Raw genomic sequence first — 54,953 nt, 5'->3', positions numbered from 1 at the left:
CAGGCCTCGCTGAGCGCCTGGGCGGCATCGAGCCCCGCCCAGCCCGGCAGCGTCGTCGGGCCGACCGAGGTCATGCCGTCGATCTCGAACGGACCGGGCATGACGACGCCGGTGCCGAGCAGCTTTGCGCCGACCAGTTCCGTGACCGCGGCAAGCTCGGCTGCGAAAGCGGGCAGGATATGCCCGGGAGTGGTATCTTTCAGCGGCGTGATGCGCTTTGCCCTGAGCCCGCCGGACAGATCGAGCGCCACCGTCACCATATGGTCGGCGGCGATCTCGACGCCGATAGTGGCGCCGCCCTCGGGATTGACCGCAAACTGGATCGGCGGCTGGCCGCGGCCGGATTTCAGCCGGCCCATTTCCATCAGCAGCCCCTCGCCCGCCAGGTCATCGACGATGTTGGCGACGGCCTGGGGCGTCAGATGGGTGAGCTTGGCGATATGGGCACGGCCGAGCGAGCCGTGGCGGCGCACCACATCCAGCACGACGCGACGGTTGTGTTCGCGGCTGCGTTCAGGGTTCTTGCCGATAGCCACCGGGTGTGTGCCGATCGTGTGTATGGTCATTTCGCCCACCTTCGGTTGGCAGAATTCATAACGCCGGGAAACCGCATCCGGCAATAGAATAATTCAAGTAAATTATCTTATTGACAAAAGACCTCACTCAGGAAACCGTAAGGGTAGGGCTGGGGCAAAGCGCCGCAGCACGTCAAAGGGAGGTTCGCCTCCCCGGAAACCAATAAACGCGTCGGGCTGCGGTCGCATCCGAATGCAGGGAACAATCAGTCCCCAAGACCGGAGCACCCGGCGGGGCAAATGGAGGCTCACATGCGCAAGGCAACTTTGTTCGCCGGTCTCGTCGCCGGTTTCAGCACATTCGCATTCAATTCCGCGCAGGCGGTCGAAATCGAATACTGGCAGTATGTCTTCGAGACGCGTGTGAAGGCGATGGACCAGCTCATCACCGAGTTCCAGAAGGCCAATCCGGGCATCACCGTCAAGCAGGTCACCTTTCCCTATGCCGACTACCAGACGCGTGTGATCGCCGCCAACATGGCCGGCAACGGTCCCGACGTCATGCAGCTGTTCTACGGCTGGCTCGACAAGTTCGTCGCCGGCGGCCTTCTCGCTCCGCTGCCGAAGGATGCCTTCCCGCATGCCAAGATCGAAAGCGAGTTCTTCCCGATCGTCAAGGCGATGAAGCGGGGCGACGATTATTACGGCCTGCCGACCGCCGTGCGCTCGCTCGCCCTGTTCTACAACAAGAAGCTCTTCACCGAGGCCGGCCTCGACCCGAGCAACCCGCCGAAGACGCTCGACGAGTATGTCGCCGCCGCGCAGAAGATCGCCAAGCGCGACGCTTCCGGCAACCTCCTCGTCGAAGGTTCGACGCTCGACATGGGCGGCCAGGACCACCAGTGGTGGCGTGAAGTCCTGATCCGCCAGTTCGGCGGCGTGCCCTATACCGACAACGACCAGAAGGTCGCCTATAACAGCGAAGCGGGCGTCAAGGCCCTGAAGTTCTACACCAGCCTGCAGCTCGAAAAGAAGATCGGCGCGGCCGGCTTCATGGACGAAGGCCAGGCGGCCTTCCGCGGCGGCAAGGCCGGCATGACCATCGACGGCACCTTCCGCCTCGGCGCCTTCAAGAGCATCAAGGACTTCGAATGGGGCGTGACCGAACTGCCGGCCAATGCTCAAGGCGTGCGCTCCAACTATGCCAGCTATTTCGCCAACGGCATCAGCGCCAAGGCGAAGGGCGAGGAGCTCGAAGCGTCGAAGAAGTTCCTGGCCTACATCACCTCTCCGGCCGCCATGGACATCTGGCTGAAGACCGTCGGCGAATTGCCGGCGCTCCGCTCCGCAGCACTGACCGAAACCAACCTGAAGGATCCGATCTACGCACCGTTCCTGAAGGGCCTGGAATACGCACACACCACACTGTTCATGGATGAGCAGGCCCAGCGCCAGAACGCCATCGACATGGCAAACCGCGTGCTGCTTCAGGGTCAGTCCGTCGAGGACTCGATCAAGCAGGCGGCCGCAGCCGAGCAGGAAATCATCGACGCGGCCAAGCCGTAAGGTCCGGAGCCGGTCATGGCAGCGATTGAACAGCAGGGGGCGGCGTCCGGCCGCCCCGGCGGATCCCAAGGGACATCCTTTGGCGACCGCTTTTCCATGCGGACGCGGCGCCTCGTCTGGGTCTGGAGTTTCCTTGCCCTGCCGATCCTCTTCTACGCGATCATCCGCTTTTATCCGACGTTCCAGGCTTTCTACCTGTCGTTCACCAACTGGGACCTGCTGCGGCCGGCAAAATTCATCGGGTTCGCCAACTATATCAAGCTCTTCAAGGACCCACAGTTCTGGAAGGTGTTCAAGAACACGTTCACTTACCTGATCGTCGGCACGCCGATCAGCCTGGTCGTCGCCTTCACGATCGCCTTCTTCCTCGATCGCGTCCGCTTCATGCACAGTTTCATCCGGGCGCTGTATTTCCTGCCGTTCCTGACCACGGCCGCGGCGATGGCCTGGGTCTGGCGCTGGTTCTACCAACCGCCGCCGATCGGCATCATCAACGACGTGTTCGGCATGCTCGGCATTCCGCAGCAGCCCTTCATCCGCTCGACCGACCAGGCGCTGTTCTCGATCATGGTGACGGCGATCTGGGCGGGCCTCGGCTTCCAGATCATCATCTTCATGGCGGGCCTGCGCGCCATTCCGGGCACGTTCTACGAAGCCGCACGCATCGACGGGCTCGGCGAATGGGCGATCCTTCGCAAGATCACCCTGCCGCTCCTCAAACCCACCACCGTCTTCCTCGTGGTGTTCTCCTCGATCGGTTTCCTGCGCATCTTCGACCAGGTCTACAACATGACCACCAACGATCCCGGCGGGCCGCTCGGATCGACCAAGCCGCTGGTTCTGATGATCTACCAGACCGCCTTCAACTCCTATGCGATGGGGTATGCCGCGGCGCAGACGGTGGTGCTGTTCACCATCCTGCTGATCGTATCGCTGCTGCAGCTCTGGATCCTGAGGGAAAAGAAATGAGCGAAGCCACTCGCCTCAGCCACGGCAGGGTCCGGCCCGGCCTGATCGTCACCTGGACGGTGCTGTTCATCGGCGGCCTGATCATGGTCTCGCCGCTCGCCTTCATGTTCTCGACATCGCTGAAGACGGCCGACCAGATCTACGACCTGCGCCTCATTCCCGCGGCGCCGACGCTTGCGAACTATATCGCGGTGCTCGCCGACGGGCGGTTCATGCGCTGGTTCTTCAACTCGACGCTGATCGCCGTCATCGTCACCGTGTCGAACTGCTTCTTCGACAGTCTCGTCGGCTATACGCTCGCCAAATTCGAGTTCCGCGGCCGTTATTTCATCTTCCTCGCAATCCTCTCGACGCTGATGATCCCGACCGAGATGCTGGTCATCCCGTGGTACCTGATGTCGAGCCAGCTCGGCTGGCTGGACAGCTACTGGGGCATCATGTTTCCCGGCATGATGACGGCCTTCGGCACCTTCCTGATGAAGCAGTTCTTCGAAACCGTGCCGAACGACTTCATCGAGGCGGCGCGCGTCGACGGGCTCAACGAATTCCAGATCTGGTGGAAAGTGGCACTGCCACTGGTGACGCCGGCGCTTTCGGCGCTTGCGATCTTCACCTTCCTCGGCAATTGGACGGCGTTCTTCTGGCCGCTGATCGTCACCACCAGCAAGGAACTCTATACGCTGCCGGTCGGGCTTTCGAGCTTCGCGGTCGAGCAGTCCATCCAGTGGGAAATGATCATGACGGGGGCTGCAATCGCCACCCTTCCCACCCTTCTCGTCTTCCTCGTCCTGCAGCGCTACATCGTCCGCGGTGTGATGCTGGCGGGCCTAAAGGGATAATGCAAGGATAAACCCATGGCGGACATCAACCCGCGCCTTTCCGACACCAGCACGTTCCCCGATCCGGTCTACAAGGAAACCGTGCTCCGGCCGCTCTTCGACGGCGCCAAGAGCCACCATGTGGACGGTTTCCGCCGAATCGACCGGGCGCATCTCGTGATGCTGGTCGAGACCGGCATCCTCGACAAGGAAATCGCGTCCAAGATTGCCGGCGCATTGGAGGCGATCGACACGGAAATCGATCCGTCCACGCTCGTCTACACAGGCGAGGTGGAGGACTTCTTCTTCCTGATCGAGAAGGAACTGAAGGCCCGCATCGGCGTCGATATCGCCGGGCGCCTGCATACCGCCCGGTCGCGCAACGACATCGACCACACGCTCTTCAAGCTCGGGCTGAAGGACAAGATCGATGCGCTGATGGGCAAGGCTAGGCTGCTGCTGGCCGCGATGGTCGATGCCGCCGAGCGCAACAAGACGACCCTGATCGTCGCCTATACGCATGGCCAGCCGGCCCAGCCGACGACGTTCGGCCACTACTTGTCGGCCGCGATCGAAATTCTGATCCGCGATATCGAGCGGTTTGCCGAAGCCCGGAAAATCGTCGACCTGTCGCCGATGGGGGCTGCTGCAATCACCACCTCGGGTTTCCCGATCGACCGCGCCAGGGTCGCGGAGCTGCTCGGCTTCTCTGCGCCCCTGCGCAACTCCTATTCCTGCATAGCCGCGGTCGACTATACGACGTCCACCTATTCGGCGATCGAGCTGATGTTCCTGCATCTCGGCCGCCTGATCCAGGACTTTCAGTTCTGGACGAGTTTCGAAGTGGGGCAGATCTACGTGCCGAACGCGCTGGTGCAGATCTCCTCGATCATGCCGCAGAAGCGCAATCCGGTGCCGATCGAGCATCTGCGCCATCTCGCCAGCCAGACGATGGGCCGCGCCCGCACCGTTCTCGACGTGATGCACAACACGCCCTTCACCGACATGAACGACAGCGAAGGCGAGACTCAAAGCATGGGCTACGAGGCCTTCGCTTCCGCCTCCCGCGTGCTCGACCTGCTCGCGGCGCTGATTGCCCAGATCAGTATCGATCCGGAGCGTGTCGACCAGAATATCCGCCGGTCCTGCATCACCATTACCGAGCTTGCCGACTCGCTGGTGCGCATCGAAGGGCTTTCGTTCCGCGAGGCGCATGAGATTGCCGCAGCGACGGCAAGGAGCGTCGTCGCGTCGAAGGGCGACCTTCCGAATGACGGCTACGAGCCCTTCCTCAAGGCCTTCGAACATTCGGCCGGCCGCAAGCCTTCCGTCGACCTCCAGAAGTTCAAGGAGATCGTTTCGCCCGAACATTTCGTCGCCGTGCGCGCCCGTTTCGGCGGTCCCGCGCCAGAGCCTATGAACGCCGCGATATCTGCCTATCGCGACAAGCTTGCCGCCTTCGAAGCCGAAGCCAAAAAGGCTGCGGACCATGAGGCGAAGGCAGCCACTGAGCTGAACCAGAAATTCACCGCCCTGACGGGAGCCCGCTGATGGCGACGATCGAACTTGAAAAACTGGTGAAGCGTTACGGCAAGGTCGAGGCCGTCAAAGGCATCGACCTGCAGATCGCCGATGGCGAATTCGTCGTCTTTGTCGGTCCCTCCGGCTGCGGCAAGTCGACGACGCTCCGGATGATCGCAGGGCTGGAGGAAATCTCCGGCGGCACGCTGAAGATCGGCTCGGAAGTGGTCAACGAGCGCGAGCCGAAGCAACGCAACATCGCCATGGTCTTCCAGAACTATGCGATCTATCCGCATATGACCGTGCGCCAGAACATCGGTTTCGGACTATATACCTCCAAGCTCGACAAGGCCGAAAAGGACAAGCGGATCGAGGAAGCCGGCAAGATCCTCGGCCTCGAAGCCCTGCTCGACCGCCGGCCGGCGGCACTTTCCGGCGGCCAGCGCCAGCGCGTCGCGATCGGCCGCGCCATGGTGCGCGATCCCTCCGCCTTCCTGTTCGACGAGCCCCTTTCCAACCTCGACGCCCAGCTTCGTGCGCAGATGCGCATCGAGATCAAGCGGCTGCATCAAAAGCTGAAGACCACCACCGTCTACGTCACCCATGACCAGATCGAGGCCATGACCATGGCCGACCGGATCGTGGTGATGAAGGACGGCGTGATCCTGCAGGTCGGCACGCCTTCGGAACTTTATGACAGCCCGGTCGACGTGTTCACCGCCCGCTTCATCGGCAGCCCGTCGATGAACCTCGTGCGTGGCCGTCGCACCGCTTCGGGTGCGGCAATGGCACCGGTCGGCGATATCCTGATCGGCGTGCGCCCGCATGACCTGATCGCCCATGCCACCGTTACCGGCAGCAGTGGCTTCACGGTGACCGGAACGGTCTCGGCCGTCGAGCCGTTGGGGCCGGAAACGCTGGTGCATCTGGACGTGGCCGATACATCGATCATCGCCACCGTGCGCGAAAAATTCGTGCCGACCGTCGGAAGCACGCTCACCTGCGAAGCCGCTCCCGGCGACCTCTACCTCTTCGATGCCAGCACAGAGAGATTTCTGGGCCGTTCATGATGACGCATGCAGAGAAAAGATCCGCGGTGCTCAGCATCGGGCGGATCTATTGCGACCTGATTTTCACGGGCCTCGGCCACCTGCCGGTGCTCGGCCGTGAGATCTATGCCAGCGGCATGGAGATCGCGGCCGGCGGCGGTGCCTTCATCGCGGCCGCCCATCTTGCCCATGCCGGCCGCAAGGTAGCGCTTGCCGCCCGGCTCGGCACGGATTCGCTGTCGGCGGGCGTCGAAGAGCAGATCCGCGACAGCGGCGTCGACCTGCGTTTCATCGAACATGCGCAAGATGCCGGCCCGCAGGTGACGGTCGCGGCCGTCGTCGGCCAGGACCGTGCCTTCCTCACCCGCCGCGCCGGGCCTGCCCTGCCCGCCACACTCGATGCCGCGCTCGAGTGGGATGAAGCGCGCCACCTGCACATCGCCGAATATGCGACGCTGCACGAGATACCGGACCTCGTTTCCCGCGCCAAGAAAAAGGGCCTGACCGTGTCGCTCGATCCGAGCTGGGATGCGACGCTGATCTATGACCGCGGCCTGTTGCGCGCCTGCGAGGGCGTCGATCTCTTCCTGCCCAATCTGGAAGAGGCGGAAGCGATCACCGGTTCGGCCGATCCTGAAGCCGTGCTCGCCAAGCTGTCGCCGGCGTTTCCGCTGGTCCTCCTGAAGGGCGGTGCCAAGGGCGCCTGGGCGATGTCGAACGGCCGGATGCTGCATGCGCCGGCGGAGACGGTGCCGGTGATCGACACAACCGGGGCCGGCGACGCCTTCAATGCCGGCTTTATCGATGCCTGGCTGAACGAGGCATCGGATGAAGCCTGCCTCAAGGCAGGCATCCGGTTCGGCAGCCGCGCCGTCCAGGCCGCCGGCGGCGCCAAGCTGCTCGCGAGCGGCGATTAGCAATTCCAGGAAATGTGGAGCGGTTTTCCGTCCGGAATTGCGAATGAATGAAGCCCTTCAGGCGATCGCGCGGTCGTTGGCGTCGAAGCGGTGCAGGCTCGCCCTGTCCGGTGTCGCGAACACCACGTCGTCGGGCGCATAGGCATGTTCGCCGAATAGGCGGACGGTCAGAAGGCCGGTCGCTTCTGTTTCCAGGTAGACGATCGTGTCGGCGCCGAGATGTTCGACATGGATGACCTTGCCCTTCCAATCGCCGCTTTCGCTGGAGAGGGCAATGTGTTCCGGGCGAACGCCGATCGTCTTGGCGCCGGTTTGGCCGAGCTTTTCGGCAGGGATGAAATTCATCTGCGGCGAACCGATGAAACCTGCAACGAAGACGTTAGCCGGCTTGTTGTAAAGCTCCATCGGCGAGCCGACCTGCTCGATCGCGCCGGCGTTCAGCACGACGATCTTATCGGCGAGCGTCATCGCCTCGACCTGGTCGTGGGTGACGTAGATCATCGTCGCCTTGAGCCGCCGATGCAGGCCGGCGATCTCCAGGCGGGTCTGGACGCGCAAGGCGGCATCGAGGTTCGACAGCGGCTCGTCGAACAGGAAGAGTTTCGGTTCGCGCACGATGGCGCGGCCGATCGCGACGCGCTGGCGCTGGCCGCCGGAAAGCTCCGCCGGGCGGCGGGCGAGATAGGGGTCGAGCGACAGCATGCCGGACGCCTTGGCGACGCGCGTATCGATCTCGGCCTTTTCGGTACCGGCCTGCTTGAGGCCGAGGCCCATATTGTCCTTGACCGTCAGGTGCGGATAAAGCGCGTAGGACTGGAAGACCATGGCGATACCGCGCTTGGCGGGCGGCGTATTGATGACTTCCGCACCGTCGATCCTGACGCTGCCGCTGGTCGCATCTTCAAGGCCGGCGATGACCCTGAGCAGCGTGGACTTGCCGCAGCCGGAGGGACCGACGAAGATCACGAACTCGCCGTCCTGGACCTCGAGATCGATGCCCTTCAGTACCTCGTGAGGACCGAAGGCCTTGCGGATGGATTTCAGTTGAAGCGAACCCAAGGGCGTTTTCCTTACAAACCGGACTTTTAGAGGCGGACGGGTGCGCCGGTGCGCACGCTTTCGTCCGCCGCAAGGCAGATGCGCAGCGACTGGACGGCATCGTCCATGTGCCGGGTGAGATCGATATCTTCGCGGATCGCTTTCAGCACATAGGCCTGTTCGAGATCGCAGAGTTTTTGATGATCCGGCTCGCCGGTCATGGCGAGGTCCTCGTCGCGGCGGACGAACTGGCCGTCCGGGCCGGTCTCTGCCGAATGGACCCGGATGACCGAGGTCTTGGTGTGGGTATCGATGTCGTCGGACTTCGCCTTGGCATCGACCAGGATAGATACCGAGCCCTTCGGCGACATGACGTCCTTCACGAAGAAGGCCATTTCCGACATCATCGGCCCCCAGCCGGCCTCGTACCAGCCGACCGAACCGTCCTCGAACAGAACCTGCATATGGCCGTAATTGTACATGTCCGGAGCGACCTCGTCGGTCATGCGCAGGCCCATGCCGCGGACTTCGACGGCTTTCGCGTCGGTGATCTGGCACCAGACGTCCACATAATGAACGCCGCAATCGACGATCGGCGGGGTGGTCTGCATCAGCGCCTTGTGGACGTCCCACTTGGACCCCGAGGACTGCTGGTTGAGATTCATGCGGAAGACGTAGGGCGGGCCAAGCTTTCGAGCTTCCTCGATCAACCGCATCCAGGAAGGGTGGTGGCGGAGGATATAACCGACCACGAGTTTGCGGCCGTGCTTCTTCGCTGCCGCGACGACCCGCTCGGCATCGGCGACCGTGGTCGCCAGCGGCTTCTCCACGAACACGTCGCAGCCAGCCTCGAAGGCCATGACCGCATAGTCGGCGTGGGTATCGGAATAGGTGTTGATCGAGCAGAGATCCGGCCTAGCCTCGTTCAGCGCCTGCTCGAAATCGGAGAACATCGGATAGGCTTCGAGCCCGGCCGGCAGGTCGCGCCGCGAGCGGTTGACGAGGCCGACGATCTCGAAGCCCGGATTGTCGTGATAGGCGAGTGCGTGGCTTCTGCCCATGTTGCCAAGGCCTGCGACGAGGACGCGGATGGGGCGGGTGGAATTCATGTGTTTGTCTCCTTGTTTGAGACAGCGTGCCGGGTCGCCCCCTCATCCGCCTGCCGGCACCTTCTCCCCGCTGGGGAGAAGAGGATATGCCGCGACGTGGCTATTCCCTCCTCTCCCCTCGGGGAGAGGGTGGCCGAGCGGAGCGGAGGCCGGGTGAGGGCGCGCGCCCTATCCTCACATGCGGACACCATCACTTCACCGCCCCAGACGTAATCCCGCGGATCAACTGCCGCGAGAAGATGACGTAAAGAACCATGACCGGAAGGATGGCCAGCGACAGGGCCGAGAGCACGGCGTTCCAGTTGGTGACGAACTGGCCGATGAACATCTGGGCGCCCAAGGTCACCGTCTTGGTGGCCTCGCCGGGGGCAAGGATCAGCGGGAACCAGAGGTCGTTCCAGATCGGGATCATGGTGAAGACCGCGACCGTCGCCATGGCCGGCCTGACGAGGGGAAGAACGAGGCGGAAGAAGATCGCATATTCGGACAGGCCGTCGATACGACCGGCGCTTTTCAGGTCGTCGGAGACGGTGCGCATGAATTCCGACAGGATGAAGATCGCCAGCGGCAGGCCCTGCGCCGTGTAGACCAGGATCAGCGACGTCAGCGTGTTGACGAGCCCGGCCGCGACCATGCCCTGCAGGATTGCCACAGTGCCCAATCGGATCGGGATCATGATGCCGAGCGCCAGATAGAGCCCCATCAGCATGTTGCCGCGGAACCGGTATTCGGACAGCGCGAAGGCGGCCATGGCGCCGAACAGCAGGACGAGCGCGATCGAGACGACGGTGACGATCAGGCTGTTCTGGAAATAACCAACGAAATTGCCCTGGTTCAGCACGGTCTGGTAACCGATCAAACTGAAGGTCGAGGGTGTCGGCAGGGCCATTGGCTGGCTGAAGATCGCGCTGCGGCTCTTGAACGAATTGGCCAGCGTCAGGAACACCGGAAACAGCGCCACCAGCGTATAGGCGATCAGCGCCAGGTGGATGAAGGCTGCACGGACGGGGGCGGAGCGGGCTTTCGACATATCTGGCGCTCCTTCAGAACTGGTAGCGGCGCATGCGCCGCTGGATGACGAAAAAATAAAGCGCGACGCCGGCGAGGATGATCAGGAACATCACGGCCGCGATGGTGGCGCCCATGGAACGGTCTCCCATCTGGTTCTGGAAACCGAAGAAGGTGCGGTAGAGCAGCGTGCCGAGAATGTCGGTCGAGCCGTTGGGGCCGGCAAGCGCGCCCTGCACGGTGTAGACCAGGTCGAAGGCGTTGAAATTGCCGACGAAGGTCAGCACCGAGACGATGCCGATCGAGGGCAGGATCAGCGGCAGCTTGATCTTCCAGAACTGACTCCAGCCGGTAATGCCGTCGCATTCGGCGGCTTCCAGCACCTCATCGGGGATGTTCAAGAGCGCCGCATAGATCAGCATCATCGGGATGCCGACATATTGCCAGACGGAGATCAGCGAGACGGCGATGAGCGCAGTTTCCGCCTTGCCGAGCCAAGGCGCAAAGGCCCATTTCAGGCCGACGAGATCCATCAGGCTCGGCGCGATCCCCCAGATCGGCGACAGGATCAGCTTCCAGATGAAACCGACGATGACGAAGGAAAGCAGCGTCGGCACGAAGATCGCCGAGCGGTAGAAGGCGGCGAACCGCAGGCCGGGCAGCGACAGCATGGCGGCGATCGCAATGCCGACCGGGTTCTGCACCAGCATGTGGATGATGAAGAAGATGACGTTGTTGCGGAGCGCATTCCAGAAATCGGCGGAAAGGCGCGGATCGCCGAACAGGATCTGGAAATTGCGGAAACCCACGAAGGCGAGCTGGCCTTCGACGATGTTGAAGAACGATAACCGCAGCGTCTCGATCAGCGGCAGGATCATCACCGCCGTATAGACGAGGAAAGCGGGCGCCAGGAAAACGGCGATATGCCAGCGGGTGGCGCGCTTCACCGGAACCGTTTCGATATCGGCAATTTCGGTATCGCTCATGGGTTTGGGTTCCGGTGGGTTGTGTAGGAATTATGCTCCCGGGCGGGAGGTCTATTTAGACAAAAAGACCCCTCCCCAACCCCTCCCCACAAGGGGGAGGGACTAACCTGCCTCACCGTTTCGGCAAGGACGAGCCGGTTCAGCGAGTTTTCTCCCCCCTTGTGGGGGAGATGGCCGGCAGGCCAGAGAGGGTCTCAGAGATGCTTACTTCGCCGGCTTATACCAGCTGTCGAGACCCTTCTGGGTTTCGGCAGCGGCCTGTTCCGGGGTCTGGGTGCCGTTGATGACGTTGGCCGAAACACGCCACATTTCGAGGTCGAGGTTCGGTTGGCCACGGCCGACGACGGCAGCGCTCGGGCGGATCGTCTGCTTGCAGTTCTGGCGCCAGGAGACGAATTCCTGGGCAAGAGCGTCCTGCATCTTCACCGGCGTCGAGTTCAGGCTGAAGAAGCCTGGCGCGGCGTTGGCATAAAGATCGGCAAATTCCGGCGAAGCGACCCAGGACAGAAATTTCTTCGCAGCTTCGAGGTTCTTGCCCTTGGCGTTGAGGCCGATGCCGATGTCGTTATGGTCGGAAATGTAGCAGGTATCGCCTGCCTTCTTCACCGGCGGCGGGAAGGCGCCCATTTCGAAATCGGCCTGCGCCTTGAACGGAGCGATTTCCCAGGAACCGGCCGGATAGATGGCGGCGCGGCCGAGCGTGAAGAGGTTCTGGCTGTCCGGATAGGTCTGTGCTTCGAAACCGTCGCCGAGATAGGGCTTCCACTTGGCGAGCGTCTTGTAGGGATCGACCCAGTCGGCGTCGGTCAGCTTTTCCTTGCCTGCGATCAGCGCCTTGCGGCCGTCCTCGCCCTTCCAGTAGTTCGGGCCGATGTTGTAATAACCCATGGTCGCCGCTTCCCACTGGTCCTTGGTACCCATGGCGAGCGGAATGTATTTGCCGTCCTTCTTGAATTTTTCGAGGACCGCAAAGAACTCGTCCTCGGTCTTCGGGATCTGGACGCCCACATCCGCAAAGGCCTTCTTGTTGTAGATGAAGCCGTGGATGACGGAAGCCATCGGCACGCAGAACGTGGTCTTGCCGTCGTCGGTGCTCCAGGCGGACTTGCCGACGTCGGAGAAGTTGGAAATGCCCGGCAGGTCGTTCAGCGAGGCAAGCTGGCCCTTCTGGAACATGGCGAGCGACAGGTCGAACGGACGGCAGGTGATGAGATCGCCCGCGGTGCCGGCTTCGAGCTTGGCATTGACGGCGGAATTGTATTCCGTCGGCGCCATCGGCGCGAAGCTCACCTTGATGCCCGGGTTCTTGGCCTCGAAGGCCGGGATGATCTTCTGCTGCCAGATCGGCAGGTCGTCATTGCGCCAGCTCTCGATGGTGAGCGTTGCGGTCTGCGCGGACGCGCCGGTCGCGACAAGGCCCGCCGGTGCAAGTACGGTCGTGGCAAAAAGTATGCTTTTCAATATGCGTGTCATGATGTTCTCCCTTTTATATGCGCCTTCAGGCGCGTTTCATGGAACTCTTGGACGCCTGCAATTCGGCAAGCGCTACGCGCAGCATATCGTCCGAACGTGCAAGCAGGCCCTTGGCGGCCTCGACATCGATCGCGCCCGCAGCAAGCAGAACCGCGACCTTCACCGAACCTTCGGCGGTATCGATCCAGATGCGGGCCGCGTCGAACCCGATGCCGGCAATATCGGCCACGATGCGGGCGGCGCGGGCGCGCAGCTTGCCGTTATCGGCACGCAGGTTGACCATATGGCCGTCATGCACGTGGCCGAGTTTGACGGCGGTAAGCGTCGACAGCATGTTGAAGGCGATCTTCTGGGCCGTGGCAGCACCCATGCGGGTGGAGCCGGCAACGACTTCCGGCGGCGTTTCGAGCAGGATCGCCGCATCGGCGCCCTCGAACAGCCTTGCGCCGGCATTGTTGGCCATCGCCACGAGTTTCGCGCCGCGGCGTTTCGCGGTTTCAGCGACGGCGACCGTGTAGGGGGTCGAACCGCTCGCGGACACGCAGATGATGCAATCCGCCGCATCGACGATATCGGCATCACGTTCGCCGAGCGAGGCATCGTCTTCGGGACCACCGGGCAGATCGGCAATGGTCGGAACACCGCCGGCAAACAGGATGGCGATCCGTTCTGGCGGTATGCCGTATGTGCCAGGCAGTTCCATGGCATCGGCCATCGCCACGAGGCCGGCGCTGCCGGCGCCCGCGTAAACCACCTTGCCGCCGGATTTCAAAGCGGCGGCCATGAGGTCGGCGGCTTTCGTGATAGCGGGGATGGCATGGTCGACAACCTTGGCTGCCGCCTGTTGGCCTGAGGCGAGAAGCACGAGGATTTCGGCGGGCGCAAGCGTATCGAGCCCTTCCGCTTTCCCATGTCTTGCCTCGGTGGCAGTTCTGCTCATCCGGTTTCTCCCTCTCACCCAAAATGATGCCAAAAAAATACCAATTGTCCAGAAGGAAAATTAACTTTTATGAACGGATCGATAACTTCGGCAAAAGTTCCGCCAAATATAGCCATATAATCAACAGGATGAAACCTGCGACTTGAGATTTTTGAAATCATGCTTGGTTATTGGTACGTTTTTGGTATTATTCGGTCCGGAGGTACCCATGGCGGCCTATTTTATCGGAATCGATGGCGGCGGAACAAGCTGCCGCGCGGCACTTGCTGACGGAAACGGCAGAATCCTCGGCCGCGGCAAAAGCGGCGCTTCCAATATCCTGACCGACCCCGACACGGCCCTCAGGCATATCGCCGAGGCGTCCCGCCTCGCTTTTGCCGAAGCCGGGCTTGAGCCGGACCTTTCCGCCACATCCGCCGTTCTTGGCCTTGCCGGCAACAATGTCGGCGATGCGGTAAGTTATGTGCAGGCACGGCTGCCTTTCAGGCAGTCGGATATCGTGTCGGACGGCGTGATCGCGCTGCAGGGAGCAATCGGCAACGAGGATGGGGCGATCGGGATCGTCGGCACCGGCACGGTCTATATCGCCCGGCATGAAGGCAAGCTTCATTCGGTCGCCGGATGGGGCTTTCAGGTGAGCGACCTCGGCAGCGGCGCCCGGCTCGGCCAGCTCGCACTGCAGGAAAGCCTGCTCGCCTACGACAACATCCATCCGATGTCCGGCCTGTCAAAAGCTATTCTCGCCGAGTTCGACGGCAATCCGGAAAAGGTGGTCGATTTCGCCCGGCTGGCGAAGCCCGGCGATTTCGGGCGTCATACGCCCAAGGTGTTCGACTTCGCGCGGCAGGGCGACGAGGCGGCTATCCGCATTCTCAAGACTGAGGCAACGGGCATCGACGAGGCGCTTGACGCCGTGAACCGTATCACCCGGGGGAAAGGCCGGCTTTGCCTGCTCGGCGGGCTTGCGCCGCTTTATCCCGAATATCTGGCCGAACGGCATCGCGCCCGGTTGTCCGAACCGCTGGCCGACGCGCTGACCGGCGCGGTGGCGCTTGCGGTCAAGACCTATGGGGCGCGGGCGGAGCTTCGCGCATGAACCAGATGCTCGCCGCCATCCTGCCGCTCGACGGCCTGCAATCGGCCGGCACCGGGCCGCTTTACCGAAAGCTGCGCCAGAGCCTCGAAGAGGCGATCCGCACCGGCAAGCTCGGCCATGGCGACGCCCTGCCGGCCGAACGCGATCTCGCCGACTACGCCAATGTCAGCCGCGTCACCGTGCGCAAGGCCGTCGACGATCTCGTCAAGGACGGACTGCTCACCCGCAAGCACGGCTCGGGCACGTTCGTGGTCAAGCCGATGTCGCGCGTCGAGCAGCCGCTCACCCGCCTCACATCGTTTACCGAGGACATGGCGCGGCGTGGGCTGGTGACGCGATCCGAATGGCTGGAGCGTGGGCTTTTCCACCCCTCGCCCGAGGAAATGATGATGCTCGGCCTTGCGCCCGGCACCAGGGTCGCCCGCCTTGGACGCCTGCGCCTCGGCAACGACATGCCGCTTGCGATCGAGCGCGCCAGCATTTCCGCCGATTTCCTGCCCGATCCTTCCGTGGTGACCAATTCGCTCTATGCCGAACTTGGAAAAAAGGATGCCCGGCCGGTGCGTGCCATACAGCGGATATCCGCCTGCAATATGAAGAACCCGGATGCCGGGCTGCTGGCCGTGCCGATCGGTTCCGCCGGGCTTTCGATCGAGCGGGTTTCCTATCTGGCGTCCGGCCGCGTGGTGGAACTCACCCGCTCGCTCTATCGCGGCGATGCCTATGATTTCGTGGCCGAGCTCTCGCTCGGCGAAAACTGATCTTCGAGGACGATGTTATGCTGACCAATATGACCAATATGCGCAAAGAGATCGACGAAATACCGGAAGCGGCCGCGCGCCTGCTCGACGGCTCGGCGGCCGAGCTTGCCGCTGCCGGCCGGGCGCTGCGCGAAAAGGACCCTGCCTTCCTGATCACCATTGCACGCGGCTCCTCCGACCATGCGGCGACCTTCATCAAATATGCCGTCGAACTGACCGCCGGCCGGCCGGTGGCATCGCTCGGTCCGTCGCTTGCCTCGATCTACGGCGCCAGGCTGAAGCTCGACGGCGGTGCGGCGATCGCCATTTCCCAGTCCGGCAAGAGCCCGGATATCGTCGCGATGACTGAAGCCGCGGCCAAGGCCGGCGCCGTCACCGTGGCGCTCACCAATACGCTCCCCTCGCCGATCGCAAGCGCTTCGGCTCACGCGATCAATATCAATGCAGGGCCGGAACTCGCTGTTGCCGCGACGAAGTCCTTCGTCAACTCGATCGTTGCCGGCCTTGCGCTGCTGTCGGAGTGGGTCGGCGACGAGGCGCTGAAGGCAGCCATTCGCAACCTGCCGGGGCATTTCGAAAAGGCCGTCAAGCTCGACTGGAGCGCGCTCGCCAACGAGCTCGGCGATGCGGAATCGCTCTACATGCTCGGCCGCGGCCCGGCACTGGCGATCGCCAGCGAGGCGGCGTTGAAGTTCAAGGAAACCTCCAACATGCATGCCGAAGCCTATTCGGCGGCCGAAGTGCTGCACGGGCCGGTCGCGTTGGTCGAAAAGCGTTTTCCGGTCGTCACCTTCGCGGCACGCGATGCGGCCGAAGCCTCGGCCATCGAGATTGCCGACAACCTGGCGGCCAAGGGCGCCCTCGCGTTTGCGACCTCCGACAAGGTCAAAGACGCCCGCAGGCTGCCCTTCGTCGCGACCGGCCACCCGATCACCGATGCGCTGACGCTCATCCTGCCCTTCTACGGCTTCGTCGAAGCCTGGTCGCGCGCCAAGGGCTTTAATCCCGATGCGCCTGTCGCACTCAAGAAGGTGACCGAGACGCTATGAGCACGTCGAAAGCCATTACCGGCGCCCGCATCTTCGACGGCACCTTCTGGCACGAGGATGCCGCGCTCGTTTTTGCGGACGGCAAAGTCGAAGCGATCCAATCGACATCCAAGCTGCCGGAAGGCATCGAGAGGATCGATGCCGGAGACGGGCTGATCGTGCCGGGCTTCATCGACCTGCAGGTGAATGGCGGCGGCGGTGTGTTGTTGAACGAGGAGCCGACGGTCGCCGGCCTCAGGCAGATCTGCGCCGCGCATGCGAAATTCGGCACCACCGCCCTGTTGCCGACGTTGATCACCGACACCTACGAGATCACGTCCAGAACGGTCGAGGCCGGCAAGCAGGCGAAGGCGGAAGACGTGCCGGGTTTCCTCGGCCTGCATCTCGAAGGTCCGCATCTTTCGATCGCGCGGAAGGGCGCGCATGACCCGAAGCTGATCCGGCCGATGGAGGAGAAGGACATCGAACTGATGCTCTCCTGCCGCGGCGTTTTCGATGCGATGATGATCACCGTCGCGCCGGAGAATGTCACGACGCAACAGGCCGAGAGGCTGGCGCGGGTCGGCTTCATGGTGAGCCTCGGCCATACCGACACGACTTATGAGACCGCCAAGGCCTATGCCGAGGCCGGCGTTCGCACCGTTACCCATCTGTTCAATGCCATGAGCCCGCTCGGCCATCGCCAGCCGGGCGTCGTCGGCGCGGCACTCGATATCGGCTCGCTCTATGTCGGGATCATTGCTGACGGCATCCATGTGCATCCGGCCGCGATGGGCGTCGCGCTGCGCGCCAAGAACGGACCTGGCAAGATCTTCATCGTCACCGACGCGATGTCGACCATCGGCACCGACATGAAGAGCTTTACGCTGAATGGCCGCGAGATCCTGCGCCAGGACGGGCGCCTGACGCTCGCCGACGGCACACTCGCCGGCGCCGACATCGACATGATCTCATCGGTCCGGTTTGCGCATGAGGCGCTCGACCTGCCGGTCGAGGAGGCATTGCGCATGGCATCCACCTATCCGGCGGAGGCCGCCTATCTTGCCGACCGCAAGGGTGCGCTGAAACCCCATTTCGACGCGGATTTTGTATTGTTGACTGATGACCTCGGCATGAAGAGCACCTGGATCGGCGGCATGAAGGTTCATCAGCAATAAGACTTAGCCGGCTACGGGAAACCGTATCTCGACCTTCAGGCCCTTCCCCTCGCGACCGTCCGCGAGGATCATCGTCGCTCCGTGCAGGCGGGCGATCTCCTCGACGATCGGCAGGCCGAGGCCGGTGCCGAGCTTATCCGAGCGGTCACCGCGATCAAAGCGCTTGAGTACCGACGCCCGTTTTTCCGGCGGAATGCCGGGACCATCGTCCTCGACCTCCAGCACAGCGGCACCGTCTTCCGACTTGACGCGAACCGTCACTTCGGCGCCGTTTCCTGCATAAAGCAGCGCATTGCCGATCAGGTTCTTCATCAGTTCGCCGATCAGCAGTGGCTCGGCGGAAACCATGACCTCCCCATCTCCCTCGAAACCGAGGTCGATACCGGCATCGGCGCCAAGCGGCACGTTGTCGGCCGTCGTACCGCGCGCCAACGCGGTCAGGTCGACCCGCTGCATCGAGGCCGACCGGGTGGCCGCATCGATCTTCGCCATCAGGAGAAGCTGGGCGAGGATGTGCTCTGCATCCGCCACCGCCTCGTCCGCCTTGCGGGCAGCCTCCTTGACCTCGGCAAGTTCGGTCGCACGGTCGGCAAGGGCAAGCTGAGTGCGGATGATGGTGAGCGGCGTGCGCAGCTGGTGGCTGGCATTGCCGGTGAAATGCCGTAGCGCCTCAAGCGCGCTTTCCAGGCGAACCATGAAGGAATTGACCGTGTCGACAAGGCCCTGCACCTCGTTCGGCACCCGTTCGCTGATCGGGTGAAGATCGTCCGGGCTGCGTTCGGCGATTGCCTCGCTGAAGCGGTAGAGCGGGCGGAGCGACAGCGTCACCGCCACCCAGACGATGATCGCGGCGCCGACGATCATGAACAGCAGACGCAGCGCGGAGCGGATCAGGATCGTCTGCGTCAGCTGCTGGCGGGCGATGGTGGTTTCCGCCACGGTCACCGTGAACGGCACGGAATTGATGCCGGTCGAAGCGGAGCGGGCAAGGGCGGCGACGCGGATCGGCTCGCCGCGGAACGTGGCGTTCTCGAACGCCGCCGCCTGGCCTTCCCGGCGCGGGATCGACGGCAGCGTCTGATAGCCGGTGATGAATTTTCCAGGCGGCCCATCGACGCGGTAGAAGACCCGGTCCTGCGCCGCCGAGGTCAGCATTTCCAGGGCCACGTAGGGGATGTCCACTTCGAGAGAACCGTCCTCGGCAACGATCACCCGCTCGGCGATCGCCAACGCGGAGCCGGCCAGCACGCGGTCGGACACGTCGTTTGCCGTATCGACCGCCTCGTCCCAGGTGTCGACCATGGCGATCGTGCCGATCACCGCCGTCGAGACGAGAAGCCAGGCAAGCAGCCGGCGGCGCAGGGAATAGGCAGCCAGTGGCGTCAAGGGCTGGGCGCCATGCGGGATTGGCGTCATGCCGTCGGTGCCGTGGTTTCGAGATAATAGCCGATGCCGCGGGCGGTCTTCACCGTGAGCCCGTGCGGGGCGAGACGCCGGCGCAGGCGGCTCACATATTGCTCGATCGCATTGGCGGAAAGGTCGTCGTCGAAGCCGGTCAGCGACGCCATGATCGCGTCCTTGGAGACCACCTTGCCGGCGCGCAGAAAGAGCAGTTCGAGAAGCGCCACCTCGCGTGCGGGCAGGTCCAGGGTGACGCCCTGGCTCGAAAAGGTCCGCGAATTCAGGTCGAAGGTGATGCCGCCATAGTTGACGATCGAGCTGCGAAGACCCGCCTGGCGGCGCAGCAGCACGCGGATGCGCGCCTCGAATTCCGGGATGTCGAACGGCTTGATCATATAGTCGTCGGCGCCGAGATCGAGCCCCTTCACCCGCTCCTCGGGCGTACCACGGGCGGTCAGGATCATCACCGCCGCCTTGTTCGCCCGCGCCCGCATGGCGCGCAGCACGTCGAGCCCGTCCATTTCCGGCAGGTTCAGGTCGAGAATGACGAGATCATAGGCCTCTGCGGCAGCGACAGCTTCCGCCGAAGCGCCATCGGCCACCGCATCGACCGCGTAACCGCTGCCGCGCAGGATCGTCGACAGCCCGTCGGCCAGCGCCTGATTGTCCTCGACCAGAAGAATACGCACGAAATCTCCCCGCTTCCGCAGACGATTATAAACGCGGAAGCGGCGATGTCACTGAGGCGCTGATACGGTGGTTACCGCGACCGTTATTGGGAACGGCCGATATAGTCCATCTTGCCGATCGGAACGCCCTTGTGGCGCAGGATGGCATAGGCCGTCGCGACGTGGAAATAGAAGTTCGGCAGCGCGAAGCCGAGCACGTAGCTCCTGCCGGTGAACTTCGTCTCGCCGCTGCGGGTCTTCAGGATCACCTCGGCGTCCTCACGGTCCGCCATGCTGGCCGGATCGACGCTGTTCAGGAAGGCCACGGTCTTTTCGATGCGGGCATGCAGATCGGCGAGGGTGACTTCGTCGTCGGCCATCGCGATGCTCTCGATCTGCCCGACGCGGACCGGCACGAATTTCGCCGTGTCGCTGGCTCGCTGGATCTGGGCGGTCAGCGGGTACATGTCGTGGACCAGCCGGGTTTCCAGCAGTTCCTTGTGGGCAATGCCCTTCTCGTCAGCGAAGGCTTCGCCTTTCCTGAGGATTTCCGTGAGGTTGCCGAAAGCGCGGATGAAAACCGGTACCGTGATATCGTAGAGTGTAAGCGACATGGTGCGAAACCTTCGTTGACGGACGGGGACGCCGGGGCTTCCGGCGCGAAAAGACCGCCCACACGTAATGGCACGGCATCGGAAAACAAGCCGGCAGATGGTTGCATCAGGCCCCCCTGTGGCGGGAATGTTACGGGTCATCCGATCGGCTTGTCGCCGCCGCCGCGGTGGGGCATTGTGAGCCCATGAAAAGGCTGCTTTTCTCACTCCTCTGTCTTGCCGTCTCGCCAGGTCTCGCCGGGGCGGATACCAAGCTGTTCCAAGCGCTTTCCGGGCGGGACGAGGCGCCGATGCTGACGGTCTATTCCTCGCTCGACGAGCCGCTCGCCAAGCCGATGATCGCCGGCTTCCAGACGGCCAATCCGGATGTGGCGGTGCGCTACGAGGACATGCTGACCGGCGAGATATACGACCGGATCGTCCGGGAAACGGACGCGGGCGGAAAGACCGCCGACTTCGCCTTTTCCTCCGCCATGGACCTGCAGGTGAAGCTCGCCAACGACGGCTACGCTCAGCGCAGCGACCTGCCGATGAGCGGGCAATGGCCGGGCTGGGCGAACTGGCGCAATACGGCCTATGCACTGACTTTCGAACCGGCCGTGTTCGTCTATCACAAGCCGAGTTTCAGGGATTCGTCCCCGCCCTCGACCCGGGCCGAACTGGTCGATTTCCTCCAGAAGCGGGGCGATTCGGTCTACGGCCGGATCGGCACCTACGACATCGAGCGTTCCGGGGTCGGTTTCCTGTTCATGGCGCGCGACCAGGAGCAGTTCGGCGATATCTGGTCGGTGATCCGGGCGATGGGTGCGGCGGGCGTGAAGCTCTACTCGACCAGCCAGGCGATCCTGGAACGCGTCGCCGACGGACGGTTCCTGCTCGGGTACAATATTCTCGGCTCCTATGCCGCCGACTGGGCTTCCCGTCATCCGGATGTCGGGATCGTGCTGCCGAAGGACTATACCGTGGTGATGTCGCGCATCGGCCTGGTGCCGCAGGCCGCCGCCGCTCCGGATCTCGGCAAGCGTTATCTCGAATTCTTCATGTCGAAGGAAGGCCAGACGATCATGGCCCGCGAACTGCAGATCCCCGCCGTCAGCCCGGAAGTCGCCGGCAACAACACCGCGACGACATTGCGGGAGATGCTCGGCGGACAATTGAAGCCGGTGCCGGTCAGCCTCGGGCTGATGGTCTATCTCGACCAGGTGAAGCGGGCACGGCTGATTTCCCGCTGGAATGAGGTCCTCAGGCTGCAATAGTCACAAAATTCGGCGGCGGCGGGTGGAAACCCCTTGCCAAATGGCAAGTCCAGGGAAAATGTCAGGTTAATGTCAGCTTCATATGCTGGCTTAGGGCATTCGGCCCCCATTTGGAGGTGGGGACCCGATTGACGATGGGAGGACATCGGTCAGGCGGTTCCCGCTTGCCAAACCCTCTCCCTCGTTCCGCCAACAAACATATCGCGTCGGATCACGACGCCAACGGAGGATCGACCCTTGAAACATTTCTTCCTTGCTTCCCTTCTCGCGGGCGCAATCGCACTTCCGGCCGCTGCGGCCGACTACTCGATCATGGCTCCGGCAGCGCCGGGCGGCGGCTGGGACCAGACCGCCCGCACCATGCAGACCGCTTTGCAGACCGAGAAGATCTCCGGCAAGGTTCAGGTCATGAACGTTCCGGGCGCCGGCGGCACGATCGGCATCGCCCAGTTCGCCAGCCAGCAGAAGGGCAATGCAAACGCCCTGATGGTCGGCGGTTATGTCATGGTCGGCGCCATCCTGACCAACAAGTCGCCGGTCACCCTGAAGGACGTCACCCCGATCGCTCGCCTCACGGGCGAGTACGAAGTGATCGTCGTACCGGCAGCCTCCGAGATCAAGACCGTTGCCGACCTCGTCGCCAAGCTGAAGGCAAACCCGGGCGCTGTTTCCTGGGGTGGCGGTTCGGCCGGCGGTACGGACCACATCACGGCGGGCTTGATCGCAAAGGCTGCCGGCGTTGATCCGACAAAGGTCAACTACATCGCGTTTTCCGGCGGCGGTGAAGCGCTCGCCGCCATCCTCGGCGGCCAAGTCACGGCCGGCATCTCGTCCTACGGCGAGTTCGAATCGCAGATCAAGGCCGGCGCGTTGCGTCTGCTCGCCATCTCCTCCGAAAAGAAGCTCGAAGGCATCAATGCCCCGACGCTGAAGGAATCCGGTCTTGATGTCGTGATCCAGAACTGGCGCATGGTCGCTGCCGCTCCCGGCCTGACCCCCGAGCAGAAGAAGGCCGTGACCGCCGACGTCGAAAAGCTCGCCAAGTCCAAGACCTGGCAGGACACCCTGAAGACCAAGGGCTGGATCGACACCTATCTCTCCGGTCCGGAATTCGAAGCGCAGCTTGCCAAGGACATTGCCGCGACTGAAACCATCCTGAAGGACATCGGACTGGTTAAATGAGCCTCGACAACAACAAAACGAGTACCGAACAGCGCCGCCCCGATTGGGCGGCGCTTGTTATTGCCGCCATCCTCGTCGCCGTCGCTGCCGTCATCTTCCTGGATGTCGACCGGCTGCGGGACATGGGCGGCTATAGCCAGGTCGGTCCCGCCACCGTTCCCAACTGGATCGCCTTCGCACTGATCGGCCTCGCAATCTGGACCGTATTCGCTGCGTTTCGTCGTGACTTTCCGGTCCGCGAAAAACAGGAATTCGGGCCTGTCGCCTGGGTCGTCGCCGGCCTTCTGGCGCAGATGATCCTCATTCGGATCGCCGGTTTCTCTATCGCCACGGGCACGCTGTTCGGCCTCGCCGCAGCGGGTTTCGGCGCCCGCAGGCTGTGGATCAGCATTCCGGTCGGCATTATCGTCTGTCTTGGCATCTGGTGGCTTTTTGCCGGCGTCCTGCAACTGTCGCTTCCGGCAGGCCCGCTCGAACACCTGATCCAGTGACGTGACCCTGAGAGTAAGATCATGAGCACATTCGAATTCCTTCTCCAGGGGCTCGTGTCGGCAATGGAGCCGATGAACCTCTTCTATGCGCTGATCGGCGTGACGCTGGGCACCATGGTCGGCGTGCTTCCGGGCATCGGTCCGGCGACCACCGTCGCCCTGCTTCTGCCGGTGACCTACCAGCTGGATGCGACCGGATCGCTGATCATGTTCGCCGGCATCTATTACGGCGGCATGTATGGCGGCTCGACCACCTCGATCCTCTTGAACACGCCGGGCGAAAGCGCCTCGATCGTCACCGCGCTCGAAGGCAACAAGATGGCCCGGGCGGGACGCGGCGGCCCGGCACTGGCGACGGCTGCGATCGGATCGTTCGTCGCCGGACTGATCGCCACCCTGGCGCTTGCCTTCATCGCGCCCTACATCGTCAAGCTGGCGCTGGTCTTCGGTCCGCGCGAGTATTTTGCGTTGATGGTTCTGGCCTTCGTCACCGTCTCCTCGGCCTTCGGCAGTTCGACGCTGCGCGGGCTCACATCGCTGTTCATCGGACTTGCCCTGTCGCTCGTCGGCATCGACCAGCTGACCGGGCAGAACCGTCTCTCCTTCGGGGTTCCGGACCTGCTCGACGGCATCGAGGTGACCACCATGGCGGTCGCCATGTTTGCGATCGGCGAAACGCTCTATATCGCCGCCCAGGGCGAAGCCGCGCCGGACAAGATCGAAGCGATCAGGGGCTCGGTCTGGATGACGGCGCAGGATTGGGGGCGTTCCTGGAAAGCCTGGCTGCGCGGCACCGTGATCGGCTTCCCGATCGGCGCGATGCCGGCCGGCGGCGCCGAGATCGGCACCTTCCTCTCCTACGCAACTGAGAAACGGCTTTCCAAGCACCCGGAAGAATTCGGCAACGGGGCAATTGAAGGCGTCGCCGGGCCGGAAGCGGCCAACAATGCGTCCGCCGCGGGCACGCTGGTGCCGCTCCTGACCCTCGGCCTGCCGACCTCGGCGACTGCCGCGATCATGCTCGCCGGCTTCCAGCAATACGGCCTGCAGCCCGGTCCGCTGCTGTTTGCGACCAACCCGCAGCTCGTCTGGGGCCTGATCGCCTCGCTGCTGATCGCCAACCTGATGCTGCTCGTGCTTAACCTGCCGCTGGTCGGCCTGTGGGTGAAGCTGCTGACCATTCCGAAGCCGTGGCTCTACGCGGGCATCCTGGTGTTCGCAACACTCGGCACGATCGGCGCCAACCCCTCGGTGTTCGAGCTCGGCATGCTGCTGGTCTTCGGGCTCGTCGCCTATATCATGCGCGTCTTCGATTATCCGATCGCGCCTGTCATCGTCGGCCTCATCCTCGGGCCGCTTGCCGAACAGCAGCTTCGCCGCGCGCTGGCAATCAGCCAGGGTGACGTGACGGTGCTGTTCACCTCGCCGATCGCCGCCGTGCTGCTGAGCGTGGCAGCGCTTGCCCTCATCCTGCCGCTCGTCCTGCGCGCACGCGGACGCGGCGACGCTCTTTCGCAGATGGCAGCCAGCGAAGACTGATCATAATGCTGCCAGCAAACTGAAAGCCCGGCTTCGGCCGGGCTTTTTTTATTGGCCGAACACGGACCAGCCGGTTCGGGTAGCCAGCATTTCCAGCGCCAGCGAACCGAGCAGCGAATTGCCGTTGTGATTGAGGCCCGGCGACCAGACGGCGACGGAGGCCTTGCCAGGTGCTACCGCCATGATGCCCCCACCGACACCGCTCTTTCCGGGCAGGCCGACACGGTAGGCGAAATCGCCCGATCCATCGTAATGGCCGCAGGTCAGCATCAGCGCATTGATGCGCCTTGCCCGCTGCTTCGAGACTACGGTGTGCCCGGTCAGCGGATTGCGGCCCGATGCGGCGAGGAAAAGGGCCGACTTGGCGAGCTGGGTGCAGGTCATCGCCAATGCGCAGTGGTGGAAATAGACGCCGAGGACATGTTCGACCGGATGGTCGAGCTTGCCGAAGGAGCGCATGAAATTGGCGAGCGCGAAATTGCGGAAACCCGTCGCCTGCTCCGACTTCGCCACTTCCGGATCGATGGCGATCGAATCGTCATCCGCCAGGTAACGCACAAAACGGACGATCTCGCCGATCGCCTCGCGCGGCGTGTGTCCGGCAAGCACGAGATCGCTGACGGCAATGGCGCCGGCATTGATGAAGGGATTGCGCGGTTTGCCTTCCTCATGTTCGAGCTGGACGATGGAATTGAAGGCCGATCCGGAGGGCTCGCGGCCGACGCGGTTCCAGGTGGTCTCGCCATGCTTGCCGAGCGCCAGCGTCAGCGTGAAGACCTTCGAGACGCTCTGGATCGAGAAGGGTTCGTCGCAATCGCCGGCCTTGAAGACCTGGCCGTCGACACCGATGATCGCCATTCCGAACTTCTTCGGATCGACATGGGCGAGCTGCGGGATGTAGTCGGCCACCTTGCCTTCGCCCAGACGCGGCGTCAGTTTCGTGTGGATCTCATCGACGATCGCCTGCAGGTCTGCCATCTCTTAACCCCGAATTGTTGCGCCCGGAGACGAGCCTTACTATTCGAAGGCGCTGCCGGAAAGATGGTTGCTGGCGGAAGCCTTCACCGCGCCGATCTCCGACCACAACGAGGCGATCATCGCCGGGTCCACATCGGCCATGATATCGCGCAGCCAGCCTTCGTGGGCGGCTGCCATGGCGACAAAAAGCTCGGTCCCGGCGGGCGTCAGCTTGGCGACGGTGACACGGCGGTCCCCGTCCGGCGTGACCCGCTGCACGAAACCGTCCGTCTCCAGCCGCTCCACCAGCCCGGTCACATTGCCGTTCGTCACCATGGTGCGCTTGGAAAGCTCGCCGAGCCTCAAGCCGTCCGCTTCGCGATAGAGCTGCGCCATCAGATCGAACTGGGGAAGCGTCGCGCCGAACTCGGTGCGGAGCCGGCGGCGGATTTCCGTGGTGATCAGCTTGGTGGTGGACAGCATGCGCAGCCAGAGCCGCGTCTCAGGCTTGTTCTTCCCATGCGGGCCATGGGCGATCAGTTCCAGGTCGGCGCTTGCCGCTTCCGCTTCCATGACTATACCCCGAGATATCGATCCTGCAGTTCCGTCGTCAGGTCCGCGGGCCTGCCACTCCAGGCGCTTCTTCCGTTTTCCAGGATGACGCAGCGGTCCGCAACCGGCAAAAGCTCCGAAAGCGTCTTATCCACCACGAGGATCGACAGACCTTCGGCTTTCAGCCGCCTGATCGCCTTCCAGATATCCTGGCGGATGACCGGGGCAAGGCCTTCGGTCGCCTCGTCGAGAATGAGAAGGCGCGGATTGGTCATCAGCGCACGGCCGATCGCCAGCATCTGCTGCTCGCCGCCCGACAGCGATCTTGCCATCTGGGCATGCCGCTCCTCAAGCCGGGGAAACAGTTCGCTGACGCGTTCCAGCGTCCATTGGCCGGGCCGCGCGGCAGCGAAAAGGTTTTCATGGACCGTGAGGTTCGGGAAACAACGGCGGCCTTCTGGCACCAGGCCGATGCCGAGCTTGGCGACATGATGCGGCCGCTTGCCCTTCGTATCCGTGCCGCCGATCTTCACCGCACCGGCACGTGGGGGATTGAGGTTGCAGATGGCACGGATCGTCGTGGTCTTGCCCATGCCGTTGCGGCCCATCAGGGCGACGGCCTCGCCCTCGGCGACCGAAAGGTCGACGCCGAACAATGCCTGGCTGGCGCCATAAAATGCTTCGATCTCCGTTACATCGAGCAGCATCAGGCATGGTCTCCGAGATAGGCGGTGCGCACCGTGGGGTCGCGGCGGATCTCCTCCACCGTGCCGGTCGCAATGATGCGGCCGTAGACGAGCACCGAAATCCGGTCGGCGAGCGCGAAGACGGCATCCATGTCGTGCTCGACCAGCAGGATCGGCGCTTCATGCCGCAGGGTATCGAGAAAGTGGGTCAGCGATTTCGAGCCTTCCGGCCCCATGCCGGCCATTGGTTCATCGAGAAGGAAGGCTTTCGAGCCGAGCGCCAGCGCCATGGCGATTTCGAGCTGCCGGCGCTCGCCATGGGAAAGCTCGGCGGCAGGAATGCGGGCGCGGGCGGTTAAACCGACGCGTTCCAGCATCGCCATGGCGGTATCGATCAGCGACCTGTCGCGCATGACGGGTTTGAAGAAACGGAAGCTCGAGCCCTGCTTTGCCTGGACCGCCAGCATGACGTTGCGCAGGCCCGAAAAATCCGGCGCGATCGACGAGACCTGGAAGGTGCGGCCAAGTCCAAGGCGGGCGCGTTCGGCAACCCCGAACGAACCGATATCCTGCCCGTCAAAACGGATCGAGCCGCTATCCTGCCGGAGCGTGCCGCAGATCTGGTGGATGAGCGTCGATTTGCCGGCGCCGTTCGGGCCGATCAGGGCGTGGATTTCGCCCGGACGCAGGTCGAGCGTCACGCCATCGGTCGCCCGGAGAGCGCCGAAGTTCTTGACGAGATTGGAGATCTGGAGAACCGGCTCAACCATGTTTGGCCTTTCCGGCAAGCAGGCCCAGAAGACCGCCGCGCGCAAACAGCACGACGGCGAGCAGGATGAGGCCGAGGAAGAACTGCCAGCGCTCCGTGAGACCGCCGAGCGCAAATTCGAAGATCACGTAGAGTGCTGCACCCGCCAGCGGCCCGAACAGCCGACCGGTGCCGCCGAGGATGATCAGCACGATCAACTCGCCCGACATGTGCCAGGAGAGCATGGACGGGCTGACGAAGCGGTTGAGATCAGCAAACAGGGCGCCGGCAAGGCCGGTGACCGCCGCCGAGATCGCGAAGGCGGTGAGCCGGATGCGATAGGGCTGGATGCCGACGGTCGCGACGCGCACCTCGTTCTGCCGCGCCGCCTGCAGCGCCGTGCCGAAACGCGAGGCGCGGATCAGCGCAAAAAGGCCGAGCGCCAGCAGCAGGACAACGTAGCAGATCAGGAAGAAGGTCAGCGGCCGCATGGTGTTGACGCCGGGAAACTGGTTGCGGACGAGTATCGACAACCCGTCCTCGCCGCCATAGGCGGGCCAGGAGATCGCGAAATAGTAGACCATCTGCGCAAAGGCGAGCGTGATCATGATGAAGTAGACGCCCGAGGTGCGCAGGCTGATCGCGCCGATCGCCAGGCCGACGAGGGCCGACAGGATCACTGCGACGATCCAGATCACCCACATCTGCTTCGAGCCAGAGAGGTCGAACAGCAGCGGATCGCCGGAAAAGGCATGAGCCGCCAGAATGCCGGCCACATACCCGCCGATACCAAAGAAGGCTGCGTGACCGAAGGAGACGAGCCCGCCGAGGCCGAGCGCCAAGTTTAGGCCCGTCGCGGCGAGCGCAAGGATTGCGATGCGGGTCGCCAGCGTGATGTAGAACGGCTGGCCGAGCGCGTTCGCCGCAAAGGGCACAGCGAGAAGCAGGGCCGCCAGAATGAGGTTGATGAGGTTTTCGCGGGTCACGATCATGATCTCACGCATGCGCCGCGGGGAAGAGGCCGCGCGGCTTGACCGCGAGAATGACCGCCATGACGATATAGATCAGCATCGAGGCCGCAGCGCCGCCGATCATGCCGGCCTGCGCCGGAGCGACGAACAGCGCCAGGATCTTCGGCAACAGAAAACGCCCCATCGTATCGGTAACCCCGACCAGCAGGGCACCGAGCAGCGCACCCTTGATCGAGCCGATGCCGCCGATGACGATGACCACGAAGGCGAGGATCAGCACCGGCTCACCCATGCCGACCTGCACCGACTGCAGCGCGCCGACCATGGCGCCGGCAAGGCCTGCCAGCGCCGCACCGAGCGCGAAGACGACGGTATAAAGCGTGCGGATATCGACGCCTAAAGCGCCGATCATCTCGCGATCGCTTTCGCCAGCGCGGATGCGCATGCCGAGGCGGGTCCGGGAGATCAGCAGGTAGAGGCCGAAGGCCACGATCGCGCCGGCGAGGATGATCGCCAGGCGGTAGACCGGATATTCCGTGCCGCCCGGCAGCGCGACTGCGCCCTGCAGCAGCGGCGGAATATCGAGATAGAGCGGGAAGGAACCGAACAGCCAGCGCGTGCCTTCCGAAAATATCAGGATCAGCGCGAAGGTGGCGAGCACCTGGTCGAGGTGGTCGCGGTCGTAGAGCCTGCGGATCACCACGAGCTCGACGATCGCCCCGGCGGCGGCGGCCGCGGCGAGACTAGCGATCAATCCGATCCAGAACGAGCCGGTCCACGCCGCCACGGTGGCGCAGGCGAATGCGCCGACCATGTAGAGCGAGCCGTGAGCGAGGTTGATCAGGCCCATGACGCCGAAGATCAGCGTCAGCCCGGCGGCCATGAGAAACAACATGACGCCGAGCTGCAGGCCGTTGAGCAACTGCTCCAGAGCAAGTGCCAAAGTCACGAGACGACCTTAGATCTTGCAGTCTTTGGCGTAGGCATCGCCGTGATCGGCGAAGATCTTCTCCACCGTCTTGTTGGTGATGACGCCGTTTTGCTTCACCACTTCCGTCAGGTAGATGTCCTGGATCGGATGCTGGTTGGTGTTGAACTTGAATTTTCCGCGCGGGGACTGGATATCGGCCTTCTTCAGTTCGGCACCGAAGGCATCGGCGTTCTTGACGCTGGCCTTGGACGCTGCGGCAACGATGAGCTGGGCAGCGTCATAGGCCTGGACGGCATAGATGGACGGCAGGCGGTTATATTCCTTCTGGAAATCCGCCAGGAACTTCTTGCTCGCGGCGTTGTCGAAGTCCGGGGCCCACTGGCCGGAGGCCTTGGCGCCGACAGCGGCGTCGCCGATGGCCGGCAGGACGTCCTGGCTGAAGGAGAAGCCCGGGCCCATGACCGGGATTTTTACGCCCGACTGGGCGAACTGCTTCATGAAGGCGATGCCCATGCCGCCGGGCAGGAAGACGAAGATGCCGTCGGCACCGGAGGCGCGCATCTGGGCGATTTCGGCAGCATAGTCGGTCTGGCCGACCTGGGTGTAGACCTCGGCGGCGAGCTGGCCCTTGTAATAACGCTTGAAGCCGGTCAGCGAATCCTTGCCGGCCGGATAGTTCGGAGCGAGGATGAACATCTTCTTGTAGCCCTTGTTGGCATATTCGCCCATGGCTTCATGAAGGTTGTCGTTCTGGTAGGCGGCGTTGAAATAGAGCTTGTTGCAATTGGCGCCGGCAAGCGCCGCAGGGGCCGCATTGGTCGAGACGTAGAACTTGCCCTGGGCCACCGCGCTCGGCGCAACCGCCATCAGCAGGTTCGACCAGACGATGCCGGTGAGGATATCGACCTTGTCGCTCTGGATCATCTTGTCGGCGATCTGCACGGCCAGTTCCGGCTTCTGCGCATCGTCTTCGGTGACGACGGTGATGTCCTTGTTGCCGGCATTCTTGATCGCCAGCATGAAACCGTCGCGGGTATCGATGCCAAGGCCGGCGCCACCGCCTGAAAGCGTGGTGATCATGCCGATCTTCAGCGGCTCGGCGAAAGCCATGCCGGTGGTGCTCATGCTCAGCGCCAAAGTGGCTGCAGCAAGCATTTTCTTCATGTGACGAACTCCCGTTTGTTTTTGTGTCGTTCCCGATGCCTTCGACGGACTTGAACATCCGCCGGGTCTTCTTTGTCTTCCACATTTGCGTGGAAACTTCCACTCTGCATATGCGGCGAAATTCAACCGTTATTCACTATGGTTACGCCGAGGGTTTCTGCTTCAGGCGGAAGCGCTGGATCTTGCCGGACTCGGTCTTCGGCAGCGCCTCGGTGAAGACGACGGAGCGCGGATATTTGTAAGGCGCGATGACCGCCTTGACGTGATCCTGCAGGATCTTGACGAGCAGGTCGCTTGCCTCGAAGCCTTTCGCCAGCACCACATGCGCCTCGACGATCGTGCCGCGCCCATCGTCCGGCGCGCCGATTACCGCGCATTCCAGCACCGCATCGTGCTTCAGAAGTGCTGCTTCGACTTCCGGGCCGGCGATGTTGTAGCCGGCCGAGACGATCATGTCGTCGGAGCGGGCGGCGAAGTGGAAATAACCGTCCTCGTCCTCGACGAAACTGTCACCCGTCAGGTTCCAGCCATCCCTGACGTATTCCTTCTGGCGGTCGTCGGCGAGATAACGGCAGCCGATCGGTCCCTTGACCGCCAGCCTGCCGATCGTGCCGCGCGGCACTTCGTTCATGTCGTCGTCGACGACCATCGCCTCGTAGCCGGTAAGCGGCTTGCCGGTACAGGCGGGTTTGGAATCGCCGAGCCGGTTCGAGATGAAGATATGCAGCATCTCGGTGGCGCCGATGCCATCGAGGATCGGCTTGCCGGTCTTCGCCACCCATTCGTCGAAGACAGGCGCCGGCAGCGTCTCGCCAGCGGAAACCGCAATGCGCAGCGACGACAGGTCGGCACCGGCATCCATCGCCGCCAGCATGGCGCGATAAGCGGTCGGCGCAGTGAAGCTGATCGTCGCCTTGTAGGTCTCGATGATCTCGATCATCTTGGGCGGCGTCGCCTGTTCCAGAAGGGTGGCGGCTGCACCAAAACGCAGCGGGAAAACCGCGAGGCCGCCGAGGCCGAAAGTGAAGGCAAGCGGTGGGGACCCGACGAACACGTCGTCCGGCGTCACGTCCAGCACTTCCTTCGCGTAGGCATCGGCGATGATCAGGATATCGCGGTGGAAATGCATGGTCGCCTTCGGCACGCCGGTGGAACCGGACGTGAAGCCGAGCAGGGCGACGTCGTCGCGGCCGGTTTTCACCGCTTCGAAACGGACCGGCTTGTTGAGCGCCGCCCGATCGAGCTCGGCGTCATGGTTGGCGGTGCCGTCGAAGCCGATCACCTGTTTCAGGAACCGGCTTTCCTTGGCGCAGGCGACCAGTTCGTCCATCAGCCGCGTATCGCAGAGCGCGATCGAGATTTCCGCCTTGTCGATGATCTTGGCGAGCTCGCCGGAGCGCAGCATCGGCATCGTGTTGACGACGACTGCGCCGGCCTTCGTTGCTGCCAGCCAGCAGGCAACCATGGCCGGGTTGTTGGCGGAACGGATCAGCACCCGGTTGCCGGGTTTCAGGCCGTAGTCCTCGGTCAGCGCCTGGGCGATGCGGTTCGTCCAGTCGGACAATTCCTTGTAGGTGCGGCGGCGGCCGTTGCCGATGAGCGCAGTGTTGTCGCCGAAGCCGCGCTCGACCATGCGGTCGGTGAGCTCGACGCCCGCATTCATCCATTCCGGATAATCGAAGCCATCAAGCCTGATTTCCGGCCACTGATCCGGCGGCGGAAGATTGTCGCGGGCAAACGTATCCAGATGGCCTGACGGTCCCAGCATATTTTCGTTCCCAAGCATTTTTTATATAGCGGCTTTTTGCCTTTCGCCCAGAAAAGCACTGCTTTCTCTCGGTTGCAAGAGAGAAAGTTTAAGTTTGTAATAATTTTTCATCCGACGATTTTTGAAGCTGCGACGGGCTTCCAAGCGGGTTGATGCGGTGACAGTATGGCGTTCGAAATCAAGCGGATCGAAGGGAAAGTGAAGATGCGTCATCGGATCAGCGACTGGGACAATGCCTATGCCAACGGCATCAACATTCCCCAGGGCGACCGCTGGCCGGCAGCATGGGTGGAGCCGGCACGACGTTATCGCGAGGCGCTCGCCACAGCCGGCCGCGCCAGGCTCGGCCTTTCCTACGGCGAGAAGCCGCGCAACCGCTTCGACCTTTTCCTGCCTGAAACCGATCCGGTCGGCCTCGTGGTTTTCGTCCACGGCGGCTTCTGGATCGGTCTCGACAACAGCTATTGGTCGCAGTTCGCCAAGGGTTCGGTAGAGCGCGGATATGCTGTCGCCATGCCGATGTACACGCTGGCGCCGGAAAACCGCATTTCAGGCATCACGCTGGAAATCGGCAAGGCGATCGAGGCTGCTGCAGAGGACGTGGCGGGACCGATCCGGCTGATCGGCCATTCGGCGGGCGGCCATCTGGTGACGCGGATGATCTCGGCCACCTCCCCGCTGCCGGAGGCAGTGCGCAGCCGCATCGTCAACACGGTCTCGCTTTCCGGCGTGCATGACCTGCGGCCGATCATGAAGACGAAGATGAACGAAAAGCAGCGGATCGATATCGAAGAAGCCTACCGGGAAAGCCCCGCCCTGCTGGAGCCGCTTGGCGGCGCTCGAGTGACCTGCTGGGTTGGAGCGGGCGAGCGCGCCGAGTTCATCCGTCAGAACGCGCTGCTGGCAAGCATCTGGAAGGGGCTGGGCGCCGAGACGGACGCCGTCGAGGAGCCGGACAAGCATCACTTCACCATCCTCGATGGCATGGAGGATCCTGCCCATCCGCTGATGGATGCGCTGTTTTCCTAAAGCGAAGCCGCAGCCCGGGCGGCCTGGTCGTAATGGCCGGACAGGGCGCGCAGGCGGGCCGCCATGGCCGACAGGGTTTCCCCCGAAACCTCGGTGGCCAGCACCGATTTGACCAGCAATTCCTCGCGCACCGCCGCATAACGCCTGCAGGCCTCGGCGCCCGCCTCCGTCACCATGACCAGCTTTTCCTTGCCGCGGCGGCCGGATTTGATCAGCTTCAGGCGCTCGAGTTTCTTCAGCGCGTAGGTCACCACATGCGTGTCCTCGATGTTGAGGACCAGTGCGATATCGGCGAGCGTCTTTGCCTTGTTGCGGCTGTTGATATTGTGCAGCACGAGGATATCGATCGGCGAGAGATCCGGCACGCCGGCAGCCGACATGCACCGGACCATCCAGCGGCTGAACGCGTGGTTCAGCATGATCATGCCGAATTCGATCTCGGAGAGCGCCGGCAATGCGCCGCTCGCCAAGTGCCCGGAGGATACGATCGGGCCGAATTCACTCTTTTCCGATGCCATGATTTTTCCTCCCGGGACGAGCGCGCCGCAGGCGGATGCCTGCGGCGCCCCTCAAATCACATCTTCTTGTAGGCGTCCAGAATGGCGGCGCCATCAGCGCCGGCCTTCTTCGACCAATCCTCGGTCAGCTTGGCGCCGACATCGGCCAGGCCCTTCTTGAGATCGGCGCTCGGTTCGAGAACCTTCATGCCGTTCTTCTTGAGGGTTTCCATGTAGGCGGCAGTCTTTTCGGCACCGAGCGCCCAGCCGCGGGTTTCAGCGGCAGCCGCCGCATCGGTGACGGCCTTCTGGACGGCCGGATCGAGTGCTGCGAAGGCAGCCTTGTTGACGAAGATGACGTTCTTCGGGATCCAGGCCTGGGTGTCGTAATAGTGGGTCAGCGATTCCCAGATCTTGCTGTCGACGCCGGTGGCGCTCGAGGTCATCAGGCCATCGATGACGCCGGTTGCCAGCGCCTGCGGCAGTTCGGCCGCCTGGACCGTGACCGGCTGGGCACCGACGAGATCGGCGATGCGCGACGTGCCGACGTTGTAGGCGCGCCATTTCAGGCCTTTGAGATCCGCCGTGCTGTTGACGTCCTTCTTGGTGAAGATGCCCTGCGGCGGCCACGGTGTCGCATAGAGGAGCTTGAGGCCCTGCGCGTCGAGCGCCTTTTCGATCGCCGGCTTGGAGGCGGCATAGAGCTTCTTCGATGCGTCGAAGCTGGTCGCCAGGAACGGCACGACGTCGATGCCGAAGACCGGGTTTTCATTCTCGTGCAGCGAGATCAGCACCTCGCCGGCCTGTGCCTGTCCCGTCTGGACGGCGCGCTTGATGTCCGGCGCCTTGAAGAGCGAAGCGTTGGGATGGATGGTGATCTTGAGAGCGCCCTTGCTGGCGGCATCCACGTCCGAGGCAAATTGGCTCAGGTTCTGGACATGGTAGTTGGCCGGCGGATAGGCCGACGGAAGGACCCAGGCGGTCTGGGCAAAGGCCGCGCCGCTGGCGGCGAGCAGCGCCGCGCCGGCAAGGCCGGTGCGCACGAGATTGGAAAGCAAGCTTTTCATATCAGTCCCCTTTTTGTCACTCTGGTTAGCCCGGGAATGCCATTTTCGGCAGAACCATCACGATTTCCGGGAAGACCGTGATGATGGCGACAGTCGCCACAAGCAGGAAGAAGAATGGCAGCGAGGCGCGGGCAACGGTCAGGCTGTCGCGGCCGCTCATCGTCTGCAGCACGAAGAGGTTGAAGCCCACTGGCGGCGAGACTTCCGCCATCTCGACGATCAGCACCAGGAAAATGCCGAACCAGACGAGGTCGAAACCGGCCTGCTGGACCATCGGCAACACCACGATGGTGGTCAGCACGATCATCGACAGCCCGTCGAGCGCTGCCCCGAGCAGGATATACATCACCGTCAGCACAGCGATAAGCGCATAGGGGCTGAGATTGAAGCTGTCGACCCAGGCGGCGAGCGCGTTCGGAATACCGGTATAGCCCATGGCAATCGACATGAAGCCGGCGCCGGTCAGGATCAGCATGATCATGCAGGTAAGCCGGGTCGCCCCCATGACGCTGTCCCAGAAGGCTTTTATCGTCAGCGTCCGCGACCAGGCGGCGATGGCAAGCGAACCAAGCACGCCCCAGGCCGCGCATTCCGTCGCCGTCGCCCAGCCGAGAATGAGGGTCGCGAAGACGAGCACGATGAGCAGCGTAACGGGAATGAGATTGGCCGATTCCCTGAGCTTCTCCATGAAGCTCATCTTCGGCGGTGCGGGCGGCTGCTTGTCCGGGTTCAGAAGCGACCAGACGATAATGTAGCCGGAATAAAGCACCATGACGATGATGCTCGGCAGGAAGCCGGCGAGGAAGATCTGGATGATCGAGACATTCGCCGCGACAGCATAAACGACCATGGTGATCGACGGCGGGATGAGGATGCCGAGCGTGCCGGCGCCGGCGAGAGAACCGAGGCTGACCATCTCGTCATAACCGCGCTTCTTCAATTCCGGAAGGGCGATCTTGGCGATCATGGCGGTGGTGGCGGCCGACGAACCCGAGATCGAGCCGAACAGGCCGCAGCCGAGCACGTTGACATGCATGAGGCGGCCGGGCAGCCAGCCGAGCCAGGGAGCCAGGCCGCGGAACATCTCTTCCGAAAGCCGCGTCCTGAACAGGATTTCCCCCATCCAGACGAACAGAGGCAGGGCCGCGAGCGACCAGGAGGCGCCGCCGCTCCAGGAATTGGTGGCAAGCACGGCGCCGATCGGAATGCCGGGAACGAAGAGCATGGCGATAAAGCCGCAGATCAGCAGCGAAATGCCGATCCACACCCCGCCGGCCAGCAGCGCCAGAAGGGCGACAAGAACGACGCCGGCGATTTCAACGAGTTCGATCGTGCTCATGGATCAGGCCCCGCTCTGCATGGCGCGCTCTATGACTTCCTCGGCCGTTTGCGGCTCCGGTTTCTCATAGCGCGGCGAACCGCCGAAAAGGACATGGAGGAGTTCGTCGACAAAGGCGATCGCGAGGATGATAAGGCCGCCGCAGAAGCCGAGCTGCGGGATCCACAAGGGCACGGCGATGACGCCCTGCGACAGGTCGTTGAACTGCCAGGAGGTCTTCGTCATGTCATAGGCGAACCAGGCGAAATAAACCGCGGCAACAGTGCCGGTGGCCAGGGCGACGATTTCGATGACCTGCCGCAGGCGGCCCTTGAAACGCTCGATCAGCAATCCGACACGGATCATCTCGCCTGAGCGGAACGTGTGGGCGAGGCCGAGGAAAGCGCTTGCGGCCATGCACCAGGAGGCGAAATCGTCACCGGACGGCACGTCGATATCGAGCGGGCGCCCGGCCGAGAGCCCCAGCATGATCAGGAAAATGGCGACGAGAAAAAGCCCGGCGAGATAACCGGAAAACAGGTAAAGTCCATCCAGCACCTTCCGGAGCCAATCCGGGAATATGCTGTGGCGGGGATCAACGGAGGACATGGATGGCCCTCCCGTTACAGGATCTCGAAAACGGCATGGTCGGCTCCCCTCGGTTGCCGGTTATCCGGGTGGAGCTCTTGGCGGCTTCCTGCCCGTTCAGCAAGCATGATGCTTCAATGTGCATTTTCCTGTCAACTAATCATTGACGTTTTATCGACGAAATGTTTTCGTTAAGGCACGCAATTTGATTTGAGGGGCGGAACATGACCGAGGCTAAGTGGGACTTCTGGATCGATCGCGGCGGCACGTTCACCGACATTGTCGGCCGAAAGCCGGACGGGTCGCTCGTCGCCCATAAGGTCTTGTCCGAAAATCCGGAAGCCTATCGCGACGCCGCCGTGCAGGGGATCCGCGAACTTCTCGGCGTGCCTGCCGGCGCCGCCATCCCTGCCGATGCGATCGGCGCTGTGAAGATGGGCACGACGGTCGCCACCAATGCGCTGCTGGAGCGCAAGGGCGAGCGCACGCTGCTCGTGACGACCCGCGGCTTCCGGGACGCGCTGGCGATCGGTTATCAGGCCCGCGCCGACATCTTTGCCAAGAAGATCATCAAGCCGGAGCTGCTCTACAAGCACGTGGTCGAGGTGGACGAACGGGTCCGCGCCGACGGCACGATCGAGGCCGCGCCGGACGAAAAGACGATCCGCGGTCAGTTGCAGGAGCAGTATGACGCGGGCTTCCGCGCCGTCGCGATCGTCCTGATGCACGCCTATCGCTTCCCGGCGCACGAGCAGCTGATTGTGCATATCGCACGCGACATCGGCTTTACCCAGGTTTCCGTCAGCCACGAGGTCTCACCGCTGATCAAGTTGGTCGGTCGCGGCGACACGACTGTGGTCGATGCCTATCTGTCGCCGATCCTGCGCCGCTACGTGGAGCAGGTTGCCGGCGAGCTCGGGACCGGCCTCGACGTCGCCGACAGCCAGGGCGCGCAGTTGATGTTCATGCAGTCCTCGGGCGGATTGACTGCGGCACGGCTGTTCCAGGGCAAGGATGCGATCCTTTCGGGACCTGCCGGCGGCGTGGTCGGGGCGGTCGAGACTTCGCGGTTGGCGGGCTTCAACCGGATGATCGGCTTCGACATGGGCGGCACGTCGACCGACGTTTCCCATTATGACGGCGAGCTGGAACGCTCGTTCGAAACCGAAGTGGCGGGCGTTCGCATGCGCGCGCCGATGATGTCGATCCACACAGTCGCTGCCGGCGGCGGTTCGATCCTGCATTTCGAGAATGGCCGTTTTCGTGTCGGCCCGGATTCGGCTGGTGCCAATCCCGGTCCGAAGGCCTATCGCCGTGGCGGACCGCTGACCGTCACCGACGCCAACGTCATGCTTGGCAAGCTCTCGCCAAAACTGTTTCCCGCGATCTTCGGCCCCAACCGCGACCAGCCGCTCGATGCGGATGCCGTGCGCGCCGCCTTCGAGGACATGGCCAAGGTGATCGGCGACGGCCGTTCGCCGGAAGAAGTGGCTGACGGCTTCCTGGCGATCGCCGTCGAGAACATGGCGAATGCGGTCAAGAAGATCAGCGTCCAGCGCGGCTACGACGTCACCCACTACGTGCTGACCTGCTTCGGCGGCGCCGGCGGCCAGCATGCCTGCCTGACGGCCGACGCGCTCGGCATCTCGACGGTCATGATCCACCCCTTCTCCGGCATTCTTTCCGCCTATGGCATGGGCCTCGCCGACATCCGCGCCAGCCGCCAGCGCACGGTATCGCAAGAGCTTGCGGCCGCGCTGAAAACTCTTCAACCGATCCGTGACGACCTGACTGCCAGCGTGCTGGAAGAAATGGCGTCGCAGGGCGTGACCGCATCCGGAACCGAGGTGCTGCACCGCGCTCATCTGCGCTATCAGGGCACCGATACGACACTGCCCGTAACTCTCGCCGATGCGGCAGAAATGACGCTTGCCTTCGAGACGGCACACAAGAAGCAGTTCGGCTTCATCTTCGAAAACCGCGAGATCATTTTCGAGGCCTATGAGGTTGAGGCGATCGGCGGCGGCGCCGATTCCGACGAACCCGAATTCGAATTGGACAATAGCGCGCCAACGGCCGCCGAACAGACAAAATTCTTCTCCGGCGGAGCTTGGCGGGAGGCGCCGGTCTACCGCCGCGCCGACATCAAGCCGGGATCGCGCGCAAGCGGCCCGTGCCTGATCGTCGAGCCGCACCAGACGATCGTCGTGGAGGACGGCTGGGCCTTCGAGATTACCAGGCTGAACCATGTCGTGCTGAAGCGCGTCGCCGAGCTTTCGCGCGCCAAGCCGATCGGCACGCAGGCCGATCCGGTGCTGCTCGAAGTGTTCAATAACCTGTTCATGTCGATCGCCGAACAGATGGGCGTGACGCTGCAGAACACCGCGTCTTCGGTCAACATCAAGGAACGGCTGGATTTCTCCTGCGCCGTCTTCGATGCGGACGGCGCGCTGGTGGCCAACGCCCCGCATATGCCGGTGCATCTCGGCTCGATGGACCGGTCGGTCGAAAGCGTCATCGCTCAGAACCAGGGCAGGATCCGCCCTGGCGACGTGTTCGCGCTGAACGCCCCCTATAACGGCGGCACGCACCTGCCGGATATCACCGTCGTCACGCCGGTCTTCGATGCCGAGGGCCAGAACATCCTGTTCTACGTCGCCTCGCGCGGCCATCATGCGGATGTCGGCGGTACGGCGCCGGGTTCGATGACGCCGCTTGCGACCACCGTCGATGAAGAGGGCGTGCTGTTCGACAACGTGCTGCTCGTCGATCGCGGCCGGTTCGACGAGGCCGGCATCACCGATCTCCTCTCCAACCACCCCTACCCTGCTCGTAACGTCGCCCAGAACGTCGCCGACCTGCGCGCCCAGATCGCCGCCAACGAAAAGGGCGTGCACGAGATGCGCAAGATGATCGCGCAGTTCGGGCTGGACGTGGTCCATGCCTATATGGGCCACGTCCAGGACAATGCGGAAGAGAGTGTCCGCCGGGTCCTCGAGAAGCTCGGAAATTCCGAGTTCTCCTATCCGACCGACCAGGGCAGCGTGATCAATGTGAAAATCACCGTCGACAAGGCCAAGCGCGAGGCGACTGTCGATTTCACCGGAACGAGCCCGCAAAAGAAGAACAATTTCAACGCGCCGGAACCGGTTACCCGGGCGGCGGTGCTCTATGTCTTCCGTGTCATGGTCGAAAGCTCCATTCCGATGAATGCGGGATGCCTGCGACCGATCCGGATCATCGTCCCGGAAGGGTCGATGCTGAAGCCGCAATATCCGGCGGCAGTCGTTGCCGGCAATGTCGAGACCAGCCAGCATGTGACCAATGCGCTGTTCGGCGCGCTCGGCGCGATGGCGGCAAGCCAGGGTTCGATGAACAACCTCACCTTCGGTAATGCGACCTACCAGTATTACGAGACGCTGTGCTCCGGCTCGCCGGCCGGCGTGTTCAACGACGGGACCGGTTTCGAGGGCACGGATGCGGTGCATGTGCACATGACCAATTCCCGCCTCACCGACCCGGAAATCCTGGAAACCCGTTATCCGGTGCTGCTCGAGGATTTCCACATCCGCGACAATTCCGGCGGCAGGGGCAGGTTCTCGGCCGGCAACGGGACGAAACGCACCATCCGCTTCCTCGAGAAGATGGATTGCGCCATCCTTTCCTCGCACCGGACGATCAGGCCGCGCGGGCTTGCCGGCGGCGAAACCGGCGAACTCGGCAAGACCACGGTGCGGCGCCTCGACGGCACGCTCGAAGAGCTAGGTGGCTGCGCCCAGACGATCATTGAGGCGGGCGAGGCAGTGACCGTCCAGACGCCGACAGCCGGAGGCTATGGCAAAGCGGAGTGATCTGCCGTAACCGGGAGGCATGACAAAGCAGATCGCGATCATCGGCGGCGGCCCGGCGGGCCTCATGGCGGCGGAGGTTCTCTCCGCTGCCGGCCACGCCGTCACGATCTACGAGGCGATGCCGACATTCGGGCGGAAATTCCTGCTCGCCGGCAAATCCGGGCTGAACATCACCCATTCGGAAGACTTTTCAAAGTTCGCGGCACGTTTCGGAAGCGCCTCCCCGCGCCTGCACCCTGCCCTGGAGGCATTCACGCCGGACGACGTTCGGGCCTGGGCAGCGGGTCTCGGCACGGAAACTTTCGTCGGGACGTCCGGACGGGTGTTTCCGAAGGTCATGAAGGCCTCACCGCTCCTGCGCGCCTGGCTGCGGCGGCTGGAGGCGCAGGGCGTGGCACTCAGGACGCGGCATCGCTGGGTCGGGTTTGCCGAAAACGGTCACCGGTTCGAAACGCCGGAAGGGCCGGTCACCGTCCGGCCCGATGCCGCCCTTTTGGCACTGGGCGGCGCCAGCTGGCCGCGGCTTGGCTCGGATGCCGCCTGGGTGCCGTGGCTGAGCGCCAAGGGCGTTGAAGTGGCCGACCTGCAGCCGGCCAATTGCGGTTTCGAAGTCGCTTGGAGCGAGGCATTTCGTAACCGTTTCGCCGGTGAGCCGCTGAAATCTGTTTCGACCACTTCCGACGCCGGCACGTTCCAGGGCGAATTCGTGGTCTCGAAACACGGGATCGAGGGCAGCCTGGTCTATGCCCATTCGGCAGCGCTTCGCGACCGACTTTTCTCGCAAGGCCAAGCGGCATTGACCGTCGATCTCGCGCCCGGCCGCACGCTGGAGCGACTTGGCCGCGACCTTGCCCGGCAGGATGCCAAGGCGAGTTTCTCCAACCGTCTGCGCAAGGGAGCAGCGCTGGAGGGCGTGAAGGCTGCCCTACTTCGCGAACTTGTTGGCGATGCCAACCGCGTGTCCCCTGAGAAACTGGCGCGCCTGATCAAGTCTCTGCAGATCCCGGTTCTCCGTCCCCGGCCGATTGCGGAAGCAATCTCCTCCGCCGGCGGCGTCGCCTGGAGCGATCTCGACGAAAACTACATGCTGAAACCGCTTCCTGGCCTGTTTGCAGCCGGGGAAATGCTCGACTGGGAAGCGCCGACGGGCGGTTACCTGCTGACCGCGTGCCTTGCGACGGGTCGCGCAGCTGCCCGAGGCGTCGAGGCGTGGCTGGGCTCGCAATAGGACTCGCTTCGGGGCTCGATTTGCGATTTCTTTCCTAGTTATCCGGCATTGTCCTGGATCAACGCCTCGGGGCGTGATTCGCGCAGAGTTACGCGGAGGAAGGGGCTCCATGAGCAGGGAAAGACGAAGACGCATCATCCGCAGGCGGCGGACCGTGACAGGTCTTGCGCTGGTTGCCGCCATTTCCTTCGTGGCGGGTATGACGGATGCCGTGGGCCTGCTTCTGTCGGGCGACTTCGTGTCCTTCATGACCGGCAACACGACCCGCGCGGCAATCTCCTTCGCCGATGGCGACTATAGCCATGCGATCATCCTCTTCATCGCGCTCTGGATCTTCATCCTCGGCAACGCTCTCGGCATCGTGTTTGCCTATACGGTTTCGGCGCGGCGAACCTTCGTCGTGCTATCGGGCGTTTCACTCCTGCTGGCCGCAGCTTCCATCGTTCCCACGGCCGGTTATCCGCGGCTTCAATTCTATCTGATCGTGCTGTCGATGGGCATGATCAACGCGACGGTCGAACATATCGAAGGGCTGCCGATCGGCCTCACCTATGTGACCGGCGCGCTTTCCCGTTTCGGCCGGGGCATCGGCCGCTGGCTGATCGGCGACCGCAACCCGACCGGTTGGCTGATCCAGACGGTTCCCTGGACCGGAATGGCGTGCGGTGCCGTCACCGGCGCTTTTTTGACGAAATATGCGGGCAGCCATGCGCTCTGGATCGTTTCGGTTCTGGCCCTTGCGGTGGCATTGGCGACGGCGCTTCTGCCGCGCCCGCTGCACCTGCACTTCCAGCAGCCGATCGTTTCCGCCCGCCGCCGCGCCTGATCGTTCCGAAAGTTTTTGATGTTCCTGCTTTCCAAGCTCTTCTGGGTGTTTGCCCAGCCTCTCTCGATTGCCTTCCTGCTCGGAGCTCTCGCCACATTTCTGGTCTTCGTTGGCTGGCGCAGGCTCGGCGGGTTAGCCGCATTCCTAACCGCGCTGGTGCTATTCCTGACGCTTTTCACCACGACAGGCACGGTGGCGCTGCAGGTGTTGGAAGATCGCTTTCCGAAGCCTTCCCAGGAGCCACAGGCGGTTTCCTGCATGATCGTGCTCGGCGGCGTGCTGGAAAACGAGGTGACGACCGCGCGCGGCGGCATAGAGCTGAACCAGGCGGCCGACCGGTTCGTGGAAGCTCTGCGGCTCGCCCGCAATCATCCGCAGGCTCGCATCCTGATTTCCGGCGGCGACGGTTCGATCAGCGGCGCCTACGAAGGCGAAGCGCAGGCTTCGGAACGGTTCTTCTCCGCCTTCGGCATCCCTGCCGATCGGCTGGTGAAGGAAAACGCGTCCCGCACGACCTATGAGAACACGTTGAACACGGCCGGGCTTCTCAAGGCTCAGGGGCTCGATAACTGCCTGCTGATCACCTCCGCCTTCCACATGCCGCGCTCGATGGGCCTGTTCCGGGCGGCCGGGATCACGGTGACGCCGTGGCCGGTCGATTACCGCACCAGCGGCATCGTTCGCCTGTCGCTGGATTTCACCCAGCCGGCGCTGAATGCGCAGCTGGCGACGACCGCGGCGCGGGAGTGGATGAGCCTGACCGCCTATTACCTCACCGGGCGGATCGGCGGGATCTTTCCGGGATGAACCATCTCCGGGCCGTTCTATTTCTTCGACAGGATATTGAAATCAAGGCCGCGCACCCTGACGCGCATTTCGCAGGGCGCGGCGTCGTTTCGACCGCAGAAGCGGGGATGCATCGTCAATTCAAAGACCATGTTGCCGAAGTATTGAACGAAATCGTATTTATAAAGCTGGGCGGTGGCGACCATCACGTAGCCGCCTTCCTTGATCTGGACATAAAAATTGTAGCGGCAGCCTTCACTGGCGCAGCGCGGTCCCTTGACCCCGTCGCAGGTGACCTCGGATTGGTTGGAAACGAGGTCGATCATGCCGTCATTGTTGATGTCGAAGCGCTTGATGAAGGCCGGTCCGAAATCGACGATCTTGCATTCCTTGCGAAAGTAATCCCTCTCGTAGATTTCCGGATCGCTGAAACGCTGCGGCTGCTGAGCAAAAGCAAGTGTTGGCGCAAACGCCAGGACGAGCGTCTGCACGACGATGATCAAGAGCTTTTTCACAGGCCGACCTCTGCAAATTCATCTGTTCACGGCACGCGCGGAAGGGTGACGCACGCAACGATCGGCGGTTATGCTAACCGCCTGCACTTGCGCGACGCTGGATCACAAGGTCTGACATGTCACTGCTGATGATCCTCGACTACGCCGGCATCGCACTTTTTGCCGCGACCGGCGCGCTGGCGGCTTCGCGAAAACAACTCGACCTCGTCGGCTTCCTGTTTTTCGCGGCGGTCACCGGGCTCGGCGGCGGCACGCTCAGAGACATCATCCTCGGACGAATGCCGGTCTTCTGGGTACTCGATCCGACCTATATCCTGATCTGCGTGATTGCCGGTGCTTTCGTCTTCTGCACGGCCCACCGGGTGGAATGGCGCTATCGCCTGCTGATCTGGTTCGATGCGGTAGGGCTTGCCGCCTATAGCGTGCTCGGCGCGGCAAAGGGGCTTGCCGCCACGGGATCACCGACAATCGCAATCGTCACCGGGGCGCTGACGGCTGCCTTCGGGGGCATCCTGCGGGATCTTCTCGCCAACGAGCCTTCGGTGCTGCTGAGGCCGGAAATCTACATCACCGCCGCACTGGCAGGCGCCTGCGGGTTTACCGCGGCAAATGCGCTCGGCCTGCCGCTCTACGCGAGTTCAGGCCTGGGTGCGGCCCTTGCCTTCGGTCTGCGTGGCGGCGCGATCCACTACGGATGGACATTGCCGCGCTACAGGCCACGGCCCGGCCGGGAGCAGGACGAGGCTATGAGGGGAAACAAAGGGAAAGAGTAGAAGCGTCAGCTTTTCTTTTCGCGCAGGCGGATGATCACATCCACATGGGCGATTTCCATGCCTTCCGGCGCTTCCGGCAGGTTGCCGATCTGGAGATTGCTGACCGGAATGTCGAGCACCTCGTTGCGGCCCTCGACGAAGAAGTGATGATGATCGGAAATGTTGGTGTCGAAATAGGTCCTGGCGCTTTCGACCGCCAGCACGCGGATAAGGCCGGCCTCGGTGAACTGGTGCAGGGTGTTGTAGACGGTCGCGAGCGAAACCGGGACGCCAGCAAAGGTGGCTTCCTCGTGCAGTTCCTCGACGGTCAGGTGGCGGTCACCCTTGGCGAACAGCAGGTCGGCAAGCGCAACGCGCTGCCTCGTCGGACGCAGGCCGCAATGGCGCAGTCTCGTCTCGATGTCCGTCATGGCTTCTGCCATATTGCCCGTCAACTCCTGCCGTTTCACGCCCATATAAGGTATCTTGACTTTCGGATATAACTTTTACGGCGAGGACTTTCAACAGTTTCCGCAGGATACCTGCTGCGAGAGCGCCAAAAACGCGCAATTTCGCTACAAGCCTCTGGTTTGCGCCTGTAGCTTCCTATATGCGGACCAGAACAAACGCATGTTCCAGTGGCTCGGCTGCCATCCCCAGGCGGAGCGCAAGTTCATCGTTACGCTTCAATTCCGACCGATCTTGCACTAAAGCTGCTGAAACAAAAGGTCTAAGGTTCAACGGGGGGAACGGAAATTTATGGCACCCAGGCAGTCCAGCTTCTCTTACGAAGAACTTCTCTCTTGCGCCCATGGCGAGCTGTTCGGACCCGGCAATGCGCAGCTTCCGCTGCCGCCGATGTTGATGGTCCACCGCATCACCGACATTTCGGAAACAGGCGGGGCGTTCGACAAGGGTTATCTTCGCGCCGAATACGACGTTAAGCCCGACGACTGGTATTTTCCCTGCCATTTCGAGGGCAATCCCATCATGCCGGGCTGCCTTGGCCTTGACGGCATGTGGCAATTGACCGGCTTTTTCCTCGGCTGGCTCGGCGAGCCCGGACGCGGCATGGCGTTGTCGACCGGCGAAGTGAAGTTCAAGGGCATGATCCGCCCGGACACCAAGCTGCTCGAGTATGGCATCGACTTCAAGCGCGTCATGCGCGGTCGTCTGGTGCTTGGCACCGCAGACGGCTGGCTCAAGGCGGACGGCGAAACCATTTACCAGGCAACAGACCTTCGTGTAGGCCTGTCGAAGGAAAAGGCCGCCTGATCCTGCTTCGCGGCCACAGAAGAACAAGCAGAAAAGGTTTTGATGAGATGAGACGGGTAGTTGTAACGGGTCTCGGTATCGTATCCTCGATCGGGAGCGACGCCGCCGAAGTCACCGAATCCTTGCGTCAGGCAAAGTCCGGCATTTCCTTCTCTCCCGATTTCGCCGAGCACGGCTTCAAGTGCCAGGTATGGGGCAGGCCGACGCTCGATCCGACGGAATTGGTGGACCGCCGCGCCATGCGCTTCCTCAGCCAGGGCGGTGCCTGGAACCATGTCGCCATGAAACAGGCGATCGCCGATTCCGGCCTTGAAGACAAGGATATCGGCGAGAACGAACGCACCGGCATCATCATGGGTTCGGGCGGTCCCTCCACCCGCACGCTGATCGAAGCCGCCGAGATCACCATCAAGAACAACAGCCCGAAGCGGATTGGCCCGTTCGCCGTGCCGAAGGCGATGTCGTCCACGGCATCCGCGACGCTTGCCACCTGGTTCAAGATCCACGGCGTCAATTACTCGATCTCGTCTGCCTGCTCGACATCGGCACATTGCATCGGCAACGCCGCCGAGATGATCCAGTGGGGCAAGCAGGACGTGATGTTCGCCGGCGGCCACGAGGACCTCGACTGGACGATGTCGAACCTGTTCGACGCCATGGGCGCGATGTCCACCAAGTACAACAACGATCCCGACAGGGCCTCGCGTGCCTATGACGTCGACCGCGACGGTTTCGTCATCGCCGGCGGCGCGGGCGTGCTGGTTCTCGAAGAACTCGAACATGCGAAAGCTCGCGGCGCCAAGATCTATGCCGAAATCGTCGGTTACGGCGCGACCTCGGACGGCTACGACATGGTTGCCCCGTCGGGCGAAGGCGCGATGCGCTGCATGCGCCAGGCGCTGGCGACCGTGAAAGGCGATGTCGACTACATCAACACCCACGGCACCTCGACGCCGGTCGGGGACAGCAAGGAAATCGGGGCGATCCGTCAGGTCTTCGGTGATAAGATTCCGCATATCCAGTCGACCAAGTCGCTGACCGGCCATTCGCTCGGCGGCGCTGGCGTGCAGGAATCGATCTACGGCCTTCTGATGATGCAGGAACGCTTCATCGGGGAAAGCGCCCATATCGAAAACCTGGATCCGGAATTCGAGGGTGTGCCGATCGTGCGCAAGCGCATCGACGACGCCAAGATCGACACTGTCCTTTCCAATTCCTTCGGGTTCGGCGGCACCAACGCCACGCTCGTCTTCCAGCGCTTTAACGGATAAATCCATGACCGGAATCATGCAGGGGAAACGCGGCCTGATCATGGGGGTCGCCAATAATCACTCCATCGCCTGGGGGATTTCGAAAGCCGTCGCAGCGCAGGGCGCCGAACTTGCCTTCACCTTTCAGGGCGAAGCGCTCGGCAAGCGGGTCAAGCCGCTCGCAGCCGAACTCAATTCCGATTTCGTGGTACCTTGCGATGTCGAGGATATCGCCTCGGTGGATGCGACCTTCGCGGCGATCAAGGAGCGCTGGGGCAAGCTGGACTTCCTAGTGCATGCCATCGGCTTTTCCGACAAGAACGAGCTGAAAGGCCTTTACGCCGACACCACGCGCGAGAATTTCAGCCGCACGATGGTGATCTCCTGCTTCTCCTTCACAGAGATTTCCAAACGGGCGGCGGACCTGATGATCGATGGCGGAACGATCCTGACGCTGACCTATGGCGGCTCGATGCGGGTCATCCCGAACTACAACGTCATGGGCGTTGCCAAGGCGGCGCTGGAAAGCTCGGTGCGCTATCTCGCCGCCGATTACGGCCCGCGCGACATCCGTGTCAACGCGATCTCGGCCGGCCCCGTGCGCACGCTTGCGGGTGCAGGCATTTCCGACGCGCGCGCGATCTACTCCTGGAACCAGAAGAACGCGCCGTTGCGCCGCACCGCGACCATCGAGGACATTGGCGGCTCCGCCCTCTACCTGCTTTCGGACCTCTCCCGCGGCGTCACCGGGGAAATCCACTACGTGGACGCCGGCTACAACATCACCTCGCTGCCGAGCCTCGACCGGCTGCGGAACGCCGATTCGGAATAAGCGCTATTTAGGGAAAATTTCTGAAGGCCCGCTGTTCGCATCGATAACGGTGCGTATTGCGGGCTTCAGATTGTATGGAACGGCTTCAAGCGCCTGAACGGCATCGAGATTGTAGCCACGCGCTTCGATTTCCCTGACGAAGGCGCGCGTCGTCAAAAGCGTCATCGGAACCGTTGCAGCTGCCATCAGATTCGGAACGGCGCCGTCCTCATAAAGAACCAATGCCTCATCCGTATCCTGCGGGTCCATTGCTTCGATATATTCTCGAATGGCCCGTTCGCCACTGTTCCTCAATGCCCGCTTGAGTTTGTCCTGCGCTTCCGGCGTTGTCGCACGATCGCGCAAAGCTGCGATCGCGATTCCCTCCAACGTCTCTGCGTGCTCGATCGCCCCATTCATGGACGTCATCCAGGCCTCGATCTCCGGCGCATAGGGTTTGGAGAGGTCGCTACAGACCTCTTCCTCGATCCGGTCGACGATAACGATCCTGCGATTGGTGAGCCGCATGGAATCCAGGAGCCCCGCCGCTGCGAGGCGGATCAACGGCCCTGCGTCAGCGATGACAATCGGATCTCGATCGAGCATATCGGTCCTTGCGAGGCTACTTCTTCGCCCATAGAACCTTAAAGCGGGCGTTGCGGCAAGTCTCGCCGCTTTCGCGGAAACCTTCGGCCAAGACCGGCTCATAGGTCAGGCCGCGATTGGCGACCAGCATCAGGCGGCCGCCGTTCTTGAGTGCCGCAGCGGCGGTGCGGATCATCGTCTTGCCGAGTTCGGGGTCCGTCGCCTGCGTCTCGTGGAAAGGCGGGTTCATGATGACGAGGTCGTATTTTTCCTTCGGCGGCTCGGCGCCGAGATCCTGCCAATAGAAACGGGCGTTGAGATCCGGGCAGTTGCGCGCGATGTTGCGCTTGGCAAATTCCAGTGCCTGGTAATCGGCCTCGAAAAGATCGATGCGGTTCACGCGCTTCGACTTTTCGGCCAGCATGACCGAGAGATAACCCCAGCCGGCGCCGAAGTCGGCAGCATTGCCGTCGAAATCGGTCGGCAGACGGCCTGCGAGCAGTTCCGAGCCTGCATCCACGCGCTCGTGGGAGAACATGCCGGGTGCTGCCTCGAACCGGGCGTCGATCACCACGGTCGACTTCTTCAACGCCTTGATCGCGGCGTCGGCATTGGCGGGCCTGGCGAACCATATCGCGACGCCGTGATATTTCGGGGTGTAGTCAAGTTCGATGCCAAGCTTCAGGAGCGTGTTGCGGAGCGGCTGGATGCCGTCTTCCTTACCGCCGGCCACGATGATGACGCCGCCTGTTCTGACGCGCTCCAGGGCCTCGGCGACGCGGTTTTCGTTCTCGCCGCGATGCTTGCCGCAGAGCACCAGCCCCACGTCGTAGCTATCGCCCTCGGCCTCGGGAAACGCGCCTTCGCTCAGGGCCCGGAACAAAGGCCGGAACGACTGTACCGCGGTGATCTCGGCCGCGAACCCTTCGGGTAGGGCGTTGCCTGCCTCGGCGCCCAGGAAGAGCACGCGCTCGCCTTCGCCAGGCATCGGAACAACCTCGGTGTCGAAGGGGTGGAACAGGGTTTTCAGGGCGTCTCGGCTCATGGCTAGTCTCGTCGGTTCGTCTCGTGACAGCAGATAAACAAAAGGCGCGGAAGAGCTTCCGCGCCTCGATGTCTCGGAAGGAAGAAGGCCTTATTCGGCGGCTTCGCCTTCGGCCTTCTTGACTTCCTGGCCGGTGGCCTGGTCGACGACCTTCATAGACAGGCGAACCTTGCCGCGCTCGTCGAAGCCCATCAGCTTGACCCAGACCTTGTCGCCTTCCTTGACGACGTCCTGGGTCTTGGCAACACGCTCGGAAGCGAGCTGCGAGATGTGCACGAGGCCGTCGCGGGCGCCGAAGAAGTTCACGAAAGCACCGAAATCGGCGGTCTTGACGACCGTGCCTTCATAGATAGCGCCAACTTCCGGCTCGGCAACGATCGAGTGGATCCACTTGCGGGCCGCTTCGATTTCCTTACCGGAAGACGAAGCGATCTTGACGGTGCCGTCGTCTTCGATGTTGATCTTGGCGCCGGTCTTTTCGACGATTTCGCGGATGACCTTGCCGCCCGAACCGATGACTTCACGGATCTTGTCGACCGGGATGTTCATCACTTCGATGCGCGGTGCGAATTCGCCCAGCTGGCCACGGCTTTCCGAGAGAGCGTTGGCCATCTCGCCGAGGATGTGCTTGCGGCCGCCCTGTGCCTGGCCGAGTGCGACCTTCATGATCTCTTCGGTGATACCGGCGATCTTGATGTCCATCTGCAGCGAGGTGATGCCGTCGGCAGTACCCGCTACCTTGAAGTCCATGTCGCCGAGGTGGTCTTCGTCGCCGAGGATGTCGGAGAGAACCGCGAAACGCTCACCTTCGAGGATGAGGCCCATGGCGATGCCGGCAACCGGCTTGGCCAGCGGTACGCCGGCGTCCATAAGTGCGAGCGAAGTGCCGCAGACGGTCGCCATCGAAGACGAGCCGTTGGACTCGGTGATCTCGGAGACGACGCGCAGCGTGTAGGGGAACTGCTCAGGCGTCGGCAGCATCGGACGAATGGCGCGCCATGCGAGCTTGCCATGGCCGATTTCGCGACGGCCCGGAGAGCCCATGCGGCCGGTTTCACCAACCGAGTAGGGAGGGAAGTTGTAATGGAGCAGGAAGCGCTCCTTGTACATGCCGGTCAGGCTGTCGACGTACTGCTCGTCTTCGCCGGTGCCGAGCGTGGCGACAACGATCGCCTGGGTCTCGCCGCGGGTGAAGAGGGCAGAACCGTGGGTGCGCGGCAGGATGCCGACTTCCGAGACGATCGGACGGACAGTCTCGAGATCACGGCCGTCGATGCGGCTCTTGGTGTCGAGGATGTTCCAGCGGACGATCTTGGCCTGCAGGTGCTTGAAGACGGCTCCGATGACTTCGGCGCTGTACTTCGGCTCGACGCCCTCGGGGAAGAAGTGGGCCTTCACCTTCGCCTTGACGGCGTCGACGGCAGCGTAACGGTCGGCCTTCTGGGTGATCTTGTAGCCTTCGCGAAGCTCGGCTTCGAAATGCTGGAGCATTTCGGCTTCGAGCGCGGAATGGTCTTCCGGTTCGAATTCGCGGGGTTCCTTGGCGGCAACTTCAGCGAGCTTGATGATCGCGTCGATGACCGGCTGGAAACCACGATGGCCGAACATGACGGCGCCCAGCATGATGTCTTCGTTGAGTTCCTTGGCTTCGGATTCAACCATCAGGACGGCATCGCCCGTACCGGCGACGACGAGGTCGAGGACCGACTCGTCCATCTCGTCGAGATGCGGGTTCAGAACGTATTCGCCGTTGATGTAACCAACGCGAGCGCCGCCGACCGGGCCCATGAAGGGAACGCCGGAGAGCGTCAGAGCTGCGGAAGCCGCAACCATCGACAAGACGTCCGGATCGTTCTCAAGGTCGTGCTGCACGACGGTAACGACGACCTGGGTGTCGTTCTTGTAGCCTTCCGGGAAGAGCGGGCGGATCGGACGGTCGATCAGGCGGGAAACCAGCGTTTCCTTTTCCGACGGGCGACCTTCGCGCTTGAAATAGCCGCCCGGAATCTTGCCGGCGGCATAGGTCTTTTCCTGGTAGTTGACGGTGAGCGGGAAGAAATCCTGGCCAGCCTTCGGAGCCTTGGCGGAAACGACGGTCGCGAGAACGACGGTCTCGCCGTAGGTCGCGAGAACAGCGCCGTCAGCCTGGCGGGCGATCTTGCCCGTTTCCAGCCTCAGCGGGCGGCCTGCCCATTCGATTTCGACGGAATGAGTATTGAACATATGTCTTGTCCTTCAATGCGGGAGCACACGCATCGCCGAATATCGGGCGCAGCGCACAGTCGACCGCAATCAATGTGACACATCATGGGCAAGACAACGGGAGGCTTTGCATCACCGGCATCCTGGAAAAGGAGCCGCGGCTAAAGCCCCGAGGGCTTTGGCCGAAAGCATCCGGCAATCCTGCCCCATGACAGGTCAACGGTTTGTTTGGCAGATCCGGCCCATCCGGGTCTGCGGGCAGTCACCACGCGAACTAGGGCGTAGCGCAAACATTTCATCGGACCTTGGCCCGAATAAAGAACCGGCAGGCGCCCCAAGAGCGCCCGCCGGAAATTTTTAGCGGCGAATACCCAGAGCAGCAATGATCTTGCTGTAACGGGCCTCGTCCTTCTTCTTGAGATAATCAAGAAGCGAGCGACGGGTGGAAACCATGGTCAGAAGGCCACGACGCGAGTGGTTGTCCTTCTTGTGATCCTTGAAGTGACCCGTCAGGTTGTTGATGCGTTCCGTCAGGATTGCGACCTGAATTTCCGGAGAACCGGTGTCGCCTTCGACGGTTGCATATTCCTTGATCAGCGCAGTCTTGCGCTCGGCAGTGATCGACATCTTACGATCCTTTCGTAAAGAGGAGAACGAGACGCCAGAAGCCGAGATGTCGTTCAGCTTCGGCCATGAATGCAGTAGGATGCCTATAGGCTCCTGATGCTGGCGCTGCCTATAGACCATTCACGTTGCAATTGGAAGAGGCGTCCGCCGATCAGCCGAACACCCGCTTCGGCCGGAATTCGCCCTGGCCGATCTCGCCGATGGCGATCAGCTTGCCACGTACGGTCGCATAGGCCTCCGCCTCAGCAAGCGGCGCATCGCGGCCGCGCAGGATGACCGGGTTGCCCATTTTCAGCCGATGCGCCTGATCGTCGGTGACGGGCAGGTGCGGCAGGCTGGACAGCGCCTCGGCGGTATCGATCAGGAACTCATCGAGCGCCGCCAGGCGTTCGTCGCGGTCCTCGATCTCTTCGAGCGCCACCAGGTCGGCGAGCGGCACCATCTTTTCCTCGGCGAACGGGGCGACGAAGGTGCGACGCAATTCGGAAATATGGCCATAGCAGCCGAGATCGCGGCCGAAATCGCGGGCGAGCGCGCGCACATAAGTGCCCTTGCCGCATTCCACCTCGAAATGCGCCTTGTCCGCGGTGACGCCAAGCAGCGTCAGCCGGAAAATCTCCACCTCACGCGAGGGGATATCGACCGTTTCGCCATCGCGAGCGAGGTCATAGGCGCGTTCGCCGGCGATCTTGATGGCCGAGAACTGCGGCGGGATCTGGCTGATCGTGCCGGTATATTTCGGCAGGAGGTCCCGGATCGACTGTTCGTCGGGACGCATATCGGAAGCGGCCGTGACCTCGCCTTCGAGGTCGTCGGTCGAGCGCTCTTCGCCCCAGCTGACGGCGAATTCATAAATCTTGCGGCCATCCATGACGTAAGGCACGGTCTTGGTCGCATCGCCGAGCGCGATCGGCAGCATGCCGGAGGCGAGCGGATCAAGCGTACCGGCGTGTCCGGCCTTCTGGGCGTTGAACAGCCATTTGATCTTGGAGACGGCTTCGGTCGAGCCGAAATCGACCGGCTTGTCGAGGATCAGCCAGCCGGAAACCGGGCGGCCCTTTGGTTTGCGGGGTTTGGACATGCGTTCTCTTGACTATTCTTTGTCTTCGCTGCCGCCATCGAGATCCCGCTGGACCTCCGGCGAGCGCAGCAGCTCATCGATCTTCTTGTAGTTATCGAAGCTGGTATCGTCGCGGAAGCGGACTTCCGGCATGTATTTCATCTGCCGGAGCTGGCCGCCGATACGGCCGCGAATGTATTTCGCGTTGCGGTTCAGCGCCTCGATGACTGCCGCGTGATCCGGCACGCCGAGCGGTGTCACATAGGCCGTGGCGACCTTGAGGTCCGTCGACATGCGCACTTCGGACACGGAGATTACGGTCTTCTCGATCAGGTCGTCGCGCACTTCACCGCGCTGGAGGACCTGGGTTATGGCGGCGCGGACCTGTTCGCCAACGCGAAGCATGCGCTGGGACGGCGCCGAGGATGATGCCTTGGTCATTTTATTTCTCTTCTAGAGCACTTGCGGGGTTCGTCCCGTATTCCAAGCGCTGCGTCAGCAAAGGCGGTCACATGACCCAGGCGCGCCCAAAGGTCAAGGCGCGGCCTTCGCTTTATCTTAACAGGACGGGCTGCCGGATGCAGCTCCCAAACCCGGCTCCCGCAGGTGCCGGCCGATCAGAACAGGGCGTCGTCGATATCGTCGTCGGACATGGTGGTCGTGACGGCAGCGGCTTCCACCGGCGGCTGGGTGCCGAGCAGTGCGGCATGCAGTTCGCGTTCGCTCACCATTGTATAAAGG

At 62.7% G+C, this 54,953-nt stretch carries 54 protein-coding genes (2 of these 54 only partly in view); 23 read left to right on the top strand and 31 right to left on the bottom strand.

From position 1 onward, the window contains the following. Positions 1-566: the beginning of an ROK family protein gene (locus tag ACSQ3G_RS21195; RefSeq protein WP_105424836.1), read on the bottom strand. 661 nt of this gene lie to the left of the window's left edge; 566 of the gene's 1,227 nt are visible here — the first part of the coding sequence; its start codon is at positions 564-566; its stop codon lies off the left edge, out of view. A 249-nt stretch (positions 567-815) separates the two neighbouring features. Here ACSQ3G_RS21195 and ACSQ3G_RS21190 point away from each other — a divergent pair, with 249 nt between their 5' ends. From ACSQ3G_RS21190 to ACSQ3G_RS21165, 6 genes are read left to right on the top strand one after another with little or no spacing between them, the layout of a single operon-like run. Then, a complete protein-coding gene (locus ACSQ3G_RS21190) occupies positions 816-2,081 on the top strand; it encodes a sugar ABC transporter substrate-binding protein (RefSeq protein WP_436111428.1) in 1,266 nt (421 codons plus the stop codon). Between the two features lie 15 nt (positions 2,082-2,096). Beyond that, positions 2,097-3,050, top strand: coding sequence for a carbohydrate ABC transporter permease (locus tag ACSQ3G_RS21185; RefSeq protein ID WP_105441323.1), 954 nt, complete (start codon positions 2,097-2,099; stop codon positions 3,048-3,050). Then, positions 3,047-3,889 carry a carbohydrate ABC transporter permease gene (locus ACSQ3G_RS21180; protein WP_105441324.1) on the top strand — a complete coding sequence of 281 codons (843 nt, stop codon included), beginning with the start codon at positions 3,047-3,049 and terminating at the stop codon, positions 3,887-3,889. Before ACSQ3G_RS21185 ends, ACSQ3G_RS21180 begins: the two co-directional genes overlap by 4 nt. A gap of 15 nt (positions 3,890-3,904) precedes the next feature. Then, a complete protein-coding gene (argH, locus tag ACSQ3G_RS21175) occupies positions 3,905-5,419 on the top strand; it encodes an argininosuccinate lyase (RefSeq protein WP_436111427.1) in 1,515 nt (504 codons plus the stop codon). Beyond that, positions 5,419-6,459 carry an ABC transporter ATP-binding protein gene (locus tag ACSQ3G_RS21170; protein WP_436111426.1) on the top strand — a complete coding sequence of 347 codons (1,041 nt, stop codon included), beginning with the start codon at positions 5,419-5,421 and terminating at the stop codon, positions 6,457-6,459. Before argH ends, ACSQ3G_RS21170 begins: the two co-directional genes overlap by 1 nt. Next, positions 6,456-7,355 carry a carbohydrate kinase family protein gene (locus tag ACSQ3G_RS21165; protein ID WP_436111425.1) on the top strand — a complete coding sequence of 300 codons (900 nt, stop codon included), beginning with the start codon at positions 6,456-6,458 and terminating at the stop codon, positions 7,353-7,355. The genes ACSQ3G_RS21170 and ACSQ3G_RS21165 overlap by 4 nt, the downstream gene beginning before the upstream one ends. Positions 7,356-7,412: 57 nt before the next feature. Here the strand turns inward: ACSQ3G_RS21165 and ACSQ3G_RS21160 are convergent, their stop codons facing one another. The 6 genes from ACSQ3G_RS21160 to ACSQ3G_RS21135 form a co-directional block, all read right to left on the bottom strand. After that, complete coding sequence (locus tag ACSQ3G_RS21160; RefSeq protein WP_436111424.1) at positions 7,413-8,414, bottom strand: ABC transporter ATP-binding protein; 1,002 nt, start codon at positions 8,412-8,414, stop codon at positions 7,413-7,415. Positions 8,415-8,440: 26 nt separating this feature from the next. Beyond that, positions 8,441-9,502: a Gfo/Idh/MocA family protein gene (locus tag ACSQ3G_RS21155; protein ID WP_436111423.1), complete on the bottom strand. Its 1,062-nt coding sequence runs from the start codon at positions 9,500-9,502 to the stop codon at positions 8,441-8,443. Positions 9,503-9,692: 190 nt separating this feature from the next. After that, positions 9,693-10,532: a carbohydrate ABC transporter permease gene (locus ACSQ3G_RS21150; RefSeq protein ID WP_436111422.1), complete on the bottom strand. Its 840-nt coding sequence runs from the start codon at positions 10,530-10,532 to the stop codon at positions 9,693-9,695. Positions 10,533-10,545: 13 nt separating this feature from the next. Next, entirely contained in the window at positions 10,546-11,496 is a 951-nt protein-coding gene (locus tag ACSQ3G_RS21145; protein WP_436111421.1) for a carbohydrate ABC transporter permease, read from the bottom strand. 204 nt (positions 11,497-11,700) lie between these two features. Beyond that, a complete protein-coding gene (locus ACSQ3G_RS21140) occupies positions 11,701-12,969 on the bottom strand; it encodes an ABC transporter substrate-binding protein (protein ID WP_436111420.1) in 1,269 nt (422 codons plus the stop codon). Between the two features lie 25 nt (positions 12,970-12,994). Then, entirely contained in the window at positions 12,995-13,909 is a 915-nt protein-coding gene (locus ACSQ3G_RS21135; protein ID WP_436111419.1) for an N-acetylmuramic acid 6-phosphate etherase, read from the bottom strand. Positions 13,910-14,117: 208 nt separating this feature from the next. Between ACSQ3G_RS21135 and ACSQ3G_RS21130 the strand changes: the two genes are divergently transcribed. The 4 genes from ACSQ3G_RS21130 to nagA are packed head-to-tail and all read left to right on the top strand — an operon-like array spanning position 14,118 to position 17,972. After that, a complete protein-coding gene (locus tag ACSQ3G_RS21130) occupies positions 14,118-15,005 on the top strand; it encodes a glucosamine kinase nucleotide-binding domain-containing protein (protein ID WP_436111418.1) in 888 nt (295 codons plus the stop codon). Beyond that, positions 15,002-15,766: a GntR family transcriptional regulator gene (locus ACSQ3G_RS21125; protein ID WP_436111417.1), complete on the top strand. Its 765-nt coding sequence runs from the start codon at positions 15,002-15,004 to the stop codon at positions 15,764-15,766. The genes ACSQ3G_RS21130 and ACSQ3G_RS21125 overlap by 4 nt, the downstream gene beginning before the upstream one ends. Before the next feature lie 17 nt (positions 15,767-15,783). Beyond that, the gene (locus tag ACSQ3G_RS21120; RefSeq protein WP_436111416.1) at positions 15,784-16,815 is read left to right on the top strand and encodes an SIS domain-containing protein; all 1,032 of its coding nucleotides are present in this window, start codon (positions 15,784-15,786) and stop codon (positions 16,813-16,815) included. Further along, complete coding sequence (gene nagA, locus ACSQ3G_RS21115) at positions 16,812-17,972, top strand: N-acetylglucosamine-6-phosphate deacetylase (RefSeq protein ID WP_436111415.1); 1,161 nt, start codon at positions 16,812-16,814, stop codon at positions 17,970-17,972. The genes ACSQ3G_RS21120 and nagA overlap by 4 nt, the downstream gene beginning before the upstream one ends. Positions 17,973-17,975: 3 nt before the next feature. On the opposite strand, the gene ACSQ3G_RS21110 is transcribed toward nagA, so the two are convergent. From ACSQ3G_RS21110 to ACSQ3G_RS21100, 3 genes are all read right to left on the bottom strand, one after another. Continuing rightward, positions 17,976-19,388 (bottom strand): sensor histidine kinase, encoded by a 1,413-nt coding sequence (locus ACSQ3G_RS21110; protein WP_436111414.1) that lies wholly within the window; start codon positions 19,386-19,388, stop codon positions 17,976-17,978. Next, a complete protein-coding gene (locus tag ACSQ3G_RS21105; protein ID WP_105440144.1) occupies positions 19,385-20,062 on the bottom strand; it encodes a response regulator transcription factor in 678 nt (225 codons plus the stop codon). The genes ACSQ3G_RS21110 and ACSQ3G_RS21105 overlap by 4 nt, the downstream gene beginning before the upstream one ends. An 83-nt stretch (positions 20,063-20,145) precedes the next feature. Continuing rightward, positions 20,146-20,655 carry a DUF1993 domain-containing protein gene (locus ACSQ3G_RS21100; protein ID WP_436111413.1) on the bottom strand — a complete coding sequence of 170 codons (510 nt, stop codon included), beginning with the start codon at positions 20,653-20,655 and terminating at the stop codon, positions 20,146-20,148. Positions 20,656-20,840: 185 nt separating this feature from the next. On the opposite strand from ACSQ3G_RS21100, the gene ACSQ3G_RS21095 reads away from it, so the two are divergent. The 4 genes from ACSQ3G_RS21095 to ACSQ3G_RS21080 all read left to right on the top strand — a co-directional run bounded on the left by ACSQ3G_RS21095 (position 20,841) and on the right by ACSQ3G_RS21080 (position 25,123). Continuing rightward, on the top strand, positions 20,841-21,911 hold the full coding sequence (locus ACSQ3G_RS21095) for an ABC transporter substrate-binding protein (protein WP_436111412.1): 1,071 nt from the start codon (positions 20,841-20,843) through the stop codon (positions 21,909-21,911). A 237-nt stretch (positions 21,912-22,148) separates the two neighbouring features. Beyond that, on the top strand, positions 22,149-23,093 hold the full coding sequence (locus ACSQ3G_RS21090) for a Bug family tripartite tricarboxylate transporter substrate binding protein (protein WP_105402261.1): 945 nt from the start codon (positions 22,149-22,151) through the stop codon (positions 23,091-23,093). Further along, complete coding sequence (locus ACSQ3G_RS21085) at positions 23,090-23,584, top strand: tripartite tricarboxylate transporter TctB family protein (RefSeq protein ID WP_436111411.1); 495 nt, start codon at positions 23,090-23,092, stop codon at positions 23,582-23,584. Before ACSQ3G_RS21090 ends, ACSQ3G_RS21085 begins: the two co-directional genes overlap by 4 nt. A 21-nt stretch (positions 23,585-23,605) precedes the next feature. Then, positions 23,606-25,123: a tripartite tricarboxylate transporter permease gene (locus tag ACSQ3G_RS21080; protein ID WP_046637891.1), complete on the top strand. Its 1,518-nt coding sequence runs from the start codon at positions 23,606-23,608 to the stop codon at positions 25,121-25,123. Positions 25,124-25,171: 48 nt separating this feature from the next. Here ACSQ3G_RS21080 and ACSQ3G_RS21075 read toward each other — a convergent pair whose 3' ends face one another. The 8 genes from ACSQ3G_RS21075 to ACSQ3G_RS21040 form a co-directional block, all read right to left on the bottom strand. After that, the gene (locus tag ACSQ3G_RS21075) at positions 25,172-26,101 is read right to left on the bottom strand and encodes a glutaminase (RefSeq protein ID WP_436111410.1); all 930 of its coding nucleotides are present in this window, start codon (positions 26,099-26,101) and stop codon (positions 25,172-25,174) included. Positions 26,102-26,140: 39 nt separating this feature from the next. Beyond that, on the bottom strand, positions 26,141-26,653 hold the full coding sequence (locus tag ACSQ3G_RS21070) for a MarR family winged helix-turn-helix transcriptional regulator (RefSeq protein WP_037080105.1): 513 nt from the start codon (positions 26,651-26,653) through the stop codon (positions 26,141-26,143). Positions 26,654-26,655: 2 nt separating this feature from the next. Continuing rightward, entirely contained in the window at positions 26,656-27,339 is a 684-nt protein-coding gene (locus ACSQ3G_RS21065; protein ID WP_436111409.1) for an ABC transporter ATP-binding protein, read from the bottom strand. Continuing rightward, on the bottom strand, positions 27,339-28,088 hold the full coding sequence (locus ACSQ3G_RS21060; RefSeq protein WP_105424755.1) for an ABC transporter ATP-binding protein: 750 nt from the start codon (positions 28,086-28,088) through the stop codon (positions 27,339-27,341). Before ACSQ3G_RS21060 ends, ACSQ3G_RS21065 begins: the two co-directional genes overlap by 1 nt. Beyond that, the gene (locus tag ACSQ3G_RS21055) at positions 28,081-29,058 is read right to left on the bottom strand and encodes a branched-chain amino acid ABC transporter permease (protein ID WP_436111408.1); all 978 of its coding nucleotides are present in this window, start codon (positions 29,056-29,058) and stop codon (positions 28,081-28,083) included. Before ACSQ3G_RS21055 ends, ACSQ3G_RS21060 begins: the two co-directional genes overlap by 8 nt. Before the next feature lie 4 nt (positions 29,059-29,062). After that, positions 29,063-29,986, bottom strand: a complete 924-nt coding sequence (locus ACSQ3G_RS21050) for a branched-chain amino acid ABC transporter permease (RefSeq protein WP_436111407.1) — start codon at positions 29,984-29,986, stop codon at positions 29,063-29,065. Positions 29,987-29,995: 9 nt separating this feature from the next. After that, a complete protein-coding gene (locus tag ACSQ3G_RS21045) occupies positions 29,996-31,132 on the bottom strand; it encodes an ABC transporter substrate-binding protein (protein ID WP_038547751.1) in 1,137 nt (378 codons plus the stop codon). Between the two features lie 142 nt (positions 31,133-31,274). Then, positions 31,275-32,900 (bottom strand): AMP-binding protein, encoded by a 1,626-nt coding sequence (locus ACSQ3G_RS21040; protein WP_436111406.1) that lies wholly within the window; start codon positions 32,898-32,900, stop codon positions 31,275-31,277. Positions 32,901-33,065: 165 nt separating this feature from the next. Between ACSQ3G_RS21040 and ACSQ3G_RS21035 the strand changes: the two genes are divergently transcribed. Next, positions 33,066-33,929, top strand: coding sequence for a hormone-sensitive lipase (locus ACSQ3G_RS21035; RefSeq protein WP_436111405.1), 864 nt, complete (start codon positions 33,066-33,068; stop codon positions 33,927-33,929). Here the strand turns inward: ACSQ3G_RS21035 and ACSQ3G_RS21030 are convergent. Genes ACSQ3G_RS21030 through ACSQ3G_RS21015 form a run of 4 tightly spaced genes read right to left on the bottom strand, consistent with a single transcriptional unit; the run spans position 33,926 to position 37,420 of the window. Further along, on the bottom strand, positions 33,926-34,447 hold the full coding sequence (locus ACSQ3G_RS21030; RefSeq protein WP_046600437.1) for a winged helix DNA-binding protein: 522 nt from the start codon (positions 34,445-34,447) through the stop codon (positions 33,926-33,928). The two genes, ACSQ3G_RS21035 and ACSQ3G_RS21030, sit on opposite strands and share 4 nt — an antisense overlap. Positions 34,448-34,503: 56 nt before the next feature. Continuing rightward, positions 34,504-35,484, bottom strand: coding sequence for a TRAP transporter substrate-binding protein (locus ACSQ3G_RS21025; protein WP_105417626.1), 981 nt, complete (start codon positions 35,482-35,484; stop codon positions 34,504-34,506). 34 nt (positions 35,485-35,518) lie between these two features. Next, positions 35,519-36,832, bottom strand: coding sequence for a TRAP transporter large permease (locus tag ACSQ3G_RS21020; RefSeq protein WP_436111404.1), 1,314 nt, complete (start codon positions 36,830-36,832; stop codon positions 35,519-35,521). 3 nt (positions 36,833-36,835) lie between these two features. After that, a complete protein-coding gene (locus tag ACSQ3G_RS21015) occupies positions 36,836-37,420 on the bottom strand; it encodes a TRAP transporter small permease (RefSeq protein WP_436111403.1) in 585 nt (194 codons plus the stop codon). 203 nt (positions 37,421-37,623) lie between these two features. Between ACSQ3G_RS21015 and ACSQ3G_RS21010 the strand changes: the two genes are divergently transcribed. The 4 genes from ACSQ3G_RS21010 to ACSQ3G_RS20995 all read left to right on the top strand — a co-directional run bounded on the left by ACSQ3G_RS21010 (position 37,624) and on the right by ACSQ3G_RS20995 (position 44,111). Further along, on the top strand, positions 37,624-41,250 hold the full coding sequence (locus ACSQ3G_RS21010) for a hydantoinase B/oxoprolinase family protein (protein WP_436111402.1): 3,627 nt from the start codon (positions 37,624-37,626) through the stop codon (positions 41,248-41,250). A gap of 19 nt (positions 41,251-41,269) precedes the next feature. Next, a complete protein-coding gene (locus tag ACSQ3G_RS21005) occupies positions 41,270-42,478 on the top strand; it encodes a TIGR03862 family flavoprotein (protein ID WP_436111401.1) in 1,209 nt (402 codons plus the stop codon). A gap of 109 nt (positions 42,479-42,587) precedes the next feature. Then, positions 42,588-43,304, top strand: a complete 717-nt coding sequence (locus ACSQ3G_RS21000; RefSeq protein WP_436111400.1) for a YoaK family protein — start codon at positions 42,588-42,590, stop codon at positions 43,302-43,304. Positions 43,305-43,322: 18 nt separating this feature from the next. Further along, positions 43,323-44,111, top strand: coding sequence for a YdcF family protein (locus ACSQ3G_RS20995; RefSeq protein WP_436111399.1), 789 nt, complete (start codon positions 43,323-43,325; stop codon positions 44,109-44,111). A gap of 17 nt (positions 44,112-44,128) precedes the next feature. Here the strand turns inward: ACSQ3G_RS20995 and ACSQ3G_RS20990 are convergent, their stop codons facing one another. Beyond that, entirely contained in the window at positions 44,129-44,605 is a 477-nt protein-coding gene (locus ACSQ3G_RS20990; protein WP_105402248.1) for a hypothetical protein, read from the bottom strand. A 116-nt stretch (positions 44,606-44,721) separates the two neighbouring features. On the opposite strand from ACSQ3G_RS20990, the gene ACSQ3G_RS20985 reads away from it, so the two are divergent. Next, positions 44,722-45,378, top strand: coding sequence for a trimeric intracellular cation channel family protein (locus ACSQ3G_RS20985; protein WP_046637907.1), 657 nt, complete (start codon positions 44,722-44,724; stop codon positions 45,376-45,378). A gap of 5 nt (positions 45,379-45,383) precedes the next feature. Here the strand turns inward: ACSQ3G_RS20985 and irrA are convergent, their stop codons facing one another. Next, positions 45,384-45,800, bottom strand: coding sequence for an iron response transcriptional regulator IrrA (gene irrA / locus ACSQ3G_RS20980; RefSeq protein ID WP_037080327.1), 417 nt, complete (start codon positions 45,798-45,800; stop codon positions 45,384-45,386). Between the two features lie 316 nt (positions 45,801-46,116). On the opposite strand from irrA, the gene fabA reads away from it, so the two are divergent. From fabA to fabI, 3 genes are read left to right on the top strand one after another with little or no spacing between them, the layout of a single operon-like run. Then, a complete protein-coding gene (gene fabA, locus ACSQ3G_RS20975) occupies positions 46,117-46,632 on the top strand; it encodes a 3-hydroxyacyl-[acyl-carrier-protein] dehydratase FabA (protein ID WP_037080143.1) in 516 nt (171 codons plus the stop codon). A gap of 47 nt (positions 46,633-46,679) precedes the next feature. After that, positions 46,680-47,903, top strand: a complete 1,224-nt coding sequence (gene fabB, locus ACSQ3G_RS20970; protein ID WP_046602824.1) for a beta-ketoacyl-ACP synthase I — start codon at positions 46,680-46,682, stop codon at positions 47,901-47,903. A gap of 4 nt (positions 47,904-47,907) precedes the next feature. Continuing rightward, positions 47,908-48,714, top strand: coding sequence for an enoyl-ACP reductase FabI (gene fabI / locus ACSQ3G_RS20965; protein WP_038547712.1), 807 nt, complete (start codon positions 47,908-47,910; stop codon positions 48,712-48,714). 3 nt (positions 48,715-48,717) lie between these two features. Here the strand turns inward: fabI and ACSQ3G_RS20960 are convergent, their stop codons facing one another. The 7 genes from ACSQ3G_RS20960 to ACSQ3G_RS20930 all read right to left on the bottom strand — a co-directional run. Next, positions 48,718-49,113, bottom strand: a complete 396-nt coding sequence (locus ACSQ3G_RS20960; protein ID WP_436111398.1) for a hypothetical protein — start codon at positions 49,111-49,113, stop codon at positions 48,718-48,720. Between the two features lie 202 nt (positions 49,114-49,315). Continuing rightward, positions 49,316-50,323, bottom strand: coding sequence for a class I SAM-dependent methyltransferase (locus tag ACSQ3G_RS20955; RefSeq protein ID WP_436111397.1), 1,008 nt, complete (start codon positions 50,321-50,323; stop codon positions 49,316-49,318). A 90-nt stretch (positions 50,324-50,413) separates the two neighbouring features. Further along, on the bottom strand, positions 50,414-52,546 hold the full coding sequence (pnp, locus tag ACSQ3G_RS20950) for a polyribonucleotide nucleotidyltransferase (RefSeq protein ID WP_436111396.1): 2,133 nt from the start codon (positions 52,544-52,546) through the stop codon (positions 50,414-50,416). Positions 52,547-52,882: 336 nt separating this feature from the next. Beyond that, a complete protein-coding gene (gene rpsO / locus ACSQ3G_RS20945) occupies positions 52,883-53,152 on the bottom strand; it encodes a 30S ribosomal protein S15 (protein WP_038547700.1) in 270 nt (89 codons plus the stop codon). Between the two features lie 151 nt (positions 53,153-53,303). Next, positions 53,304-54,233 carry a tRNA pseudouridine(55) synthase TruB gene (truB, locus tag ACSQ3G_RS20940; protein ID WP_105402240.1) on the bottom strand — a complete coding sequence of 310 codons (930 nt, stop codon included), beginning with the start codon at positions 54,231-54,233 and terminating at the stop codon, positions 53,304-53,306. 12 nt (positions 54,234-54,245) lie between these two features. Continuing rightward, positions 54,246-54,653: a 30S ribosome-binding factor RbfA gene (gene rbfA / locus ACSQ3G_RS20935; RefSeq protein ID WP_046611492.1), complete on the bottom strand. Its 408-nt coding sequence runs from the start codon at positions 54,651-54,653 to the stop codon at positions 54,246-54,248. 176 nt (positions 54,654-54,829) lie between these two features. After that, positions 54,830-54,953: the 3' end of a methyl-accepting chemotaxis protein gene (locus ACSQ3G_RS20930; protein ID WP_436111395.1), read on the bottom strand. 1,610 nt of this gene lie beyond the right edge of the window; the window shows 124 of its 1,734 coding nt (coding positions 1,611-1,734); its start codon lies beyond the right edge, outside the window; the stop codon is at positions 54,830-54,832.

This window comes from Neorhizobium tomejilense (genome assembly GCF_964254135.1).
GTDB lineage: Bacteria > Pseudomonadota > Alphaproteobacteria > Rhizobiales > Rhizobiaceae > Neorhizobium > Neorhizobium tomejilense.
This window is presented reverse-complemented; position numbering and strand designations above follow the sequence as displayed.

What these genes read in the sequence shown, in the direction of transcription:
- ACSQ3G_RS21095 (WP_436111412.1), top strand. Translation starts at nt 20,841, where the DNA reads ATGAAAAGGCTGCTTTTCTCACTCCTCTGTCTTGCCGTCTCGCCAGGT.
- ACSQ3G_RS21080 (WP_046637891.1), top strand. Translation starts at nt 23,606, where the DNA reads ATGAGCACATTCGAATTCCTTCTCCAGGGGCTCGTGTCGGCAATGGAG.
- ACSQ3G_RS21010 (WP_436111402.1), top strand. Translation starts at nt 37,624, where the DNA reads ATGACCGAGGCTAAGTGGGACTTCTGGATCGATCGCGGCGGCACGTTC.
- ACSQ3G_RS21180 (WP_105441324.1), top strand. Translation starts at nt 3,047, where the DNA reads ATGAGCGAAGCCACTCGCCTCAGCCACGGCAGGGTCCGGCCCGGCCTG.
- ACSQ3G_RS21110 (WP_436111414.1), bottom strand. Translation starts at nt 19,388, where the DNA reads ATGACGCCAATCCCGCATGGCGCCCAGCCCTTGACGCCACTGGCTGCC.
- ACSQ3G_RS21190 (WP_436111428.1), top strand. Translation starts at nt 816, where the DNA reads ATGGAGGCTCACATGCGCAAGGCAACTTTGTTCGCCGGTCTCGTCGCC.
- ACSQ3G_RS21150 (WP_436111422.1), bottom strand. Translation starts at nt 10,532, where the DNA reads ATGTCGAAAGCCCGCTCCGCCCCCGTCCGTGCAGCCTTCATCCACCTG.
- ACSQ3G_RS21015 (WP_436111403.1), bottom strand. Translation starts at nt 37,420, where the DNA reads ATGTCCTCCGTTGATCCCCGCCACAGCATATTCCCGGATTGGCTCCGG.
- ACSQ3G_RS21140 (WP_436111420.1), bottom strand. Translation starts at nt 12,969, where the DNA reads ATGACACGCATATTGAAAAGCATACTTTTTGCCACGACCGTACTTGCA.
- ACSQ3G_RS21005 (WP_436111401.1), top strand. Translation starts at nt 41,270, where the DNA reads ATGACAAAGCAGATCGCGATCATCGGCGGCGGCCCGGCGGGCCTCATG.
- irrA (WP_037080327.1), bottom strand. Translation starts at nt 45,800, where the DNA reads ATGGCAGAAGCCATGACGGACATCGAGACGAGACTGCGCCATTGCGGC.
- rpsO (WP_038547700.1), bottom strand. Translation starts at nt 53,152, where the DNA reads ATGTCGATCACTGCCGAGCGCAAGACTGCGCTGATCAAGGAATATGCA.
- ACSQ3G_RS21170 (WP_436111426.1), top strand. Translation starts at nt 5,419, where the DNA reads ATGGCGACGATCGAACTTGAAAAACTGGTGAAGCGTTACGGCAAGGTC.
- fabA (WP_037080143.1), top strand. Translation starts at nt 46,117, where the DNA reads ATGGCACCCAGGCAGTCCAGCTTCTCTTACGAAGAACTTCTCTCTTGC.
- ACSQ3G_RS21120 (WP_436111416.1), top strand. Translation starts at nt 15,784, where the DNA reads ATGCTGACCAATATGACCAATATGCGCAAAGAGATCGACGAAATACCG.
- ACSQ3G_RS21045 (WP_038547751.1), bottom strand. Translation starts at nt 31,132, where the DNA reads ATGAAGAAAATGCTTGCTGCAGCCACTTTGGCGCTGAGCATGAGCACC.
- ACSQ3G_RS21135 (WP_436111419.1), bottom strand. Translation starts at nt 13,909, where the DNA reads ATGAGCAGAACTGCCACCGAGGCAAGACATGGGAAAGCGGAAGGGCTC.
- ACSQ3G_RS21065 (WP_436111409.1), bottom strand. Translation starts at nt 27,339, where the DNA reads ATGCTGCTCGATGTAACGGAGATCGAAGCATTTTATGGCGCCAGCCAG.
- nagA (WP_436111415.1), top strand. Translation starts at nt 16,812, where the DNA reads ATGAGCACGTCGAAAGCCATTACCGGCGCCCGCATCTTCGACGGCACC.
- truB (WP_105402240.1), bottom strand. Translation starts at nt 54,233, where the DNA reads ATGTCCAAACCCCGCAAACCAAAGGGCCGCCCGGTTTCCGGCTGGCTG.
- ACSQ3G_RS21020 (WP_436111404.1), bottom strand. Translation starts at nt 36,832, where the DNA reads ATGAGCACGATCGAACTCGTTGAAATCGCCGGCGTCGTTCTTGTCGCC.
- ACSQ3G_RS21155 (WP_436111423.1), bottom strand. Translation starts at nt 9,502, where the DNA reads ATGAATTCCACCCGCCCCATCCGCGTCCTCGTCGCAGGCCTTGGCAAC.
- rbfA (WP_046611492.1), bottom strand. Translation starts at nt 54,653, where the DNA reads ATGACCAAGGCATCATCCTCGGCGCCGTCCCAGCGCATGCTTCGCGTT.
- ACSQ3G_RS21125 (WP_436111417.1), top strand. Translation starts at nt 15,002, where the DNA reads ATGAACCAGATGCTCGCCGCCATCCTGCCGCTCGACGGCCTGCAATCG.
- ACSQ3G_RS21055 (WP_436111408.1), bottom strand. Translation starts at nt 29,058, where the DNA reads ATGATCGTGACCCGCGAAAACCTCATCAACCTCATTCTGGCGGCCCTG.
- argH (WP_436111427.1), top strand. Translation starts at nt 3,905, where the DNA reads ATGGCGGACATCAACCCGCGCCTTTCCGACACCAGCACGTTCCCCGAT.
- ACSQ3G_RS20955 (WP_436111397.1), bottom strand. Translation starts at nt 50,323, where the DNA reads ATGAGCCGAGACGCCCTGAAAACCCTGTTCCACCCCTTCGACACCGAG.
- ACSQ3G_RS21075 (WP_436111410.1), bottom strand. Translation starts at nt 26,101, where the DNA reads ATGGCAGACCTGCAGGCGATCGTCGATGAGATCCACACGAAACTGACG.
- ACSQ3G_RS21185 (WP_105441323.1), top strand. Translation starts at nt 2,097, where the DNA reads ATGGCAGCGATTGAACAGCAGGGGGCGGCGTCCGGCCGCCCCGGCGGA.
- fabB (WP_046602824.1), top strand. Translation starts at nt 46,680, where the DNA reads ATGAGACGGGTAGTTGTAACGGGTCTCGGTATCGTATCCTCGATCGGG.
- ACSQ3G_RS21035 (WP_436111405.1), top strand. Translation starts at nt 33,066, where the DNA reads ATGGCGTTCGAAATCAAGCGGATCGAAGGGAAAGTGAAGATGCGTCAT.
- ACSQ3G_RS20985 (WP_046637907.1), top strand. Translation starts at nt 44,722, where the DNA reads ATGTCACTGCTGATGATCCTCGACTACGCCGGCATCGCACTTTTTGCC.
- ACSQ3G_RS21130 (WP_436111418.1), top strand. Translation starts at nt 14,118, where the DNA reads ATGGCGGCCTATTTTATCGGAATCGATGGCGGCGGAACAAGCTGCCGC.
- ACSQ3G_RS20995 (WP_436111399.1), top strand. Translation starts at nt 43,323, where the DNA reads ATGTTCCTGCTTTCCAAGCTCTTCTGGGTGTTTGCCCAGCCTCTCTCG.
- ACSQ3G_RS21085 (WP_436111411.1), top strand. Translation starts at nt 23,090, where the DNA reads ATGAGCCTCGACAACAACAAAACGAGTACCGAACAGCGCCGCCCCGAT.
- pnp (WP_436111396.1), bottom strand. Translation starts at nt 52,546, where the DNA reads ATGTTCAATACTCATTCCGTCGAAATCGAATGGGCAGGCCGCCCGCTG.
- ACSQ3G_RS21030 (WP_046600437.1), bottom strand. Translation starts at nt 34,447, where the DNA reads ATGGCATCGGAAAAGAGTGAATTCGGCCCGATCGTATCCTCCGGGCAC.
- ACSQ3G_RS21060 (WP_105424755.1), bottom strand. Translation starts at nt 28,088, where the DNA reads ATGGTTGAGCCGGTTCTCCAGATCTCCAATCTCGTCAAGAACTTCGGC.
- ACSQ3G_RS20960 (WP_436111398.1), bottom strand. Translation starts at nt 49,113, where the DNA reads ATGAATGGGGCGATCGAGCACGCAGAGACGTTGGAGGGAATCGCGATC.
- ACSQ3G_RS21145 (WP_436111421.1), bottom strand. Translation starts at nt 11,496, where the DNA reads ATGAGCGATACCGAAATTGCCGATATCGAAACGGTTCCGGTGAAGCGC.
- ACSQ3G_RS21100 (WP_436111413.1), bottom strand. Translation starts at nt 20,655, where the DNA reads ATGTCGCTTACACTCTACGATATCACGGTACCGGTTTTCATCCGCGCT.
- ACSQ3G_RS21000 (WP_436111400.1), top strand. Translation starts at nt 42,588, where the DNA reads ATGAGCAGGGAAAGACGAAGACGCATCATCCGCAGGCGGCGGACCGTG.
- ACSQ3G_RS21070 (WP_037080105.1), bottom strand. Translation starts at nt 26,653, where the DNA reads ATGGAAGCGGAAGCGGCAAGCGCCGACCTGGAACTGATCGCCCATGGC.
- ACSQ3G_RS21165 (WP_436111425.1), top strand. Translation starts at nt 6,456, where the DNA reads ATGATGACGCATGCAGAGAAAAGATCCGCGGTGCTCAGCATCGGGCGG.
- fabI (WP_038547712.1), top strand. Translation starts at nt 47,908, where the DNA reads ATGACCGGAATCATGCAGGGGAAACGCGGCCTGATCATGGGGGTCGCC.
- ACSQ3G_RS21040 (WP_436111406.1), bottom strand. Translation starts at nt 32,900, where the DNA reads ATGCTGGGACCGTCAGGCCATCTGGATACGTTTGCCCGCGACAATCTT.